The sequence below is a fragment of the Alphaproteobacteria bacterium genome, from assembly GCA_019635875.1.
GTDB lineage: Bacteria > Pseudomonadota > Alphaproteobacteria > Reyranellales > Reyranellaceae > JAFAZJ01.
Map to the genome: position 1 here is coordinate 140,001 of JAHBYP010000004.1, position 54,538 is coordinate 194,538.

The following is a 54,538-nucleotide window of genomic DNA, read 5'->3' on the forward strand; positions in this document are numbered from 1 at the left end:
TCGTGTGAATACTCTCGGGGGTAGAGCACTGAATGGGCTAGGGGTCCTTACCGGATTACCAAACCCAATCAAACTCCGAATACCGAGAAGTACTGCGCGGGAGACACACGGCGGGTGCTAACGTCCGTCGTGGAGAGGGAAACAACCCTGACCTACAGCTAAGGCCCCCAATTCGTGGCTAAGTGGGAAAGGATGTGAGAATCCCAAAACAACCAGGAGGTTGGCTTAGAAGCAGCCATCCTTTAAAGAAAGCGTAACAGCTCACTGGTCTAAACAAGGGTTCTTGCGCCGAAAATGTACCGGGGCTCAAGCCACGAGCCGAAGCTTAGGATTGCGACAACCTTCGGGTTGCGCAGTGGTAGCGGAGCGTTCCGTAGGCCTGTGAAGGAGGACCCGTGAGGGCCTCTGGAGGTATCGGAAGTGAGAATGCTGACATGAGTAACGACAAACAGTGTGAGAGACACTGTCGCCGAAAGTCCAAGGGTTCCTGCGTAAAGTTAATCTGCGCAGGGTTAGCCGGCCCCTAAGGCGAGGCCGAAAGGCGTAGTCGATGGGAACCACGTTAATATTCGTGGGCCAGTGGGTGGTGACGGATTCTGTGGGTTGTCCGGAGGAATGGTTCTATCCGGGCAGCGAAGGAGTCCCAGGAAACAGCTCCAGCGTATAGACCGTACCCGAAACCGACACAGGTGGACTGGTAGAGTATACCGAGGCGCTTGAGAGAACGGTGTCGAAGGAACTAGGCAAAATGCCCTCGTAACTTCGGGAGAAGAGGGCCTCGGCTTTGGGCAACCATCGTCGAGGGGCACAGACCAGGGGGTAGCGACTGTTTACTAAAAACACAGGGCTCTGCGAAGCCGAGAGGCGACGTATAGGGTCTGACGCCTGCCCGGTGCCGGAAGGTTAAGAGGAGAGGTGCAAGCCTTGAATCGAAGCCCCGGTAAACGGCGGCCGTAACTATAACGGTCCTAAGGTAGCGAAATTCCTTGTCGGGTAAGTTCCGACCTGCACGAATGGCGTAACGACTTCCCCGCTGTCTCCGACACCGGCTCAGCGAAATTGAATTCCCCGTGAAGATGCGGGGTACCCGCGGTTAGACGGAAAGACCCCGTGCACCTTTACTACAGCTTTGCAGTGGCATTAGGGAAAGGATGTGTAGGATAGGCGGGAGGCTATGAAGCCGGGGCGCCAGCTCTGGTGGAGCCATCCTTGAAATACCGCCCTTTCGTTCTCTGATGTCTAACCGCGGTCGCGACACGATCCGGGACCCTGCATGGCGGGTAGTTTGACTGGGGCGGTCGCCTCCCAAAGAGTAACGGAGGCGCGCGATGGTGGGCTCAGGCCGGTCGGAAATCGGCTGTGGAGTGCAATGGCATAAGCCCGCCTGACTGCGAGGCCGACAAGCCGAGCAGAGACGAAAGTCGGTCATAGTGATCCGGTGGTTCCGCGTGGAAGGGCCATCGCTTAACGGATAAAAGGTACGCCGGGGATAACAGGCTGATCTCCCCCAAGAGTCCACATCGACGGGGAGGTTTGGCACCTCGATGTCGGCTCATCGCATCCTGGGGCTGGAGCAGGTCCCAAGGGTATGGCTGTTCGCCATTTAAAGCGGTACGTGAGCTGGGTTTAGAACGTCGTGAGACAGTTCGGTCCCTATCTGCCGTGGGTGTTCGAGACTTGCGAGGCGCTGTCCCTAGTACGAGAGGACCGGGATGGACGCACCTCTGGTGTACCGGTTGTGGCGCCAGCCGCATCGCCGGGTAGCTATGTGCGGACGGGATAAACGCTGAATGCATCTAAGCGTGAAACCCTCCTCAAAACCAGGTCTCGCTAGACAGGGCCGTGGCAGACCACCACGTCGATAGGCCGCAGGTGCAAGCACAGCGATGTGTTCAGCCAAGCGGTACTAATCGCCCGACCGGCTTGATCCTTCTCCTTCTCTGCCGTCCCGTGCAGCGGTCATTCCCTGCCGGGCTCACACTCACTGCCTTCAAGACTTGACCCCCAACCCCAGGCGGACTTCGACGGCCTGGTGGCTCTGGCGAGGGGTGAACACCCGATCCCATCCCGAACTCGGCCGTGAAAACCCTCAGCGCCCATGGTACTGCGTCTCAAGACGCGGGAGAGTAGGTCGCCGCCAGGCCTTCAAAGTCCGCCTCAACAACTCCGCTTCCTCTCAACGACGCCACCCCCACCATCCCCGCGGGATGGAGCAGCCCGGTAGCTCGTCAGGCTCATAACCTGAAGGTCGCAGGTTCAAATCCTGCTCCCGCAACCAACACACCGCCCATCCAAAGCCCGCCCAGGGCATGGTGCGGTCACTGTCCCAGTCCCGCATCATGGCCGTAGCGGACGACCCGCACGTTCTCCAGCGTGACGAGGCAGCTGCCGAGCATGGGCTCGGCCGCCGAGAGGAAGCGCTCGATCTTCTCCGAGGTATCCACCATCTCGATTACGAGCGGCAGATCCTCCGAGAGCCGAAGGATCTTGGAGGTGTGGAGCCGGCTCGACCTTCCGTATCCCATGGGACCGCGCAGCACCGTGGCGCCGGCAAGACCCATCTCCCGTGCCTTGAGAACGATCGCCTCGTACAGGGGGTGACCGTCGGCCTTGTCGTTCTCGCCGATGAACAGCCGCAACAGAACGGCGTCAGTGTATTGCGTCATCTGCCGATCCTTTCAGGCGATTGAGGCGGGCGCCGAGGCGGTAGCCCAGCCAGACGGCAACGAGCCAGAGCACGACTGAGCCGCCGATATTGATCGCCGCGAGCGCGAACGCCTGCCGCTCGATCAGCAGCAGCGTCTCCAGGCTGAAGATCGAAAAGGTTGTGAAGCCGCCGCAGAAGCCGGCGAGAACGAACTGACGTTTTGCCGGGCTGGCGAACACCCGCCCGTCCGGTTCGGTGAGGGTTGCATAGAGGCCGATCAGCAGCGAGCCGACGACGTTCGCCGCGAGCGTTCCCCACCCGGAGCCCGGCCCGAGGAGGTGGAGCAGACCCAGGGACACAAGGCTGCGCGCGACCGAGCCGATCATGGCACCCAGGCCGACCGCGAAGTAAATGCGGGCTTCCGTCGTCATCGCCAGGCACCCGCTGGGAGCATCAGCGTCGTCGCGACATAGGTGCCGCCCGCTGCCGAAAGGCAGAGCGCCAGGGACAGGACGATATTGCCCAGGGCGCGCGCGATCTCGCCGTTCCTGGCCAGCGCCAGAGTCTGCAGGGAGAAGGACGAGACCGTGGTGTAGCTTCCCAGGAGACCGACCACGAGCGCAGCCCACAGCGGAAAATGACGGATGGCGTGCGTGCCGGGCGTCAGCAGCAGCGCACCGAAGACACCGATCACGGCCGCTCCGGTCACGTTGACCACCATCGTGCTCCAAGGGAACGTCTCACCGAACCGGCGCGCGACGATCCCGGACACCCAGAACCGCGCCATGCCGCCGAGCCCGCCGCCGACCGCCACGAGGCAGGTGCTGATCAGCCATTCGGTCATGTCACGTCCCGCCGGCCCCTGGCGGAAGGGCCCTGCGGCCCAGGGCTCCACACGCTACAGGTCAAGCGTTCGGCTGGGGACATTGATGTGTAACCACCGTAACATCACCATTGATACATGACAGCATACTGGCCGCTGCTGACCTACGAGGCGAGCCATGACGGTCGGTGCGTTGTTCGGCCAGCACCAACACGCGGTTCCGGCCGCGCCGGAAGTTCGACTTCTCACCGATGCCAGGGCGACAACCCCGTGAGCGAAGCCGGACCCAAGGCCGACACCCGTCCGGTCTGGCGCCGGATTCCTTCCAGCATCTGGGCGCTCGGCTTCGTCTCGCTGCTCATGGACGTCTCATCGGAGATGATTCATGCCCTTCTTCCCGTCTATCTCGTCGTCGGGCTCGGCGCCACCGCGCTCACGGTCGGCATCATAGAGGGCATCGCCGAGGCGACAGCATCGATCACCAGGATCTTCTCCGGGGCGCTGAGCGACCGGATCGGCCGCCGCAAGGAACTGGCGGCGCTGGGCTACGGCCTCGCCGCCTTCACCAAGCCGATCTTCCCGCTGGCGCCGACCGTCGGCTGGCTCATCGCCGCCCGCTTCGTGGACCGCATCGGCAAGGGCATCCGGGGGGCGCCACGAGACGCGCTCGTCGCCGACATGAGCCCGCCAGAGTTGCGCGGTGCGAGCTTCGGCCTGCGCCAGTCCCTCGACACGGTCGGCGGCTTCCTGGGACCGCTGCTGGCGATCGGCCTGATGTGGCTCTTCAGCGATGACTTCGTCTCTGTCTTCTGGGTTGCCGTCATCCCGGCATTCCTCGCCTTCGGCCTGATCGTCTTCGCCGTCCGCGAGCCCAAGCGCCAGGAGGGGCTGCGGTAAGTTCGCAATCCGTTGAGCCGGCGCGAGCTTGCGGCGCTGGGGGCGAGCTACTGGTCGGTTGTCGCGGTCGCCGCTGTGTTCACGCTCGCCCGGTTCAGCGAGGCGTTCCTGATCCTGCGCGCCGAAGGCGCCGGCCTGCCGCTGATGCTCGTGCCCGCCGTGCTGGTCGTGATGAACGTCGCCTACGCGCTGTCGGCCTATCCCGCCGGCGCCCTGTCGGACCGGATGGACCGCGTCACCATCCTGGTGGTCGGCCTGGTGCTGCTCATCGCGGCGGACCTGCTTCTCGCCTTTGCCCCCACGCTGGTCGGCATCGCATGCGGCATCATTCTCTGGGGCCTGCACATGGGATTCACCCAGGGGCTGCTGGCGACGCTCGTCGCCGATGCGGCGCCCGCCGAGTTGCGCGGGACCGCCTACGGCATGTTCAACCTCGTCACCGGCATTGCGCTGCTCGCGGCCAGCGTCATTGCAGGCGCGGTCTGGGACAGCGTCGGTCCGCAGGGGACCTTCCTCGCCGGCGCCGCGTTCTGCGTCCTGACGATCTGCGGCCTCTACCCGGTGCGCAGGCGGCTCGATGGTCGCCATCGGGAGGCTGGTCTGGTCGAGAATCCCACACGCCAGGAGGACGCGAAGTCATAGTTGATCTGGGTCAATGCAAACGGCGGCGACTGTGATCATCCTTTTTCCTGCCGCGCGAACGTTCGATGATTTCGCGACTGGCTTTCGAACGTGGCCTTGCGTGGCGCCTCGATGAGAGAGGTACAGGTCATGACGACGCTTCAGGATCTCCGGCGAACGGTCTCACACTTCGTCGAGGGCAGGCGCAAGCGCAGGCAGCTGGAACGCGAATTCGAGCAGCTCGCGGCCATGGGCTCGCTTGACGCCGTTCTGGCGGATATCGGCCTCACGCGCTCGCAGATCGAGCCTCTGCTCGCGGGATCCGCCGGCTCGCGGGAACTGCTGGACCAGATGCTCGCCCGGCTCGGTATCGATGTCGCTCAATTGCCCGTCGAGAGCCTGCGCGAGATGACGTGGACCTGCACGACGTGCCCGGACAAGCACTACTGCCGTCGATGGATGGCGGATGTCGATGCGACGGACTTCCACGCCTTCTGCCCGAATGCCGCGCGGCTCGACGCCGCGCTCTCGAAGCAGCACCCGGTCCACGCATGATACCGGCGGTGGCGCAGGCCTCAGATGGCGAGATAGGAGGCGGCCGCCAGAGCGTGGGCGCGCAGCACATGCAGGAATTCATCGACGTCGACGGACTCGTCCGGCTTGGCCATGTTCCCGGGCCGACAGCCGTAGACATAGGCCGGCACGCCGTTCTGGCGCCAATGCTTGCAGTCGGTCGCGCCCAGGCCGACAGCGGAGACCGGCTCGGGTAGGCCGAGGTCGCGCACGGTCCGCTTCAGGATTCCAACCATCTCGTGCGCCGGGGGACTCACGGTCGGCTCGCAGGAGTGCGTCCAGACCGGCGTCAACCGGGCCTGCGGATACCGGCCGACGACGCGCTCGACATGGGCGACGATGAAGGCATGCGTCATGCCGACGGGCAGGCGGATGTCGGCCTCGAACCGGCAATGGCCGGGCAGCATGTTGATCTTCACGCCGCCCTGGATGACGCCGACGGAGACTGTGACCTTGTTGAGGATCGTCGAGGCGCCGGTGCCGATGCCTGCGTCGATCGCGCCAAAACCCGCCTCGATCGCGCGGCGGATCTCCTCGCTCTGCTCGACCGGCAGATTCTCGAGCTCGTAGAGGTCGCGGATGACCTCTGCGGCAATACGGATCGCATTCGGGCTCGCATGAGTGTAGGCGGCGTGTGCGCCCGGCGTATCGATCTCGACAATGATGCGCAGCGTGCCCTTCTCGCCGAAGCGAACCATGCTCGGCACGCCGGGCTCGCCGTTCAGCATGCAGTCGCCGCGGAACTCTTCGCCGAAATTCTCGATCAGCCACTGCGCGCCCCAGGTGCCGCCGGTTTCCTCGTCGGAGACGCAGGTCAAGGTCAGGCGACCGGCAAGGCGGTCACGCAGGCGGTGCAGGTAGACATACGTCCAGATCGATGCGCTGGTGCCGCACTTCATGTCGGCCACGCCGCGGCCATGCACCTTGCCGTTCTCGATGGTGCCGCTCCAGGGGTCGCGAGACCAGGCTTCGACGGCGCCGGCGGGAAAAACGTCGATGTGACCGTTGAGCACGAGATGGCGGCCGGGCCGCGAACCCTCGATGCTGCCGACCACGTTGGGCAGGTGGTCCTTGGCCGAGCGGATTTCGACGGGCACTCCCTTGCGCCGGAGGAAGCCGAGCAGGAAGTCGGCGGCCGCCCGCGTGTCGCCCGGCGGGTTCGGGCTGGGAATCGCGACGAAGGACGACAGGAAGCGGACGAGCTCGTCGCGATCCTCCTCGATCCAGGCAAGGATGGCGTCCTTCGAGGCTGGCAACGCTTGCGGCACGATCAACCTCTCGATTCTGGATGCGCTACTCGGGCAGGAGCGCCCCATCCACTATCCTGACCAGGTCGGAGAACAGAAGAGGGAACTTGTCCGCTGGATTCGAAAACGGATGATGTTCCGACGACCGACTAGACGGCGTGGTCTCTCGATGATCTTGACCGAAGGATCTTCGGCGCTTCACGGCACGTGCACCTCGACACCGAGCTGCCGGAGGATCTCCGACTGCTCGCTGTCGCTGATCTTCAGCCCGGCATAGTCGGCGAGCGCAGCCAGGTTGAGGCCTGACAGCTGGGATCCGCGAAGGTCCGCGTTGCGCAGCTTCGCCCTGTCCCACTCGACGCGGTCGAGGGCGCAGGCCAGCAGCGTGGCGTGGCTGAGGTCGGCCTCGATCAGCGAGACCTCCGACATCTTGCAGGACAGGAACTCGCAGCGCTGCAGGGACAGGCCCGACAGGTCGGCGAAGCTGAAGTTGCACTTGTCGAAGCTGGCCCTGGTCAGGATGGATCGCTTGGAGAGCGCCTTGGCGAATGTCGAGCGGGGGAAGCGCGTTCCCCTGAAGCTCGTGTCGACGGCGCTGATGCCGTAGAGATCGCAGCCTTCGAAGGCGCTGCTCGCGAGATTGCTCCTGGCGATCTCGGCGGACCGCAGGTCGCAGAACGCGAAGGTGCAGCCCTTCCTGGCTTCGGCGTCGAACAGTGTGCAGCCGACGAGGCTTGCCTTGCCCAGCCTGCAGTTGGCGAAGCGGGTCGGCTCGAAGCGGCAGTCGGTGAGCGCACAGCCCGAGAGATCAGCGCCGCGGATCGTCGGAATACGAAACAGGCAGCGCTCGAAGCGCGCTTCCGCCAGATCGAGCTGGTCGAGGGCGAGATCCGGCGACAGCAGCAGGCCGTCGAACTTGCGCTCGCCCGCGGCGATGGCCAGGAACGCCTCCCGGGAAACCGGGCGATAGGTCGGCTCCGGATTGGCCATCGCGTCAGGCTCCGCGCAGGCGCGCCGGGTCGAGCGGCCTCAGGCGCCCCGGCGCGAAGGGCGAGAGATCGACGTGGCGCGCCGCGCCGTCGAGGATCAGCTCGGCCATCGCCTCGCCGGTCGCCGGCGCGTTGAGCATGCCCCAGACGCTGTGGCCGGTCGCCACATAGACGCCATCGGCATCCGGCACCGCGCCGATCAGCGGCAGGCCGTCCTCGGTGACCGGCCGGAAGCAAGCCTGTCGCGCCCGGATCGGCATCGCGGCGAGGTCGGGCGCGATGTCCCGGCACATCGCTTCCAGTCGCATGTGCGCATCGCGATCGGCTGTCACCTCGGCAGGATCGACGGGCAGCGATCCGGCGGACGAGATCGCGCATACCCATGTCGTGCCGTCGGCACGCACGAACAGCTCGGGCGAGAGGATCTCGCCGCTCGCCTCACGGTACTCGAGGAACAGCGCCTCCGGGGCAATGTGGTGACCGCTCTCGAAGACGATGCTGTGGCCCTTGTAGGCGTAGACCGCAGGCAGCCTCAGCCACAGCGACGCAAGGATCGACCATGGTCCCATGGCGATCACCACCGCGTCGCCCTCGACGACCTCGCCGCTGCCGAGCGTCACGCCAGCGACGGCGCCCTTCCCGTCATGCGCCAGTCCCGCGACCACAGCCTGACGCAACTCCGCGCCGTGGCCTTGCGCGGCACGCATCAGGCCCGTGGTGAAGGCGCGTGGCTCGGCCGTGGCCGTGGTCTGTGACGAACCGATCTGCTGAGTGAGCGTCACCTTTCCGGACAGCCACGGCCGTCGGCCGGGGCCGCGCGCCACCCCGTCGGCGGCAGCATGGCCGGCATAGGTCGCGAGACGCTGATAGCTCCAGGGATTGCCGAGCTCGGCGGCGAGATCGGCGTGCAGTCCGAAGCTGCGCCGCGCCAGCGGGTCGAGGTCGCTGCCGCGGCACCAGTCGAGCGCCAGGAAGGCACCCGACTTGCCTGACGCGCAGCCGCCGACCTCGTGACGCTCGATGACGACAGGCCGCGCACCGCGCTTCGCGGCGTAGTAGGCGATCGCGGCGCCGATGGCGCCGCCGCCGCAGATGACGATGCGCCTGGCCAGGCTAGAACACCTTGTGCACCCAGCCGTGCGCATCGGTCGCGCGGCAGCGCTGGATGTCGATCAGCGCGGCTTTCAGCTTCTCGGTCTGCGCCGCCGAGCGGCCGTTGCCGATGACGAACTCGCCGTCCCTGGACTTCACCGTGCCGATCGGCGTCAGCACCGCCGCCGTGCCGCAGGCGAAGGACTCCTTCACCCGGCCGCTGGCGGCGTCCTTGCGCCACTGCTCGAGCGAGTAGGGCTCCTCGCGCGTCCTGATGCCCATGTCCCTGGCGACCGAGATGATCGAGGCGCGGGTGATGCCCTCGAGGATCGTGCCGCTGGTCGGCGGCGTGAGCAGGGAGCCGTCGTCGAGCACGAAGAAGACGTTCATGCCGCCCAGCTCCTCGATCCACTTGCGCTCGACGGCGTCGAGGAACACGACCTGCTCGCAGCCGTGCTTGTAGGCCTCCATCTGTGCCGTGAGGCTGGCGGCGTAGTTGCCGCCGCATTTGGCGGCGCCGGTGCCGCCGGGCGCCGCGCGCGTGTAGTCCTGCGAGACCCAGACCGAAACGGCATTGTCGCCCGACTTGAAGTAGGAGCCGACCGGCGAGGCGATCACCATGTAGAGGTACTCGGCCGACGGCTTGACGCCCAGGAAGACCTCGTTGGCGAACATGAAGGGCCGCAGATAGAGGCTGCCGTCGCCGTCGGGAATCCAGTCGCGGTCGATGCGCACCAGCTGGTTCAGCGACTCGACGAAGACGTCCTCGGGCAGCTTGGGCATGGCCAGCCGCTCGGCCGAGCGCTGGAAGCGCCGCGCGTTCTCGATCGGGCGGAACATCACCGCGCCGCCCTCGGTGGTGCGGTAGGCCTTCAGCCCCTCGAAGATCTCCTGGCTGTAGTGCAGCACGGCCGAGGCGGGATCCATCTGGATCGGGCCGCGCGGGCCGATCGTGGCGTCGTGCCATCCTTTACCCTCGGTGTAGTGGATGGTGACCATATGGTCGCTGAAGACCCGACCGAAGCCCGGATCCTTCAGGATGGCGGCGCGCTTGTCCGGCGGGGTCGGCGAGGGGTGGGGCAGGCGCTTGAATTCGACAGACGACGTCTTGGACATGGTTTTCCCGCGGTTTCGCCCCGCTTGGATGGACAACCAGCGCCGTCGCGTCAAGCCCGCGCGCATCGGTCGGGGCAGAGCACGGGCGGGAATTCTTTTCCGTGAACCGCGAAATCAAGTTACAGTTGTTACCCGTTCTTTTCTCTCGGCAACGAATGGCCAGACAAACGAAGATCCTGCCGATCGCGCTGCTCGCTTCGCTGCCGTTGGCCGCGCCGGCGCTTGCGCAGGCGCCCGTCGCCCTCGTCGAGGATGTCGGCGGCAAGCCGCAAGGCGTGGAGTTCATGGACTATGTCGCGCCCGGCAAGGTGATCAGGCTGGGACCGGGCGACTCGATCGTGCTGGGCTACCTCCGGACCTGCTGGCGCGAGAGCATTCGCGGCGGCATGGTGACGGTGGGCCACGCGCAGAGCGAAGTGCAGGGCGGCACCGTCGATCGGGTCAGGGTGGAGTGCGACGGCGGCCGGATGGAGCTGGCCGCGGCGCAGGCCAAGCAAAGCGCCGCCGCGGTGGTCCGCAAGGTGACGCCTCCCAGGAGCGTGCCCAGGCCGCAGTTCACGATCTATGGCCGCACCCCCGTCGTCGAGCTGAAGGGCGGCGGCAGGCTCGTTCTCGAACGGGTCGACGTGGCCAAGGGCGAGCGCCTGGAGGTCACCATCGCGCGCGCCGAACTCGTGCGTGGCGCCTTCTACGACCTGCTGCGGGCGGGCAAGAGCCTCAAGGCCGGCGGCATCTACCGCGCCACGGTGGGCGACCAGCAGATCGTCTTCGAGGTCGACAAGGGCGCCAAAGAGGGCGCCGAACCGCTCGCCGGCCGCCTGCTGCGCTTCCAGCCCACGAGCTGATCTTCTGTGACGCAGGCCCGGCGTTATGCGCTCGTGGTCCTGGGCCTGGCGCTGCTCGCCGGGGCGGCGGTGGCGACGCCGCCCTTCGACGGCCTGCGCGGCTGGTCGCTCGATCTGCTGACCGGTCTGCGCTGGGCCGCGTTCGGCAATCCGCACCCGCCCGAATCGTCGCCCGTCGTCGTCATCGCGCTCGACGAGGAGACCTACCGCACGCCGCCCTTCGAAGGCACGCCCAGCGTGACCTGGACGCGAGAGCTGGGCCGCGTCCTGGCGGCCACCGTCGACGGCGGCGCGGCGGTGGTCGGCTTCGACATCGTCTTCCCGGTCTCGATCGAGCAGTCGCAGATCCCGCTGGGCGACGAGACGCTGGGCGCGCGGGTGCGCGGCTTCGATCGCGACTATCTGCGGGCGCTGGCGCTCGCCGCGCGCGCCGGCAAGGTCGTGCTCGGGCAGGTGCAGCATTCCGACAAGCCGATCCGGCCGTCGCCCGGCCAGCGCGTCGCCGTCGGCCAGCAGCGCAACATCCGCGCGCTCAACGCCTACAGCGATCCCGACGATGTCGTGCGCCGCATGCCGCTGTCGTTCACCATCGACGGCGTGCGCGTGCCGTCGATGTCGGTCGAGCTCGCCAGCCGCGCGCTCGGCCAGCCCCCGGAGTGGGGATCGGACGGCGCGCTGACGCTCTCGGGCTATCGGGTTCCCAGCGCCGTGGCCAACACGCTCACCGTCAACTTCGCCGGCGGCGCCGACAACATACCGACCTATTCGCTCGCCGACCTGCGCGCCTGTGCCGAGAAGGGCGACACGGAATTCTTCCGGCGCCAGTTCGCCGGCAAGGTCGTGCTGCTGGGAACCCTGCTCGACGTCGAGGATCGCCGCATCACCTCCAAGCGCTTCGCCACCGGCGCCGAGCTGGCGCGCGCGCCGCGCTGCGTCAATCCGGTCCCGGCATCGGGCGCCGTCGCGCGGCCGACGATTTCCGGCGTCTATCTGCATGCGAGCGCGGTCAGCAACCTCATCCGACGCGATGCCGTGGTCGAGGCCGGACGACCGGTCGTCGGCGCGATCGCCTTCGTGCTGGCCGTGCTCGCGGCCGTCGCCGCGTTGTCGCTCAGCCCGGCGCGCGCGGCGCTGGCGTGGCTCGCCGGCGCCGTGCTGTGGACGGCGCTGGCGACGGCGGTGTTTCGCGGCGGCCTGGCTTTGCCGCTGCTGCAGCCTCTGGTGGCGTCGTCCGCCGTGCTGGTGCTCGCCATCGCCTGGCGCTTCATGGTGGCCGACAAGGACAAGCGCCTGTTGCGCCAGAGCTTCGCGCTCTATCTGGCGCCCGCCGTCATCGATCGCATGCTGGCCTCGAGCCGGCCGCCGGAGCTGGGCGGCGAGACGCGGATCGTCACCATCTTCTTTTCCGACGTGGCCGGCTTCTCGTCGTTCTCCGAGCGCATGCCGCCGCACGAGGTCGTGGCGCTGATGAACGAGTACCTGTCGGCGATGACCGACATCATCGAGGCCGAGGGCGGCTTCGTCGACAAGTACATCGGCGACGCCATCGTCGCGGTCTTCGGTGCGCCGGCCGAGGATGCCGGCCACGCCGCCAGCGCCGTGCGCGCCGCCCTGCGCTGCCAGGCCCGTCTCGCGGAGCTGAACGCCACGATCGATGCCTTCAGGGCGCAGCCCATCAGCCAGCGCATCGGGCTGAACTCCGGCGAGGCGCTGGTCGGCAATATCGGCTCGCGCCGGCGCTTCAACTACACCGTCATGGGCGACGCGGTGAACCTCGCCTCGCGGCTGGAGGGCGCGAACAAGTATTTCGGCACCTCGATCATCGCCTCCCAGGCGACGGTCGACCTCGCCGGCGCCGGCTTCGCCTGGCGCGAGCTCGACCTGATCCGCGTCAAGGGTCGGGCCCAGCCGGTGCGCATCCACGAAGCGCTGGCGCAGGGCGAGCCGTCGGAGCAGCAGCGCGCGCATACCGCCGCCTACGCGGCGGGCCTGGCCCACTGGCGTGCGGCGGACTTCAAGGCCGCAGCCGACGAGTTCGGTCGCAATGTGTCGGCAGACCCGGCTTCGGCGGCTTTCCACCAACGCGCGCTCAGCCTGGTGGCGAACCCGCCCGGCGCCGGCTGGGAGCCGGTCAACACGCTCGACGACAAGTAGCCGGAGCCGGTCGGCTACGCCTGGCTGCGCTTGCGCAGGAGGTGTGCACAGCCCATCAACGCCGCTGTCAGCACGATGGTGAGGGTCGACACGGCGGCGATGGTGGGGTCGATCTCGAAGCGCAGGTCGTCCCACATCCGTCGCGGCAGGGTCACGGCGCCGGTTCCTGAAATGAACAGGGCCACGATCAATTCGTCGAACGAGGTGATGAAGGCGAACAGCGCGCCGACCAGAACGCCCGGGCGGATCAGTGGCAGGGTCACCTGCCAGAAGGTGGCGCCGGGCGTGGCGCCGAGATTGAGCGCGGCCTGCTCCAGGCGCGGGTCGATGCCGGCCAGGCTTGCCGTCACGCTGGTGACGACGAAGGGCACGGCGAGGCAGGTGTGCGCCAGCACCATCGCGATAGGCGTGCCGACCAGGCCGTAGTGCGAGTAGGCATAGTAGATGCCGATCGCCACGACGATTCCCGGCACGATCAGCGGCGACAGGATCAGGCCGGTGGCGAAGATGCGCATGGCCCTGGGCAGCCGGGCGATGCCGAGAGCGGCCAGCGTGCCGAGGATCGTCGCCAGCACGACGACGGCGGCGGCCACCCACAGGCTCATCCAGGTCGGCTTCAGCCAATCGTCGTTGCCGAAATAGGCTGCGTACCAGCGCAACCCGAAGCCGGGTGGCGGAAAGGTGAGATAGGTCGCCGAAGAGAAGGACACCACCGCCACCACGACGATGGGGAAGGCGAGGAAGAACAGGATCAGGCCGACGACGCTCGTCGGAACCAGGCGTGCCAGTGTCATCGCACGCTCATCCTGAACGCGTTGCCGACGCCGGGCAGGCGGCGGGCGACGGCGAGGACGGCGAGCGCCGTGGCCAGCAGCACCGCCGACAGCGTCGCGGCATAGGCCCAGTTGAGGTGCTCGACCTGCTGGGCGATCAGCATCGAGAGCGTGATCTCGCGCGGCCCCCCGACCATCGCCGGCGTGATGTAGAAGCCCAGGGCGAGCACGAAAGTCAGCAGCGTGCCGGCGAGAACACCCGACATCGACAGCGGCAGGATCACCTGTCGGAAGGTCATCCACGGCGTGGAGCCGAGCCCTGAGGCGGCGCGGATCAGCGACGGGTCGATCTGCCTGAGCGCGTTGGCGATCGGCAGGATCATGTAGGGCAGGAGGATGTGGATCATGGCGATCTGCGTCGCCACCGGCGTATTGAGAATGCGGATCGGCCGGTCGATCACGCCCAGCGCGAGGAGGGCGTCGTTGACCAGCCCATGGCGGCCGAGCAGCACCATCCAGGCGTAGCTGCGGACCAGGACGCTGGTCCAGAACGGCAGCAGGATGACGACGAGGATGAGCGGTGCCAGACGCTTCGCCCGCACCAGTCCCAAGGCCACCGGATAGCCCAGGACCAGGCAGCCCATCGTGACGGTGATCGAGGTGCTGAAGGTGGTCCAGAAGGTCCTGGCGAACACGACGTCTTCGAACAGGGCTGTATAGTGCCCGAGCGTCCAGGTCGGATCGTTCAGGCTGCGCAGCAGCATCGCCAGCACCGGCAGGGCGTAGAACACCAGCATGTAGATCAGCAGCGGCGCGACGAGCGCCAGCGGCACCGCCTTGCGCCAGTCGAACGGCGCCGTACTGGCGCCGCTCAGCTTCAGGGTGACGGGCGGGGTTTGCACGATCTCCGACAAGGCCCACCTCAAACGAGAATCGTGTCGGCGACCGACCAGGAAATCTCGGTGCGCTCGCCGACGGCGCGGCGACGGATGGCGGCGCTCGACGGCTCCTTCAGCACCATCGACGTGCCGTCGCCGGCCTGCAGCATGTAGCGGCAGCGCTCGCCGGCGAAAACGGCCTCGGTGACGGTGACGCTCAAGCGATTCTGCGGCGTCGTGGCGCTCCACGCGCTGTCGGCGAATCGCAGGCGCTCGGGCCGCGTGGTCAGCGTCACCTTGTCGCCGCTGGCCGGCCGGCCGGGGCAGATGGCGCGGATGAGTGCACCCTTGTACTCGGCGATGACGACGTCGTCCTCCATGCCGCGCACGATCGCCGGCAGGAAATTCGACTCGCCGATGAAGCCGGCGACGAAGCGGTTGTCCGGCCGGTCGTAGAGATCTTCCGGCCGTCCGACCTGCGCCACCTTGCCGTCGTTCATGACGGCGATCCGGTCGGACATGGTGAGCGCCTCTTCCTGGTCGTGCGTCACGTAGATGAAGGTGATGCCGAGATCGGCGTGCAGGCGGCGCATCTCGAGCTGCAGATTCTCGCGCAGTTGCTTGTCGAGCGCGCCCAGCGGCTCGTCCATCAGCAGCAGCCGGGGCTTGAAGACGACGGCGCGGGCAACGGCGACGCGCTGCTGCTGACCGCCCGAGAGCTGGCGCGGATAGCGCGCGCCATAGCCCGGCAGATGCACGAGTTCCAGCGCTTCGGCGACCAGCTTGCTGCGCTCCGCTTTCGGCACGCCGCGCTGCTTGAGGGGAAAGCCGATGTTCTCCGCGACAGTGAGGTGGGGGAACAGGGCGTAGTTCTGGAACACCATGCCGATATTGCGGCGATAGGGCGGCATGGCGACCACCGATCGGCCATCGATGGCGATGTCGCCGGCGGTCGGCGTCTCGAAGCCGGCGATCATCATCAGGGTCGTGGTCTTGCCCGAGCCGCTGGGGCCCAGAAGCGTCAGGAACTCGCCCGATCGGATGTCGAGTGACACGCCGTCGACGGCGCTGACGCGCTCAAAGGTCTTCTCGAGGCCGGTCAGCGAGACCGACGCGCCGCGACCGGTTCCATCCATGGCCGTCAGCTCAGCAGCCACTTGTTGAATTTCGCCAATACGATCTCGCGGTTGTCGATCCACCAATCATAATTGTAGTTGACCAGCTGCTTCTTGATGTCGGGGGAGCTCGGCAGCAGGGCCAGGCGCTCGGGCGGAATGTACTCGTTCGACTTGGCATTGACCGAGCCGTAGGGGATGCCCAGCGCGACGCGCGCCTGCGGGATCGCCAGGGTCGAGTAGGCCACGAACTTCATCGCGTTGGCCTTGTTCTTGGCGCCCTTGGGGATGCCCCAGGCGTCGCGCTTCAGCAGGCCCTGGTTCCAGCTGATCGCCGCCGGCACGCCGGCCGCCTGCAGCGCCGCCATGCGGCCGTTCCAGACCGTGGTCATGACGACCTCGCGGTCGGTCAGCAACTGGATCGGCACCGCGCCGGTGTCCCACCACTTGAACACGTCCTTCTTGATCTTGCTGTAGCTGGCCAGCGCCTTGTCGATGTCGATCGGGTAGAGCTTGTCGGCCGGCACACCCGCCGCCATCAGGGCGAACTCCATCTCGGGCCAGCCGCCGCCGCTGGTGCCGAACATCGCGCGATCGCCGGGGAATTTCCTGGTGTCCCAGAAATCCGCCCAGCCCGAGGGCACCGCCCCCTTGAACGCATCGGTGCGATAGGCGAGCACCTGGGCCCAGACCAGCATCTCCAGGCCGTACTCGAAGCGGTATTCGGATCCGACGCCGGAATCGATGATGTCGTAGTCGATCTTCTCGAAATAGTTTCCGAGCTTCTGCAGGTTCATGATCGAGCCGCGGCTGAGCTGTGCCAGGTCCCATTCGACATTGCCGGTATCGACCATCGCCTTGACCTTGGGGCCGGCGGCCCCCGGGAAAGCCCGCACCTTGATGCCGGTCAGTTTCTCGAACGACTCGTAATAGCCGCGCTGCTGGGCTTCCTGCATGGTCCCGCCGTAGCCGGCGATGCGGACCTCGCCGCTGCCCTTCAGGATGTCCGGCACCGTCGTCTGCTCGGGCCAGGCCGCCTGGCCGAAGCTGGGGCGGATGAAGGGAGCCGCCAGCGCGGCGCCGGCGAGACCGAGTGCGCCGCGGCGGCCGATCGTGTGCCTGTTCATCGAAGTGCCTGCCTTCCCGTTCGTCTGGTCAGAATGCGAGGAGATTCTCGCGGAAGTGCTTGTGCTCGTAGGCGCTGCGCACCAGGCCGCGGTCCTGCAGGGCGGGGATCAGCCCGTCCTCGATCTCGGCCAGGGTGCGGCGGTTGACGTTGGGCATGGAGAAGAGGAAGCCGTCGCCGCCGACTTCTTCCATGACCTCGCCCATGCGGGCGGCGACCGAGTCGGGCGTGCCGCAGAGCTCAACCGACAGGTCGACATTGTTGAAGCTCGCCATGGTCTCGCGGATCGAGCGGCCATTGGCGATCTTGCGGTACTGCTCGAGGTTCTGCTGGTGGCCGTTGGTCGTGACATGGTCGGGCAGCGGCTTGTCGAGGTCGAAATTGCCGAAGTCGATGTTGGTGACCTTGCCGAAATGCGCCAGGCGCTCTTCGATATGCTCCAAGGTGCGCGCGACACGCGCCTTTTTGCGCTCTTTCGCCTCGGCCTCGGTTTCGCCGAGGATCGGGTTGATGAGGTAGAGCACCTTGCAGTCCGAGGGCTTGCGGCCCTGCGCGATCATGTGCTTGTGCACGTCCTCGCGGTACGCCTTCATCGCCTCGATGCCCTTGACGTGCACCACGATGGTGTCGGCATGGGCGGCGGCGAACTTGCGGCCGCGTGGCGAGCCGCCGGCCTGGGCGATCACCGGCTGGCCCTGCGGTGCCGGGCCCGAGTTCAGCGGACCACGTGTGCTGAAGAACCTGCCCTGATAATTGACCGGGCGAACCTTGGTGTGATCGACCAGGATGCCGCTCTGGCGATCTGCGATGATCGCATCCGGCTCCCACGATCCCCACAGGCCGCGGCAGACCTCCATGTACTCGTCGGCCATGTCGTAACGCAGGTCGTGCTCGGGCATGCCCTGCATGCCGAAGTTCATCGCTGCGAAATCCGAGCTGCCGGTGACCGCGTTCCAGCCGATGCGCCCGCCCGACACCTGGTCGAGCGTCGCCACCAGGCGGGCCAGCAGATAGGGGTGATAGGCATAGGTACCGAAGGTGGGCACGATGCCGATGCGCGAGGTCACCTGCGTCATCAGGGCGGCGACCACGGACGGGTCCTGGCGCGGCACGGCGATGGCGTTCTTCAGGTAGATCTCGGTCGAGCCGTTGAAGCTCTCGCCGACGTAGGAGGAGTCCTCGAGCAGGATGTAGTCGAAGCAGGCGCGCTCCAGGCTGCGCGCCATATTCAGAAACAGCTCGGGCTCCATCCAACTCTGCCCGATATGGCCGGTCCACGGCTCGCCCCAGGCCTGCACACTCGATCCCTGAAGGAACCAGGCCATGTGAAACGGTTTGGGCATCCCAGCTCCATCGGCCGACCGGGCCGTCTGATGGGTTGGGATCAGGCAAATACCGTGCCGACCACCGTGCTATTGCTGGGGTGTTCCATTATCCGCAACGCATCAACGTGCCGACCGGCAACCGGTCAACACGCTCAACGACAAGCACCGGTCCTCACACACCTAACTTCCCCGCCCCGGTGCGGCCGAAGGCCGTCGCCTGAGGGCGCAGGCAAGCTGGCCTGATCAGAACGCGAGCAGGTTGTCGCGGAACTGCTTGTGCTCGTAGGCCTTGCGCACCAGGCCGCGGTCCTGCAGGGCAGGGACCAGCCCGTCCTCGATCTCGGCCAGGGTGCGGCGATGGACGTTGGGCATGGCGAACAGATAGCCGTCGCCGCCGACCTCCTGCATCACTTCGCCCATGCGCGCGGCGACCGAGTCGGGCGTGCCGGTGAGCTCGACCGAATAGTCGACGGCGTTGAAGCTCGCCATGGTCTCGCGAATCGAGCGGCCGTTGGCGATCTTGCGGTAGTTCTCGAGGTTCTGCTGGTGGCCGTTGGTCGTCACGTGGTCGGGCAGCGGCTTGTCGAGGTCGAACTGGCCGAAATCGATGTTGGTGACCTTGCCGAAATGCGCCAGGCGCTCCTCTATTCGCTCCAGCGCGATCGCCTGGCGCCGCTTGCGGCGCTCCTTGGCCTCGTCCTCGCTCTCGCCGATGATCGGGTTGATCAGGAAGAGGACCTTGCAGTCCGACGGCTTGCGGCCCTGCGCCACCATGTTCCGGTGCACGTCCTCGCGATAGGCCTTCATCGCCTCGATGCCCTTGGCGTGCACGACGATGGTGTCGGCGTGGGTGGCGGCGAATCTGCGACCGCGTGGCGAGCCGCCGGCCTGGGCGATCACCGGCTGGCCCTGTGGCGCCGGGCCCGAGTTCAGCGGACCACGTGTGCTGTAGAAGCGGCCGCTGTGGTTCAGCGCGTGCACCTTGGTGTGATCGACCAGGATGCCGCTCTGGCGATCGGCGATGATCGCGCCGGGCTCCCACGATCCCCACAGGCCGCGGCAGACCTGCATGTACTCGTCGGCCATGTCGTAGCGCAGGTCGTGCTCGGGCATGCCCTGCATGCCGAAGTTCATCGCGGCGAAATCCGAGCTGCCGGTGACTGCGTTCCAGCCGATGCGGCCGCCCGACACCTGGTCGAGCGTCGCCACCAGGCGGGCCAGCAGATAGGGGTGATAGGCATAGGTACCGAAGGTGGGCACGATGCCGATGCGCGAGGTCACCTGCGTCATCAGCGCGGCGATCACCGAGGGATCCTGGCGCGGCACCGACAGGCCGTGCTTGAGGTAGATCTCGGTCGAGCCGTTGAAGCTCTCGCCGACGTAGGAGGAATCCTCGAGCAGGATGTAGTCGAAGCAGGCGCGCTCCAGCGACCGCGCCATGTTGAGGAACAGCTCGGGCTCCATCCAGGTCTGCCCGATATGGCCGGTCCAGGCCTCGCCCCATGCCTGCGCGCTCGATCCCTGGAGGAACCAGGCGAGATGGAAGGGTTTCGTGGTCATCCGCGCTCCATGGCCGGCCCGGCCGGCGCCTCAGGTTACCCGCAACGCGTTCCCGAATCAGCCCGTCGAATCGGCCCGTCGCGTGCGCCTGTCGTCGACACGCGGTAGTCTGCGGCTGCTCTTCACCTCCGGTGAAAGAGGGACGCTCTCGCCGACCCGGTCGCCCGCACCGTCTACCTCGTCGTCTGCTTCGCGCTGTTGATCGGGCCAATGATGGCGTTGGCGGTATGGTATCCCGCGCGGCTGGCGCGCACCGGCGCGGGCGAGGCGGTGCTCCGCGACCAGGCGAGGATCGGCACGCGCGCCGGCAGCCTCGGTCCGACCCTCGACTTCGGCCGCGACGTCGCCGCGGGCCGGTACGGCAACGAAGTCCGGTAGCGGCAGAACACGATCTACGGGCTGGTCGGTCTCCGGCGGGCGATCAATGCGCTCGCCTTCGGCATCCTGATCTGGGCCGGCGAAGTCAATCGCCCCTGAGCAAACGGCGTGGCATGCTCCGCGCCATCCTGCATCCCGTGGAGCAAGCAATGATCGACTTCTATGCCATGGGCAGCCCCAATGTCGTGAAGATCTATCTCGCACTGGAGGAGATGGGGCTGGAGTACAACGTGCGGCCGCTCGACGTGTTCGGCGGCTCGCAGTTCTCGGACGAGTTCAGGAAGCTCAATCCCAACGCCAAGGTGCCGGTGATCGTCGATCGCGACGGGCCGGGCGGCAAGCCGTACACGGTCTTCGAGTCAGGCGCGATCCTGGTCTACCTGGCCGAGAAGACCGGCCGGTTCCTGCCCAAGGACGGCGCGGCGCGCTACGACGCGCTGCAGTGGATGATGGTGCAGATGACCGGCGTCGGCCCGATGTTCGGCCAGTTCGTGCACTTCACGCGCTACGCGCCCAAGGGCAACGACTACTCGCTCGACCGCTACCGCACCCAGGCCAGGCGCGTGCTCGACGTGCTCGAGGGCCGGCTGTCGGCGACGACGTGGCTGGGCGGTGCGGAGTACACCATCGCCGACATCGCCACCTGGCCGTGGGTGCGGCTGGTTCCGACGCTGATGGGTGCCGACGTCGCCAGGGACTATCCCAAGCTCAGCGAATGGGCGGCCCGCATCGCCGAGCGGCCGGCGGCGCAGCGCGCGGTCAAGCGGACCGACGAGGTGCGCACCAAGGTCACGGCGGTCGACAGGGCCAATCCCGACACGATGGACAAGGTCTTCGGCCGCGGCGCCTACAAGGTGGCGTGAGCGGCCTGGCGCGCACTCAACGGAAGACGAAGTAGCCGATCGCCGCTGCCGCGGCGAGAATGCCGACCCACGCCGCCGGCGACAGCGGCGCGGGTTGCGCCGGACCGCCGATGCCGATCACGCCGTAGGGATCGTGGTCGGCCGAGCCGTACCAGAACCTGCGCTGGGCGCGGGTCATGTCCTGGTCGATGCGCGCACCGGGAATCGCGTCGAGCAGCCGCTGATAGGCCGCCGGCACCGGGGTGGCCGACATCTGCCGCACCAGGCGGATGATGCCGCAGAAGACCCAGATGCCGTCGTCCCACGACTTGAAGAGATGGCGCTCGACGGCCCAGCGCCTGACCTCTCCCAGGGCCGCGGCGGCGCCGGCAAGGTCGCCGGCGCGCGCCCGCACGGCCGCGCGATCGAGCGCCGCTGCCACCCTTGGTTCATCCTCCTCGCCCGCGGCCCGCAGCATGCGCTCGCGCTCGTCTTCCCAGTCATGGGCCACGTTGAGCCTCCCTCGTCATGTTTGACCGTGATCGAGCCGCCAGGCCCCCAACCGCTCGAGGTTGCGCGTCAGCAGCGGATGCTGCGGCAGCTCGGCGAGGCCCTCTCGCAGCGTCGCCTCGGCTGTCGTCGCATCGCCCGTTGCCAGGCACGCCGCGAAGTGCGCGGCATAGGCGCCGGCGAGCGCGGGATCGAGCCCGATGGCGCTCGCGGCGGCAGCGCGCGCCTCGGTGAAGCGCTGCAGGTCGATGCAGGCGTTGGCCCGGCTGACCAGCGCCCTGGCGTAGAGCGGATTGATCGCCAGGGCGCGATCGGCATCGGCGAGCGCCTCGGCCGGCTGTCTCAGCCGTCGCCGCAGCACGCTGCGATTGTTCCAGGTGATCGCCGCCTCGGGCTGGGCGGCGAGAATGCGATCGCACGCCGAGAGCGCGGCCGCCGGTTCGAGGAGATCGACGACGAGATGGCTGATCGGGTCGAGCCGGGCGAAGCCGCCGCCGCGCTCGCAGCGATGCAGCGCACGCTCCAGCGCCGCACGTGCCGCGTCGCGGCGCCCGGCCCGGGCCAGGGCGAAGGCAAGGCTGCCCAGCGCGGCGACGTCGTGGGCGCCGGCCAGCGCCGCGGCGCGCTCGAGCCAGCGGATCGCCTCGTCGGTTCGCCCGGCCAGCTCGCAGGCGTTGCCCATGGCGTGCATCGCCTCGGCGTCGTCGGGCGCGAGCTCCAGCGCGTTGCGCGCGTATTCGATCGCCACGTCGGCCATGTCGAGCTGATGGAACAGGCTGGAGCGGTTGACCCAGGTGCGCGCCTCGTCGAACGGCGTGCCCTCGGCACCGCGCAACGGCGACCCGCCGGCATGGACGCGGCAGATGTCGACCAGGCGCGCGCAGGCCGCGCCCGCATCGGCCGGGCGTCGCGACGGCTCCTTCTCCAGGCATTGCAGGATGAAGGCGGCCAGCGGCATCGGGATCGACGGATCGTCGGCCAGCGGGCTGCGCGGCGGGGCATTCGCATGCAGGCGCGCGTAGTCGGCGCGGGCCAACCCGCCGCGCTCGATCAGCGGGTGGCCCGGCACGCAGGTTTCGAACAGCGCGACGCCCAGGGCGTAGAGGTCGCTCTGCACGCTGTGGCGCGGCTCGGCCAGCCACAGCTCCGGCGCCATGTAGGGCACGGTGCCGAGCAGGCTGCCGGCCAGCGCGTCGGTCTCGACCAGCCGGGCGACGGAGATGCCGAAATCGCCCAGCTTGGCATGGTCGGCGGCGCCGACCAGGATGTTGGCCGGCTTGATGTCGCGATGCACCAGCCCGCTGCGGCGCTGGCCATGCTCGAGGGCGGCGGCGATCTGCGCGCCAACCCGCGCCGCGAGCCGCCAGCCGCCGGCGCCGCGGGCGATGCGGCGCGAAAGGTCCTCGAAGCCGTCGAGAAACTCCATCACCAGGCAGGGAAGCCGCGCGTGCTCAAGCAGGCCGAAGGCGCTGACGATGTGCGGGTGAATGCCGAGCTCGACCCAGCGCTGCACCTCGTCGCGCAACAGCCGGCGCATCGAGGGATCGACCAGCACCTCGGATCGCAGGGTCTTGATCGCACAGGGCTGGCCGCGCCCGTTGACGCAGCGCAGGACGCGGCCGAAGGCACCTTCGCCGAGGACCGCTTCGACCCGATATGTGTCGCCGAGCAGGGTTCCCGGCACGATGTCGCGCCCGTCGATCGCCGCGCCGCGCCGCACCAGGGCGGTGGCCGTCGACGGCCCGTTGATCGACCGGCGCAGAAGCTTGCTGAACCAGCCCATGGCATCCCCCGGTGCAGTTGGGCGCGTGCGGCAGGCGGCGTCAATGATGTGTTGGCGCGGCGGGACGCAAGCGGGGCCGCCTGGCGGCGGCCCCGCCGCCGGCGGTGCTAGCGGCGCAGCCGGTTCAGCCTTTCGAGGGCCTTCGCTGAACCGTCGCGGACCTTCTCCGCGCCGTCCTTCCAGCGCTGCCAGCCGCGCGCGACATCCTGGTGATCGCGCGCCGACTGCTCGAAGGCCCGCTGGGCGGCGCGCTGCTGGTCGCGCTGGGAAACCTCGGCCTGGGCGTTGCCGGCAACGGCCAGCACGAGGACGAGGGCGGAAAGCGCCGCATGGATGGTCTTCATGGTCTGCTCCTGATCGTCTGTCTCTCACCACGACCCGATGTCGTGGTTCACTGCGTCCTACGCGGGCCCTTGGCCGATCTTGCGTGGCGGCGCGAAAAAGTTTCGCTCGGCTTGATCGACCACCGGTCGTCTGCCACCTTCGCGGCCGGGGATGGCGATGCGGTTTCCTGACACGCACTGGTCGATGATCCGGCGCGCCGGCGGCGCCGAGGCCGGGCGTCAGGCGCTCAACCAGGTGCTGGCGCTCTACCTGCCCGTCCTGCACCGCTATCTGACCGGCCATCGCCGAATGACGGCCGCAGACGCCGACGACCTGCTGCACGGCTTCGTGATCGACAAGATCCTCGAGCAGCGCCTGATGGAGCGCGCCGATCCGGCGCGCGGTCGCTTCCGCTCGTTGCTGCTGTCGACCCTGGAGAACTACCGCACCAGCCGGCATCGCGCCGCGAACGCCGCGCGGCGTTCGCCGGGGCCGGGCGGGCACCAGCCGATCGAGGCGGCCGACGACGTGCCCGCCGGCGACGATCCGTCAGCAGGCTTCGACGCGGTCTGGGCCCAGGGCGTCATCGCCGCCGCCGTCGAGGCGATGCGGGTGGAATGCGCCCGGGTCGGCCAGGCCGCGATCTGGAGCGTCTTCGACGAACGACTGCTGCGGCCGGCGCGGGACGGCGTCGAGCCGACCGGCTACGACGCGCTGGCGCGGCGCCTCGGGCTCGGCTCGACGACGGAGGCGCAGAATCGGCTGGGTACGGCCAAGCGCATGTTCCGTCGTCACCTGGAGGCGGTCATCGCCCAGTACGCGGCCGACCCGCGCGACGCCGAGGCCGAGCTACGCGACCTGCTGGCGATCGTCGGCGGGACTGCCTAGCGGCGTGCCTGGATTCCTCGCTGTGCTCGGAATGACAGCCATGGCTCCTAGCCACCGCTCAGCGCCTGCAGGATCTGCACGCGGTCGCCTTCGTGCAGCGCCAGCCCGAGATCGCGCACCTGCCGGCGGTTGACGAAGATGCGGATGTGGCGGCGGATGCGGTCCTGCTCGTCGACCATGCGGAAGCGGATGCCGGGATGGCGGCGGTCGAGATCGACCAGCAGGGCATCGAGCGTGCCGCCCTCGGCCTCGACCTCGGCGCGCTGGCGCGTGTAGGAGCGCAGCGGCGTCGGGATCAGCACCTTCATCCCGCGACCTCGGCCGCCTCGACGGCGTAGACATGCGGCAGATCCTGGGCGATGCGCCTCCAGCGCGCGCCCTCGTCGCTGCTGGCCCAGATGCTGCCGGTGGTCGTGCCGAAATAGATGCCCACGGGATCGCGCGCGTCCGCCGTCATCGCCTGGCGCAGCACGGTGAACCAGGCCTGCGACTGTGGCAGGCCGGCATCGAGGCGCTGCCACGTCTTGCCCGCGTTGCGCGTGACATAGGCCGCGGCCTTGCCTGCGACGCTGACGCGCGGCCATACGTCGGAGCCATCCATCGGGAAGACCCACACGGTTTTCGGATCGCGCGGATGCAGCACCATCGGAAAGCCGATGTCGCCGACGCTCCTCGGCATCTTCTCGCCGATGCGCTCCCAGCGGTCGGATGGCCGCTCCAGCCGGTAGATGCCGCAATGGTTCTGCTGGTAGAGCACGTCGGGCGCCAGCGGATGCAGGCGCATGCAGTGCGGATCGTGGCCGAACTCGGGGTAGGGGTCAGGGAAGAAATCGGCGCGGCAGCCAGCGTTCAGCGGCGCCCAGCTCGCGCCGGTGTCGCGCGACTCGAACACGCCGCCGCCGGACATGCCGATATAGAGATGCGCCGGATCGCGCGGATCGACCAGGATGGAATGCATCTTGGGTCCGTCGGGCGTGCCGTCCTGATCGTCGCCGACCCATTTGCCGTACATCGGATGGTCATTGAAGCCGGCGACCGGCGCCCAGCTGTCGCCGCCATCCTCGCTGCGGAACAGGCCCTGCGGCGAGGAGCCGGCATACCAGGCGCCGGGTTCGCTGGCGTGTCCCGGCGTCAGCCAGAAGACGTGATCGACGGCGCGCTGCTTCTCGCCCTCGTGGGTCTTGCGGAAAGCCGGCGGCCGCGATGCCTCCTTCCATGTCCTGCCGAAATCCAGCGAGCGGAAGACGGTCGGCCCGAGATGGCCGGTCTTGGCCGCCAGCAACAGCGTGCGCCGATCGCGTGGATCGAGCATCACGTGGTGCACCGTGTTGCCGAGGAAGTGCGGCCCGTCGGCCCGCCAGCTGCGCCGCGCGGCATCGCCGTGCAGCAGCCAGGCGCCCTTCTTGGTGGCGACCAGCAGGATGACGTGGCCTTTCGGACTCGGGCTTCGGGCGGTCGTCCGTTTCGTCGCTCGCGGCATCGGTCGTCTCAGAGGTAGTTAACCGAACGGTATTATAAAGCGGCGGGAATTGGCCGCAAGCCGCGGAGTGAGGTCGGGCGTCGGGAAATGCGAAAGCTGCGCCTCCACAGGACGAGGACGGTTCAATGAATGCGTTGAGCGAAAAGGTCGCGATCATCACCGGTGCCAGCGCCGGCATCGGCGAGGCGACAGCCCGGCTCTTTGCCCGCGAGGGGGCGTCGCTGGTGCTGGCGGCGCGCGGCCGCGAGGCGTTGGACAGGGTGGCAGGGCAGATCATCGCTGCTGGCGGACGCGCGGTGGCGCTGGCCGGCGACATCGGCGAGGAGGGCTTTGCCGCCGAGCTCGTCGCCACGGCCAGGCGCGCGTTCGGCGGCCTCGACATCGCCTTCAACAACGCCGCCGCGCTCGGCACCCTGAAGCCCGCGCCCGAGCTGACGACCGCGCAGTGGCGCGACGTGATCGCCACCAACCTCGACGGCGCGTTCTTCGCTGCCCGGCAGCAGATCCCGGCGATGCTGGCGCGCGGCGGCGGCTCGCTGATCTTCACGTCGTCCTTCGTGGGCTACACCGCGGGCATGCCGGGGATGGCCGCCTATGCCGCGTCGAAGGCCGGCGTGATCGGCCTGACCAAGGTACTGGCGGTCGAGGTCGCGGCGCAGGGCGTGCGCGTCAACGCGCTGCTGCCCGGCGGCGTCGACACGGCGATGGCCGCCGAGTTCGCCTCGACGGAGGAGACCAAGGCCTTCGTGCGCGGGCTGCACGCGCTCAAGCGCGTCGCGCGGCCGGATGAGATCGCCCAGTCCGCGCTCTATCTCGCCTCCGACGCGTCGAGCTTCACCACCGGCAGCGCGATGCTGGTCGATGGTGGCGTGTCGATCAACCGGGTGTGAGGATTGAACCGTTCAGCCCATGTCACCCTGTCATCCCGAGCGGAGCGAGGGATCCAGGGAGCTATCTGGATCCCTCGCTCCGCTCGGGATGACAGAAGGGTCTCGTCGACGGACGGGGGTTACCGCGCCTCCGTCCAGCTTTCGGAGAACGCCAGGCAGCAGGTGCTGAAGGGGCGGCCTTCGCGCTCGCGCTTCCACGCCAGACCCTTGGCCTGCACGCCGTTGCGCGTCAGGCGCGCGCCCGCCGCCGGTACCAGCACGGTGCACACGCCGTAGGGCCGCGGGTTGGGCTGGGCGTTGGGCTGGGTGTGAATCAGCAGGGGATCGCCGATGTCGTGCCAGGTCAGGGCGATCTCCTCGCCGCGCGCCAGCAGGTGCTCGGTCCAGAAGTAGCGTGGATCGCCCGACTTGCTGAACTCGGCGTCGGTCACGGCGATCGACAGGTCCTTGAGCTCGGGGTTCAGCATGCCCTGCACGGTCGACTGCAGCCAGCGCGCCATGGCGATGTTGTCGGAATAGATGCGCCAGCGGTTCTCGGTCAGCTCGCTCTTGAGGTAGAGCACGTGGCCCGGCCCGCCCGGCGAGAACAGGATGCGCCAGTAGCTGGCGTTCGTCGTATCGGGATCGCCGTCCTTCTCGCTCAGCCGGATGAACGGGTTCTCGCCCGTGACAATCACGCGATTGGCGTCTGCGGTGCTCATGTCGATGTCCTCCGATGACTAGTTGAGCTTGTACATCGCGCGCAGCGAGCCGCTGGGCGCCTTGATCTCGGTGATGCGCCAGCCCGCTTGCGTCGACACCAGCTCCAGCGTCACACGCTGCGGCTTGCCGAAGTTGGTGAAGGTCGCGACGCCCATCGCCGTGGTCGGGCCGGTCGACCAGGCGCTGACCGCGACATTGGCGATCTCCCAGTCCTGCGCGTCGATGAAGGGATCGCCGTTGAGCAGCGGCACCTCGCCGCGCTTCCTGGCCTCGGCGTAGTCCTTCTCCATCGCCTCGCGCAGCGGCGAGGCGAAGTAGCGCTCGGTCAGATTGTAGGGATGGCCCTTGAAGCCCTTCTCGGTGTAGGCCCGGTAGATCGAGTCGAGGAAGGCCTGCGGCGTGCCGGATTGCGCCATCAGGGGCGGCGCGGCCAGCAGCAATGCCAGCGCCAAGCCCGTTGTCCTGCGTGCGATCATGATGGTCTCCCCTTGTCGGGGCCATCCTAGCAGGGCTTGTCGATAAGATGGCTACAACGGTGAGGCGCCGAACAGCTCCCAGCCATGGCGCCGCAGCAGGTCCGCCAGCTCGATCTGGCTCATCGACCCGAAGCCGCGGCCGGTCTCTTCCTGCTCCTCGATCAGGCCGCCGGCTTTCGCCGGCGTGTAGAGGAACAGCACATGACCGGTCTCGGTGCCGGTGCTCTTCCAGGCGTGCCGCACGCCGCGCGGCATGAAGATCGTGCTGCCGGCACCGCAAACGGTGACGTCGTCGCCGATCAGGCAGGTGAGCTCGCCACGCATGACGTAGGCGACCTCGTCGCTGTCGCGGTGCAGGTGCAGCGTGCTTTTGGCACCAACGGGGGCCGAGCCCTCGAACATCATGATGCTGCCGTCGGTCTCGCGGCAGCGCAGCTTGAGCGACAAGCTGTGGCGCGGTGGTGCCCCATCCATGATCAGGTCCTCCCTGCGGTCCTGGGGTCGTCGACATCGCGCTCGAGATGCATGCCGGGGAAAGGCGTAACGGCGATCTGCGTCACGTCTTGCATGGAATGAAGTCGGTGCCAGGCTCCCCTGGGAACCACCACCATCGTGCCCGCGCGCAGCGAAAAGGAACGTGGTGGCCCGTCATCGCAGACGATCTCCAGTATCGCGGTGCCGCTCAGGATGTGGACCAGCTCATCGTCGGGATGGACTTCCCAATGGTCATTGCCGGAGGCCTTGATGGCGAGCAGCAGGCCGTCTCGATAGGGCGCCAACTCCGCGACGCTCCCCTTGCGGTCGGCGGGCGTTGATTGCGCGCTGCGCCGCGCCGTGGTGAGCGTCGCGAGCACAGTGTCGAGATCGATGATGACGGGCGGCCTGCTCTCCACGTCGCTCTCCGTATCGGTCCGGGAGAAACATAGGCGCCCGGGTCGATGGCGGTGATCTTCGCTTTCGTTGATCGTTGCCACGTTTTCGTGGCGCCGGCGCGGTGCTACGGTTCACCTCCATGGCGACTGGTGCCAGAACGGCGATGCATTGGGACGACGTGCGAGTGTTCCTCGCCATCGTGCGGCAGGGATCGATGCGCGCCGCCGGACGGTCGCTGGGTCTCAGCCAGCCGACCATCGCGCGCCGCCTGACCGCGTTCGAGGCCACCTTCGGCGGCGCTGCCCTGTTCGACCGGCTGCCCGAGGGTTTGCGGCTGAACGCCGCCGGCGAGCAGCTGGTGGCCGAAGCCGAATGCGTCGAGGACGCGGTGCTGGCATTGGAGCGGCGGCGCGCGGCGGCGTCTCCGGCGTTGACCGGCACCGTGCGCGTCTCGGCCGGAGAGTGCGCGGCCGGTTTCATCGCCCGCTGCCTGTCGGAGCCGGGCGCGACGCCGCTGCCATCTGGCATCACCCTCGAACTGATCGACGAGCGGCAGAACAAGAATCTCGTGCGGCGCGAGGCCGACATGGCGTTGCGCCACGAGCCGCCGGAGAGCGGCGACTTCTACGTCTTCAAGGCCGGCACCTTCGCCTGCTCGGTTTATCGGCGTCGCGGCACCGAGGCGAGCGGTTGGGTCACCTACACCGGGGAGCAGGCACACTATGAGCCCGCCCGGTGGGTGCAGCGGCAGATCGAGGAAACCGGCAAGCCGGTGGCGCTGCGTGCCTCTTCCATGCTGATGCATCTGGAAGCGATCCGCGCCGGCACCGGGCGTGGCGTGCTGCCCTGTTACGTCGGCGACGGCCACCCGCTGCTGGAGCGGGTGAGGCCACCAATCAAGGAGATTGCCGCCGACTACTGGGTCGTCGTCCATCGCGACCTGCGCCGCGCGGCGCATGTCCGCGCGGCCATCGACTGGATGAAGGCGACGTTCGCCGCACAGCGTGGCCTGCTGGCCGGCAATGGCCCGCAGGCGCGCCGGAGGCGATGATGCGGCGGCCGGGGCTCAGGCCGCCCGCTTCCAGGTGGGCTGGAGCTCGGGGTGAGGCGGGCAGGGCGCGACCCGTCCCACCGGCAGGCCGCCCAGCTCGTTGGCATAGGCGTGGTTGACGTCGCGGTGATGCGCTTCGTCGGCCCTGACCACCAGCACCACGTCGCGCAGGGTCGCGTTGTCGGCGAGACCCCAGTAGCGCCTGGCGATCGCCGGCGCCGGCACGTTGGCGGAGCGGCCCTCGTCGATCTCCTGGAGGTAGTGGGTGTAGCTGATCACCGCCTCTTCCTCGAAATAGCCGACGACGCGGTGCGCCGTCCTGGCGCTCACCAGGTAGAGCGCGAAGAAGAACAGGTAGAAGACCCACTGCACGCCGATGATCACGGCGCGCTCGAACAGCGTCGGCTTGCTGATCTCGACGAACGTCATGAGATGCATGCGCTCGTTCTCGGCCTCGTCCATCAGGGTCTTGATCCAGCCCTTGTCGTCGCACATGCGGCGCAGGCAGGCGAGGTGGTTGATCGTGGCGCCCACCATGCCGGGTACGGCGGCGACGGTCTCGAGCACGACGGCGCGATGGCCGTAGCGCTTGGCGAAGAACGTGTCGGCGGTCCAGCGCAGCATCTTGGTGAAGCCGAAGGCGATCCGGTCGGACAGGCCCTGCGGACGATGGCGGACGCCGAGATCGACGAACGGTGCGGTCATTGGAAACTCCACTCCACGCGACCTAGGTTCCAGCGGTCGCTGCGGAGCCCTATCTAGAGGGTGGCGCCCGATGGTCAAATTCCGGGCCTCACCTAAGTAGAACTGCGTAGGTCGAAGCGGGATTTGGCCGGAAGCGCCTGTCGTCCCGAGCGTGGCGAGGGATGACAGTGGCCGGTTCAGCTGGCTAGGAGGCCTTGGCTACGTCGTGGCCGCAGCGGGGTGGCAGCCGGCCAGCGCTCAGACGAAGCCGAGCAGCGCCGAGATGGAAGCGGCGTGGTCCTTGACCAGGGGCGCGAGGGTTTCGAGGCGATCGAGCGTCATGCGCCGCGCCGGTCCCGTCAGGCTGATGGCCGCGAACACGCGCCCGCTGGAATTGCGGATCGGCGCCCCGACGCAGCGCACATCCGGCTCGTGCTCGCGATCGTCGATCGCGTAACCGCGCTGGCGCACCTCGCCCAGCTGCCGTCGAAGCGCGTCCGGGTCCGTGATCGTGTTGGCAGTCAACGGCACCAGGCCGGCATCGATGATCCGCTGGATGACCGCATCGCCCTGAAACGCCAGGGCCGCCTTGCCGACGCTCGATGAGTAGCAGGCGCTCTCTTCCATGGTGATCGTGATGTTGTTGCTGCTGTTGGGTCGCAGGGAGCGCTGCACCAGGAGCATGTGGCTGCCGTTGAAGACGCACAGATGCGCGCTCTCGCCGGCGCGCTTGGTCAGCGCCTCGATGAACGGAACGGCGATCCGCTGCAGCTCCATGTTCGACAGAACGGCGCTGCCGTACTCGAAGAGCTTGATGCCCAGCCGATAGCGCTCGCGCGTCGCGTCCTGCTCGAGCAGGCCGCAATGGCGCATGCTGTCGACGATGCGGTGCGCCGTGCTCTTGGGCATGGCGCAGCGCCGCGCGATCTCCGTCACCGAGAGCTCGCGCGCCGTGCCGGAGAAGCAGTCCAGGATGTCGACCACCTTGACCAGGGACTTCAGCTGGTGGCCGGCATCTTCGCGGGACTCGGAACGATTCAGCGGCAAGCCTCCTCCGGGTTCGCGTGCCTCATGACCGGCCATGTCCGCCCGTGCCAAGCCATGCGCCCTGGAGCCACGGCTAGGCGGCGTGGGCGACGGATCCCGATCGGTCATAGGCGAGCACCGCCTTCAGCTCGCGGTCGATCGCGGCGCGTTGCGCGGCCGATGGCATCGCCATGGGCGCGCGCGATACGCCGGCCGCGGCACCCTGCTGGGTCAGGGCATACTTGACGCAGGCCGGCAGGTTGTCGCCGACGATCGTGTTCCAGAAGCGCAGCATGGCGGCGTGCATCTCCAGGCCCAGCGCATGGTCGCCGCGCTGCACGGCATCCCACAGCGCCACCGTGACGCCCGGGATCGCCGCGGGGTTGGCCGCGATCGTGCCGTGGGCGCCGAGCGCGAAGGAGGAGTAGAGCAGGGCGTCGACGGCGCTCAGGATCACCTTGCCCTTGGGCGTGGCGAGCAGCAGGTCGGCCATGAGCTTCATGTCGCCCTGGCTCTGCTTGACCCCGGCGATGCCGGGCAGCTCGGTCATCAGCCGGACCAGAAGCTCGGGGCGCAGATAGTTCCAGGGGATGACGTTGTAGATGATGACCGGGATGTCGGTCGCGCTGGTGATGGCGCGGAAATGGGCCATGGTGGCCTCGTCATCCGGCTTGAACAGGTAATGGACCGGCGTGATCTGCAGGCCGCTGACGCCGCCGAGGCTTTGCATGTCCTTGGCGCTCAGCAGGGCCTGGCGCGTGCTGTTGACGATGATGCCGGCGACGACGGGAATCTTGTCGCCGATCTCCTCCAGGGTGATCTCAACGGTGCGCTTCAGCTCGTCGCGCGTCAGCGTGTGGCCCTCGCCGGTGCTGCCGCCCATGCAGACGCCGTGCACGCCCTTGGCCAGCATGAACCGCGCCTGGCCGCGCAGGAGCTTTTCGTCGATGTCACCGTCCGCAGTGAACGGCGTGACCAAGGGCGGGATGATGCCGGTCAAGGGTCTGGCCATCTGGGTTTCCTCGCTTTTGTCCTGGATATCGGGACAAGTTTATGCACACGCAACCAAAGGCGTCAAATGGTGATGCATATAGTCCTGGATACCAGGACATTGTCCGCGCACCGCCGGCGTCCGATCGCCAGCGCGGAGAGGGCGCTGTCGAACTAATCCCGGTCCGGCGCGCCGAGGGGAAAGTAGTGACGGTAGGGCCGGCCGCCGTCCACCGCCCGCGCCACCGAGGGCCGGGCGAGCAGGCGGGCGCGGTAGGCCTTGAGGCTGGTGAACGGCGCCGGGATTTCGTGGGTCCAGTCCGCGTAAAACAGCGACGGCGCCGCCGCACAGTCGGCGAGGGTGAAGCTGTCACCCGCGGCCCAGGTTCGGGTGGTCATGCGCTCGTCCAGCCAGGCGTAGATGGTGTCCAGCATGGTCCGGGCCTCGTTGACCCCGTAGGGATCGCGGTCGGCCTCGGGGCGCAGCACGTCCCAAATGAACTTGCCCTGGGGCGTCATGACGTAGTTGTCGAACACCCGGTCCATCATCCGCACCTCCACAGCCAGGCCCGGGTCGGCCGGGATCAGGGCGACAGGGCCGGGATGGCGGGCGGCGAGGTGCTCGATGATGGCCGTGGCTTCCAGCACCGTGCGGCCGTCTTCCACAAGAATGGGGAACTTGCGGATCGGCCACAGGGCGGCGAAGCGGGCGTTGTTGTCCGGCTCGTCGGGGGCGATGGCGCGGAAGGTGAAGGGCGTATCGTTCTCGTACAACGCGATGAGCGCCTTCTGGGTGTAGGACGAGAACGGATGGCCGAAGATCTCGATGGTCATGCGAAGGCCTTCTGCTCGCGGCCTTCCAGCAGGGCCATGAGGTTCTCGATGTGCCAGGTCGTGCCGTGCTCGCGGCTGACCACCGCCTCGCGGCCGCCAACCAGGTACGAGCCCTGTTCGGTGTGGATCAGGCGGGTCTTGTCGCCCTCCGGCCTGAGTTCAAGGGTCAGCAGGGAAACCGACAGCTTCTCGCCGTCGCGGAACATGTCGTAGACAAGGATGATCCGCTCGTTTTCCACGATGTCGCGGTAGGTCGCCTGGAAGTCGGTGACCATGCCGCTGGGCCAGCGGGCGTGGAAGCGCTCCTCGCCGCCGACGCGGAAATCGAAGTCGCGATTCAGGGTCTCGATATCGCTGGGCGCCTTGAACCACTGGCCCTTGGCCTCGAGCGTCGCGTAGGCGGCGAAGACGCGCGCCGGCGAGGCCTTGAGCACGCGTTCGATGGTGAAGGTGGCGTTGACGACGGTCACTTGCACGGCTCCTCGGTCTTGTTCTCGCTGGCGGCCAAATAGGCCTCGAGCTGGTCGTATTGCTGCTCCCAGAAACGTTTGCGTTCGGCGATCCAGCGCTCGACGGTGGTCATGGCCCCGATCTCCAGGCGGCAGGTGCGCACGCGGCCCACCTTCTCGCTCGCCACCAGCCCCGACTCCTCCAGGATCTTCAGGTGCTGCACCACGGCCGAGAGGGTCATGGGCAGGGGCGCGGCCAGTTCGCTGACCGAGGCGGGACCGACGGACAGGCGCTCGACCATGGCCCGGCGGCCGGGATCGGAAAGCGCCTGAAAGGCAAGGTCGAGGGGCGAGATCCGATACTGTAGCATACACTTAAGTATTAGCGAAAGCCGCTGGATGTCAACCTCCGTCCGGCTCCACAGACGACGAGGGGAGGGTTACGCGTTTGTGCGTGGGGTGGGCGGAATCACCGCCTCGCCGTCGCGCTGGGCCATTCGCGGAGCGTGCACGCCACAGGATCGATCAGCGGCGACATGTGCCTGGCCCGCTGTCGGGCTGAGCTCAATCGGGCACCGCTCGTCGTCTGTCAGCGGGAGAATCCTGGTTGCCCGTTCACCGCGAGATCGGCTGATGGCGTTGGTGTGGTCCCCGCTCTTGCCCCCGCCGCCGAACGATGCGGCTTGATAGGGGGGCGATCGGCTTCACGCGGTCCCGGCCACTGCGGGCAGGCGCCGGACTCGACCACGGACATGCCGACACCGTCGACCCCGCGCGTTGGAATCGCGCTGGCGTCGAAGCCGTCGAGGCAGCGCACGTTGACCTCGTAATGGTCGGGCAGGGCGCGCTTTCGGTGGAAGGTGTAGATGCCGCAGCGCGAGCAGAAATAGTGCTTCGCGCGCATCGTGTTCCATCGATAGAGCGACAGCGCGTCCGCGCCGGCAAGGATCGTGAGCGCGCTTTCGTGCACGCGCGTCATCAGCGCGTTCTTCTTCACGCACAGCGAGCAGTCGCAGGTCGTGAGCTCTGTGATCTCGGCGTCGATGACGAAACGAACGGCGCCGCAGTGGCACGAGCCCCAGTACTGGCCCTCGTGGCGCGCCATCAGCTCCAGGCCGCGACGTCGAGGAAGGTGCTCTGGTACGTGGCGCCTTCGCCCATGTCGGTGTAGCGGTCGGAGCACAGCATGTTGACCGTGCCGGACACCGCTTCCTCGTCGGGCCGCTGGCCGGGCACCAGCACGATGCCCGGGCGCACCTCGTCGCTAACCTTCAGCATCAGGCCGACCGTGCCGCGCTGGTTGAACAGCTTCACCTTGTCGCCATTCTTCAGGCCACGCTTCTGCGCGTCCTCGGGATGCAGCACGCAGAGCGGTTGGCCCTCGCGCTTGCGCAGGAAGGCGACGCCGGAGAAGGCGGTGTGCGCCTGGAAGTAGCCCGGCGCGGTCAGCAGGCGCAGCGGCCAGCGTTCGGCGTCGCGCACTTCCTCGGGGTCGGGCGTCCAATCCGGCATCGGCGATACGCCCTGCCTGGCGAGTTGCTCGGAGTAGAATTCCAGCTTGCCCGACGGCGTCTTGAAGATCTGGCCCTCGTGGGTCGGCGCGATGTTGATCGGGCCGGCGGTGGGCAGGCTCTTGGTGTCGATCGTGGCGGGCTTGCCGGTCGCGCCCTTGAACAGCTCGGTGAGCAGCTCGGGCAGCGCCATGCCGAACACCGGATCGTTCAGGCCCATGCGCTGGGCCAGCGCCTGCGCCACCTGCACGTTGGAGCGCGCCTCGCCCTGCGGGTCGACGGCGCGCGGGCCGTACTGCATCCAGTAGGCGCCATAGGCGCGATACATGTCGTCGGTCTCGAGATAGGTCGTCGCCGGCAACACGATGTCGGCGTAGCGCGCCGTGGCCGTCATGAACGGGTCGTGCACCACCGTGAACAGGTCCTCTCGCGCCAGGCCCTGGCGCGTCTTGTGCACGTCGGGGTTGGTCACCGCGGGGTTGTTGGCGGCGATGAACAGGCCCTCGATCCGGGGATCCTTCATGTTGAGCAGCGCGTCGCCCAGGCGCAAATGGTTGACCGTGCGGCTGGTGGCGGGGCCGGAGGGCTTGCGGATGGCATTGTAGTTGAGGTCGCAGGAGGCGGCCGTCAGCAAGAGCGCGCCGCCGCCGCGCACGCCGTAGGAGCCGGTGACGCCGGGCAGCAGGCATACGGCGCGGCCAGCCTGGCCGCCCTGCGCCAGGCGGGTCATGCCCTCGCCGACACGGATCAGCACGCGCTTGCTCGTGCCGTAGATGCCCGCCAGCCGCTCGACATCGGCGACGGCAAGCCCGGTGATCTCCGCCGTGCGCTGCGGCGTGAAGCGCGGCAGCACCTCGGCCTCGAGCCTGTCGAAGCCCAGCGTGTGCGTCGCGATGTAGTCGCGGTCGACCTTTCTGTCGCGCACCAGGATGTGCATCATGCCCAGCGCCAGGGCGGCGTCGGTGCCGATGCGGATGGGGATGTGCCAGTCGGCCTTCTGCGCCGTGCGGCTGCGGCGCGGGTCGATCACCACGATCTTCAGCCCGCGCTTGCGCTGTTCCTCGACCAGCGCCCAGAAGTGGACGTTGACCGCCATCAGGTCGGCGCCCCAGGCGATCACCACCTCGGAATCGACCACCGATTCGGGATCGGCGCCGCCGACGCCGCCCACCGTCATCTCCCAGGCGGTCTCGCAGCAGGTGTCGCAGACCGTGCCGGCCATCAGCCGGCTGGCGCCGAGCGCATGGAACATGCCACCGATCAGTCCGCGGTTGGTCAGGCCCTGATGGGCGCTGTAGGCGTAGCCGAGCAGGGCGAGCGGGCCGGATCGGGCGATGATCGCCTTCCAGCGGCTGGCGATCTCATCAAGCGCCTCGTCCCAGGTGATCGGCGCGAACTTGCCGTCACCCTTCTTGCCGACGCGGCGCAGCGGCGTCGTCAGGCGCTCGGGCGAGTGCACGAGATCGACGTCGCGATTGACCTTGCCGCAGGCGAAGCCCGCGGTCAGCGGCTGGTCGGGATCGCCCTCGATCTTCACCACGCGGCCGTCCTCGACATGGGCGAGCAGCGAGCACATGTCGGGACAGTCGTGGGCGCACACCGTTCGAACGATCTTCACTGCGCGGACTCCCTGCGAGGAATGGCCGGCGCATTGTGCCAAAGCGCACCCACAGAGGCGGCCCGGGAATTGTCCCGCTCCCGGGAAATCATGTCCCTACGGGGACCAGGTCTTACCTTCCTCCGGAGGGGGAAGATGGGTGTGAAAGTCCATATGCCATCGCACTTCGCGGCTTTTGACGACACGCGTAGGGGTGGAAATCGACCCGGTGCGCGGCGGTCGATAAAATCGGAAGTCCTGACGATCAACCGGGACTCGCAGCGCAACGAAGTTGTCGCAACCATGGCAAATCATAGAAGCACGCTCATCCGGCCGCGCGGAAGCTGCCGCCGGCCATGGCAAACCATGGCAAACCGCGCGCACGGGCTCAGTGCGTCGGTGGCGCCGTCCGGGTCTTCGATCTGCTGCAGGCCGACTGGCACACTGGCGGCTTCGTCCTGCCCCGGCCGGGCTCTGCCTTCGATTCGCCGTCAGTCTGCTTCTGCTCGACCCCTGGCCCCGTGGGCTGGCCGGGCGGTGTCCGGGCAGAGGCAGGGGCCACGGCGAGAAGTGCCGCGACCACAGCAAACCATAGCAAGGCGCGTCCCGTCATGACCGGTGCCTCCGCGGCCCCGCGCAGCGAATGCCTACGCCGTCCCCGCCATCGGCGGTGGCTCGATCGGCCGTTCGCGCTCGTAGGCGTAGGCGGCGCGCAGCACCAGCGCGTCGGCGTAGTGCGGGCCGACGATCTGCAGGCCGATCGGCAGGCCGGTGCGCGTCAGCCCGCAGGGGATGGTCGCGGCCGGCTGACGGGTGAGATTGAAAGTCAATGTGAAGGGCGTCCAGCCGATATCGACGCCGTCGCCGCCATAGGCCGCCGGCTCGCCGACGTTGAAGGCCGGCATGGCCATGGTCGGCGTCAGCAGCAGGTCGAAGCTCTCGAAGAACTGGTTGAAGATGTAGCCCAGGGTCTGGCGCTGGTGCGTGGCGCGCACGAAGGTCTCGACGGAGTGCCGCCCGCCATGCTCGGCCGCCTTGAGCAGGCCGGGATCCATCAGCGCCTGCTTCTCGGGCGCGAAGCCCTTGAGCAGCACGTGGCAATTGCCGGTCCAGTGGATGTTCTCGATGTCCCGCGGGTCGAGGCCCATCAGGTCAGGGCTGGCCTCGGTCACCTTGGCGCCGAGCTTCCTGAAGACCTTCACCGCCTCGGCGACCGAAGCGGCAATTTCGGGGTCGATCCTGTCGTCCTCGACGAAGCCGAGATTGGCCGAGTAGGCGACGCGCAGCCCCTTCACGCCGTCCTTCAGGCCCTTCGTGTAGTTCTCCCGGGAGTCGAAGGGCAGGGAATACCAGTCGCGCGAGTCGGGCCGCGCCATCACGTTCATCATCAGCGCCGCGTCGCGCACCGAGCGGGTCATCGGCCCGACGTTCGACAGCGTACCCTGCGCCGAGGGCGGCCAGATCGGCACGCGGGCGAAGGTCGCCTTCAGGCCGAACAGGCCGGTGAAGGAGCAGGGGATGCGCACCGAGCCGGCGCCGTCGGAGCCGACCGCGAGGTTGCCGATGCCCACCGCCTCGGCCGCCACGCCGCCGCCCGAGGAGCCGCCCGGCGTCTTGTGGATGTCCCAGGGATTGCGGGTGATGCCGAACAGCTTGGAGTCGGTGACACCCTTCCAGCCATATTCCGGCGAGGTCGTCTTGCCGAGGAACACGGCGCCGGCTTCGCGCAGCCGCGCGGCGCTGGGCGCGTCGTGCTGCCACGGCCCGTCGGGCGAGGTCGCCGCACTGCCCATGCGCGTGGGCATGCCCCTGGTCTGCACCATGTCCTTGACGGTGGTCGGCACGCCGTCGAGCAGGCCCAGGGTCTTGCCCTTGGACCAGCGCTTGGCCGAGGCCTTGGCCGCCTTCAGCGCGCCCTCGGCATCGACATGCTGCATGCAGTTCAGGACGGGATTGAACTTGTCGAGCCGCCTGAGCGCCGCCTCGGTCGCCTCGACCGGCGAGAGCTTCTTCTTGCCGTAGAGCTTGATGAGCTCGTGGGCGTGCATCATCGCCGGATCGCTCTTCATCGGGTCCTCGTGCTGTCTTCCGGCCGAATTCCTAGCACAGCCGGCTCGGTCCAGCGTAGGTTGCCGCAGGGCGAATTCGGGGGACATCGGATGCGGCTGAAGGGCAAGCGGGCGGTGGTGACGGCGGCGGCACAGGGCATCGGCGAGGCGACGGCGCGCGCCTTCGCCGCCGAAGGCGCCGAGGTCTGGGCGACCGACGTCAACGAGGCGAAGCTGAAGGCGGCCTTCGCCGGCGTCGCCAGCGTGCACCCCGAGAGGCTGGACGTGCTCGACCAGAAGGCCATCGACGCCTTCGCCGGCCGGCTGGGCGCGGTCGACGTGCTGTTCAATTGCGCCGGCTTCGTGCACCACGGCACGATCCTCGACGCCACCCAGGACCAGTGGGACTTCGCCTTCAACCTCAATGTGCGCAGCATGTTCTGGACGATCCGCGCCTTCCTGCCGGCCATGGTCGCCGCCGGCAGGGGCGCCTCGATCATCAACATGTCCTCGGCCGCCTCCTCGCACAAAGGCGCGCCGCTGCGCTTCGTCTACGGCACGACAAAGGCCGCCGTGGTCGGCCTCACCAAGTCGGTGGCGGTCGACTATGTCAAGCAGGGCATCCGCTGCAACGCGCTCTGCCCGGGCACGGTGCAGACGCCCTCGCTCGACGAGCGCATCTCGGCGCTGGGCGGCGACGCCAGCATGTTCAGGGCGCGCCAGCCGGGCGGCCGATTCGGCGAGCCGGCCGAGATCGCGGCGCTGGCGGTCTATCTCGCCAGCGACGAGAGCGCCTTCACGACAGGCACGACCAACGTCATCGACGGCGGCTGGAGCGTCTGAGCATGAAGATCGGCGACATCGTCGGCAGGACGCCCGTCATCCCCGTGCTCACCCTGGCCGGCGCGCCCGACGGCATCCCCGTGGCGCGCGCCCTGGTCACCGGGGGATTGTCGGTGATGGAGGTGACCCTGCGTACGGCCGGCGCGCTGGAGGCGGTCAAGGCCATCGTCGCCGAGGTGAGGGGCGCGATCGTCGGCGTTGGCACCGCGCTCGAGCCGGTGCAGTTCGCCAAGGCGAAGAAGGCCGGTGCCGCGTTCGCCGTGAGCCCGGGCTTCACGCCGACCCTGGGCGCGGCCGCCGCCGATGCCGGGCTGCCTTACATGCCGGCGGTGTCGACCGTCTCGGAGGCATTGACCTTGCGCGAGCGCGGTTTCCGCCACCTCAAGTTCTTCCCGGCCGAGCAATGCGGCGGCGCCGACTTCCTGCGCGCGCTCGCGGCGCCGCTGCCCGACCTGCTGTTCTGCCCCACGGGCGGCGTCGACCTCGCCAAGGCGGCCGGCTACCTGACCCTGAGCAACGTGCCCTGTGTCGGCGGGTCCTGGGTGGTGCCGCCGGACGCCATCGCCGCCGGCGACTGGGCGCGCATCGAGGCCCTGGCGAGCAAGGCCGCCGGACTGGGGCGCGGTGTGGCAAGCCCGCCACAGGCGTGAGGCAAGCGGTCGCCGCAAGGCGGCCGCGACCGGGCGTCCACTGGCGAGAAAGGCCGGAAAATGGCACTGTACGCGTGATTGGGGAAACGCCGCGATTGGCGGCCAAGCCACTGAAAATGAAACGGGATCGCAGGGCGATCCGAAGGCCAGACGACGATGTCTCGTGCGCGATGGATGGGTCTGGCGGCGGCTCTGACCGGTGCCGCGCTGTTCGCCGCGCCCGTGCGGGCGCTGCCGGAGACCGCCATCGTGCTCAACTCCGACGAGGCGTCCATGAGCGTCGTCGATCGCCGGATGATGAGCGAGATCGAGCGCATCCCGGTCGGACGCGAGCCGCATCACCTGATCCTGACTCCCGACGGCAAGGACCTGGTGGTCGCCTCGACGGTCACCAACGAGTTGCTGTTCCTCGATCCCGTCACCGGCCGCCAGCGCAAACGCTACCGCAACATCATCGACCCCTACCAGCTGGGCTACTCGCCCGACGGCAAATGGTTCGTCACGGCGGCCTACCGCCTGAACCATGTCGACATCTACGAGGCCAAGGACCTGCGCCTGGTCAAGCGCCTGCCGCTGCACACGCTGCCCAGCCACCTCGCCTTCAGCGCCGACAGCGCCTTCGTCTTCTTCACAGTGCAGGGCTCCAACCAGGTGGCCGCGCTCGACCTCGCGAGGCAGGAGATCGTCTGGACGGTCGATGTCGGCGAGGCGCCGGCCGGCATCCTGGTCTTCCCCGACCAGAAGAAGCTGCTCGTCGGCCTGACCGGCGAGGACGCCGCGGTTGTCGTCGACATCGCCGCGCGCGCGGTCACCAAGCGCATCGTCACCGGCAGGGGCGCGCACAACATCTTCCGGATGCCCAATGACGAGAAGCGGGTGCTGATCACCAACCGCGTCGACGGCTCGCTGTCGATCATCGACCTTGAGCGTCAGGAGGTGGTCGACAATATCAGGGTCCCGGGCGGCCCGGACGACGTCGATTTCTCGCCCGACGGCAAGATCGTATGGGTGACGCAACGCTGGCGCCGGCGGATCGCCGCCGTCGAGCTGGCGACGCGCAGGATCATCGGCTCGGTCCTGGTCGGCCGCTCGCCGCACGGCATCTACATCAATGGGCCGCACACCGTGTTGCGCTCCGTGCTGCCGCCGCCGGAACGTTCGGACGCCACGGCGGCGACGAAGAGATAAGATTCGCGCCGCACGGGATCCAGGCGATGCTCGAGTCCCTCTCCACATTCTGGATCGATCTGCAGGGCCAGCTCCTGGAGATCGTCCAGCCGCTGGTGCACCGGGCCGGGCTGACTGAATTCTATGACGACGTGCCCGTCGGCCTCGAGACGCTGAGCCTGGGGGTGCTGCAGATCGCCGTGATCCTGCTGTTCTTCAGGCCGCTGGAGTCTCTGGCGCCGGCCGAGCGCTGGGAAGATCGCAGGCTGGTGCGCGTCGACGTGGTCTACACGCTGCTCAACAAGCTGGGCGTCATCCCGCTGGGCATCTTCATGCTGCTGCTGCCGCTCAACGACGAGCTGCTGGAGCTCACGCGAGAGGTTGGCTTCGTGCTGCCGACCGTCGAGCAGGTGATCCCCTGGTTGCGCGACAAGCCGCTGGTGCTCTTCCTCGTCTACTTCCTGCTCTACGATCTCGCCGGCTACCTGTGGCACCGCGCCCAGCACGCGCTGCCCTGGCTGTGGGCGCTGCACAGCCTGCATCACAGCCAGCGCCAGGTCTCGACCTGGACCGACGATCGCAACCACGTGCTCGACGACATCCTGTTCGACCTCTATCTCGCCATCGTCGCCATCCTGATCGGCGCGCAGCCCGGCCAGTTCGTCGCCATCCTGCTGCTGGGCCGGCTGATCGAGGCCTTCTCGCACGTCAACACGCGCTTCGGCTTCGGTCGCGTGCTGGACAAGGTGCTTGTCGATCCGATGTTCCACCGCACCCATCACGCGCGCGCCAGCGCGAGCGAGCCGCGCATCCACGACACCAATTTCTCCGCAGTGTTCCCGATCTGGGACATTCTGTTCCGCACCGCGCACTACGACTACCGGCAGCGCGCGAGCGGCGTCGACGATGCGGATGCCGATGCCGACAACGGCAAGGGCTTCGTCGGCCAGCAGGTCGCCGGCATCGCCCGCCTGGGCCGTGCCATCGCCCGCACCTTCACCTCGCGCGCGCCGCGCCCGACGCCGGCGGAGTAGGCGATGACGAACCCGGGCTGGACGCTGGCGCCGATCGGCGTCATCCGCACGCCGTTCGCCACCATCGCCGATTGCCCGCGCAACGGCCGCGCCATCGAACCGGCGCCGCTCTGCCGCGCCATCGTCGATCCGCCCTACATCGACGGTCTCGCCAGCCTCGAGGGCTTCTCCCACCTGATCCTGCTCTACTGGCTCGACCAGGCGGGACCGGCGACGCTGCGCTTCACGCCGCCGTTCGACGACACCGAGCGCGGCGTCTTCGCCACCCGCGCGCCGCGCCGGCCCAACCCGATCGGCCTGTCGGTGGTGAAGTTCGACGGCTTCGAGTCGCCTGGCGTGCTGCTGGTGCGCAACCTCGACTGCGTCGATGGCACGCCACTGCTCGACATCAAGCCCTACCTGCCGACCACCGACGCCGAGCCGCAGGCCGGCATGGGCTGGCTCAGCGCCCGGCGAGGAAGGACTCCACCTGCCGGCCGGTCGGGATAGGCGCCACCGCGCCGTAGCCCGTCGTCGACAGGGCGGCGGCGGCGTTGGCATGGCGGGCCGCGTCGAACGGGCTGTCACCGGCCAGGATGCGGGTGAGGAACGCGCCATCGAAGGTGTCGCCGGCGCCGGTCGCGTCAAGGGCCTTCACCGCGTGGCCCGCCAGCCGCTGGCGCCGCTGGGCCGTGGCGACCAGCGCGCCGTCCCTGCCCATCTTCAGGGCGACGATGGACGGGCCCAGACGCAGGTAGAAGTCGACAATGGCGTCGGCATCGTCGAGGCCGGTCATCGTCATGGCGTCGTCGAGGCTGGGCAGCGCGATGTCGACGCGCTTCATCGCCTCGTGCATCACGTCGCGGGCTTCCTCGGCCGGCCACAGGCGCAGGCGCAAATTGGTGTCGTAGGCGACGCGCCTGCCGGCTGCCTTCATCACGTCGATGGCGGCGAAGCAGGCGTCGCGCGCCACACCGGAGATCGCCTGGCTGATGCCGGAGAGCTGCAGCATGTCGGCGGCGGCGAGATAGTCGCGCGGCAGGTCGCCGGCGGCGAAGCGGCTCGACGCCGAGCCCTTGCGCATGAAGGAGAAGTGGTGGCCCTGCGCGTCGTGGGTCACGAAGTATGCCGCGGTGTGGCCGTCGGTCCGCCGCTGCACGCGGCTGCAGTCGACATTCTCCCGACGCCACAGCTCGACGAACAGGTCGCCGAACGGGTCCTCGCCCAGCGCGGTGAGATAGCCGACCGAGGCGCCCTGCCGGGCGGCTGCGATGGCGGCGTTGGAGGTGTCGCCGCCGAAGCCCTGCAGCCAGTTGGGCTCGCCGGGCGTCGTCTGGTTGAACTCGACCATCGGTTCGCCGAGGCAGACGAGAGAGGGCATCGCGGGTCCGGTCTCCACGGGAAATATCACGTCGCCGATGCTAGTCTGATCGAGAGGTTCCGTCGAAGGAGGCGATCATGGGCGTGCTGGACCAGATCCTGGGAGGTGCACTGGGTCAGATTCTGGGCGGTGCCCAGGGTGGCGCACAGGGTGGCGCACAGGGTGGCGCACTGGGAGGCTCGCGTGCCGCGCTGATCCAGGCCGTCCTCGCCATGCTCCTACAGGGCGGCATCGGCCGAAGCGGCAATGCGGGCGGCGGCGGCCTGGCGGATGTCCTGGGCGGGCTTCTGGGCGGCGGCCAGCCGGGTGCGGATCCTCGTCTGGGCGGCGCGCTGCGCGGCGGGCTGGGCGGCATGTCCGACATGTTCCGGCAGGCCGGACTGCAGGGCCAGGTCGATTCGTGGATCGCCCAGGGCCCCAACATGGCGGTGTCGCCGAATGACATCGCGGCCGCGTTCGGCGAGTCGCAGCTGAGCCGGCTGGCGGAGCAGTCGGGAATGTCGCGCGAGGATGTCTCCCGCGAGCTCGCCGACGTCCTGCCGGGCCTCGTCGACACCATGACGCCGGGCGGTCAGATGCCGCGGCAGGACCTCGGCGCTGACGAGTTCGGCGCCTGGATGTCCAATGTGCTGGGTGGCCGGCGCTGAGCCGGAAGGGTCAGTCCCGCACCCGCTGCTCGAGGACGACGTCGGCGCCGGCGCGCTCGATCAGCAGGATGGTGTATGGAGTCACGTTCACGGCGCGGCTCGGCAGCAGCCGCGAGGGATGGCGCTCCTCGAACAGCACGACGACGCGGCCGGCGCGTTCGGCGGCCGAGATGATCGACACGCCATGGTCGGCCGAGGGCCGCTCGCCCAGGATGATGGCCACGCCGGTCTGACGCGTCTCGTTGAAGGGCGGCATCGGCCGATCGCCGCGCAGGCCGCGCCACATCATCTGCCACTGCGCCTCGGTGGTGGCGATCAGTGAGCCGCCGGCCAGCGGCACGCTGTGCGCGCCGTCGAACTGGCGGAAGGCGTAGGCCTTCTTGTCGCCGGTCGATATCCAGTGAAACAGCGCCACGGCGCCAACCGTCATCGACAGGACCAGGGCCAGCACGCCCAACGCGCGGCGGAACCGGCCGTCGCCGCCGCTGCGGTCCGAGGGGGTCCTGGCGTGCAGGCGCCACGGGAGGCTGAGGTTCATGCGGCGCATGAAGCGCCGCGAACATGGCTCCAATGGGTTGGAATTGGGATGAATCGCGGCGCTTCGGGCTCAGCCTCGCCGCAAAGCCTATTGATTTGTCAGGGAGAATGGATCGTCCACCCGAGGCCAATAGGGCCTGGTCAGCTTGGTATAGGCGATGTTGGCGAAGTCCGGCTCGATGCTGCCGGGCGTGGTGACGTAAAGCACGTCGGCGGCGATCGGCGCGAAGCCGGCGTAGAAGTGCTGGGTCGATTTCACCACCAGCGTCCTGTAGCCGGCGAGGTCGATGCCCAGCGGCGCATAGGCGTCGGGGTGGAACAGCTGGGTGCGATGCGTGTTGACCACGACATCGACGCCGTCAGCTCCCTCCAGCCACGCCGCGTCGCCCACGTCCATCTTCACGCCCTTGTCGCCGAAGCTCTGCTTCACGTCGCGCGCGATCCTGCGCACGGTCACGCGCATGTCGACCGGATCGCCGCTCATCGGCCCGCATTTGCCGCCGATGCGCAGGTCGAGCGTGGCGCCTTCGCCGGCTTCCTCGGCGATCTGGAAGGCGATCGGGTCCCACATCAGCCCGACCAGCGCCTTCTTCGCCTTGCGATCGAGCAGGGCGCGCAGCACGAAGGTCGAGTCGCTGGGCGCGCCGCCGCCGGCATTGTCGGCGACGTCGGCGAGCACGATCGGCTTCGATGCCCCGGCGCCCTCGGCCTGCGCGACAGCCTCGCTCGCCGTCCAGTAGGGCGTCGCCGTGCTGGCGCGCATGTCGTAGAGCTCGCGACCGAGCGTCTCGGCCAGCGCCGCCGCATGGGCCTTCTCGCCGTCGGCCACCACCAGCATGCGCGCGCCGACCTCGGCCACATCGCCCCACGGGAAGCCGTGGCCCATCGATACCGAGAGAATGCCGTCCTTGCCCTCGAAGGACTGCATGCGCGCGACGAAGCTCTTCATCGGCTCGACCGGCGTGCGGTACATCGAGATCATGCGGCTGTCGAAAATCGCCATGACCGGCTTCGTCTTGCCTTCGGCGGCATCGGCGGCCAGCGCGAAGACCTCCTCGGCGCGGTCGATCGTGTCGATGTGCGGGTACTCCTTGAAGGTAACCAGGATGTCGGCCGTGGTGATCATGGTCTCGGTGATGTGGCAGTGCAGGTCGAGCTCGCCGCCGATGATCGTCTTCGGCCCGACGATGGCGCGCACCCGGGTCAGCAGGTCGCCTTCGCAATCCTCGTAGCCGTCGGCGACCATGGCGCCGTGCATCGACAGCAGCACGATGTCGACCGGCATGGCCTTCTTCAGGTCCGCCAGCAGCTCCTCGCGCAGCTCTTCGTAGACCGAGCGTACGGTGATGCCCGAAGGCGGCGCGAAGGCGCAGACGCTCTCGGTGACGCGCCAGCCGCGCTCCTCCGCCCGCCGCCGCCAGACATGCAGCGGCGCGGAGAACAGGTTCATCGTGTGCTTCGTCGCGTCGCCGTGGAAGATGCGGCCGAAGGTGCGATAGCCGGTGGGGAAGGGGCAGAAGGTGTTGGTTTCGGTGCCCAGCGTGGCGATGAAGACGTTCATGGTGGTTCCTACGGACGCGTTGCCGGTACCGTAGCGCGATTGGCCCGCTCGTCCTACCTTCCCCCGGAGGGGGAAGGTGCCCGAAGGGCGGAAGGGGGATGCCTCTGCACGCTCGGTGTCCGGCTTCGACATCCCCCATCCGGCGCTTCGCGCCACCTTCCCCTTCGGGGGAAGGTAGAGTTGAGGATAAGGAGTCCACATACATGAAGGCCGAACGCGACCTGCCGGTCTGGCGCTCGCTGCTCTACGTGCCGGTCAACGTCGAGAAGTTCGTCGACAAGGCGCACACCAGGGGCGCCGACGCCGTGCAGCTCGACCTCGAGGACAGCGTGCCGCCAGCCGAGAAGGCGCATGCGCGCACCCTGGTCGAGGCGGCGGCGAAGCGCGTGAGCCGCGCCGGCGCCGACGTCGTCGTGCGCATCAACCGGCCGCTCGACCTGGCAGTGCGCGACATCGAGGCCTGCGTGCTGCCCGGCGTGCAGGGCCTGGCGATCACCAAGGTGGAGGGGCCCGACCATCTGCGCCTGCTCGACGAGCTGGTCTCGGAACTGGAGCAGAAGCGCGGCCTGGCGCATGGCCATATCAAGTTCATCGCCATGATCGAGACGCCGCGTTCCTATTTCGACATGCCGGTGATTGCGGCGGCGGCGGAGCGCACGGTGGCGATGAGCATCGGCGGCGAGGACTTCGCCTCCGAGGTCGGCATGGAGCCGACTGAGGAGACGCTGCAACTGCCCAAGCAGACCATGATCTACGCCGCGAAGTCGGCCGGCATCATGCCCTTCGGCTACATCGCCAGCGTCGCCGGCTTCGGCGACTGGGACGGCTTCCGCAGGATGGTGCGCCGCTCGCGCCAGTTCGGCTTCATGGGGGCGAGCTGCATCCATCCCGGCCAGGTGCCGATCGTCACCGAGGAATACACGCCCTCGGCCGAGGAGGTCGCCTACGCGCGCCGGCTCATCGAAGCGGATCGCGAGGCCGCCGCCGCCGGCCGCGGCTCCTTCGCAATCGACGGCAAGATGATCGACATCCCCGTCATCCGCCGCGCCGAGACGCTGCTGAAGCGCTACGCCGCGATCCAGGCACGCGAGGCGAAGCGCACGGCAGCGTAGTCTTTGGGAGCGCCGGCGTCCCGCCGGCTCATGGCGGTATCGCAAGAGGCACCAAGAGGCCCGCGGGACGCCGACCGCCCAAAGGATATCGCCTCGCCGTCATCCAGGCCGCATCAACGCGCGCGGTGTTCGGTGCCGCGGCCGGCGGTGATGAACAGCGCCGTGGCGTGGCCATAGACATCCGCCGTGTGCCACACGCCGCGCGGGTTGATGACATAGTCGCCCGGCCGCAGGGTGAGCTTGCGCGGCCCATCGGGCAGCTCCTGGACCAGCGTGAACTCGCCCGCGATACAGATCACCGCCTCGTCGCCCGCGGGATGGCGCTCCCAGTCCGTCCAGCTCTGGTCGAAGCTGTACATCAGGACCAGCCAGGCGTCGTTGCCATCGGCTTCGGTGCGCGCGGCGTAGTCGGCAAACCATTGCATGCCGGTGAACTCCGGCTGCGGCACAACCTTCGCGCCCAGCCCGAGATGGAGCGGGAAGCGCTCCAGCGCCTGCTGCTTCATCATGCCGTTGCCTCCGCCTGGGAATGCTCGGTCTGCAGGAAATCGGTGATCCGGTCCGGGAAGGGCTCGATACCGCTCTTCTGTAGCAGCAGCGCGACCTGACCGCGATGGCCGGCGGCGTGCGTGGCGACGTGCAGCAGCATCTCGCCGCGCGTCATGCGCGCGGGCTCGCCGTTGGTGAAGGCGAAGCCGATGGCCTCGTCGACCGCGTCCGGATGCAGGGCATCGGCGTAGTCGGCGTACCAGCCTGCGGTTTCGCGCACCCTGGCCGTCAGGGTCTCGAAGGACAAGAGTTCGGTCGAGCGTGGTGCACGATAGCCGTGCGGACGGCCTTCGAGGTTGCAGCGGAAGATCTCGTCGACCGCCTGCACGTGGTCGAGCACGCGCAGCACGATCACGCGCTCGTCCGCCGGCAGGCGATCGAGCGCGCTGGCGAGAACCCTATTGAGACCGTCGGTGGCCCAGCGCTTCTGCTGGATCAGAGTGCGATAGGGAAGGGTGAACATCGTGAAACCCCTTTCGTCGTTGCGCCATTCCAATTTGCGAGCTATGGCTCACATTGTCTACTCGCATTGTCCCGCGCGCGATTGGAGCATCGGGCATGGCCAAGAGGCCGCTGACGAATCCGCGCAAGCAGGCCTCGCAGGCGCGCTCGCGCGCGACCGTCGATGCGCTGGTCGAGGCGACCGCTCGCATTCTGGTGCGCGAGGGTTTCGACAAAGCCAGCACCAACCGCATCGCCGAGACCGCCGGCGTCAGCATCGGTTCGCTCTATCAGTACTTTCCGAGCAAGGAGTCACTGGTCGCCGCCGTCATCGATCGCCACAACCAGGACCTGATGCGCACCGTGCGCTCAGCGCTGGCTGACATGGCCGCACTGCCGCTCGAGCTGGCGGTGCGGCGGCTCATCGCCGCGGCGATCGAGGCGCATCGCGTCGATCCGAAGCTCCATCGCGTGCTTGCCGAGCAGCTTCCCCGCACCGGACGGCTCGAGAAGGTCGAGGCCTTCAATCGCGAGTACTTCACGCTCTTCGGACACTTTCTCGGGCATCACAGCAAGAGACTGCGCCACGTCGATCCGGGACTCGCAGCCTTCATCTGCGTGACCACGATCGAGGCGCTGACACACCGGGCGGTCTTGCACCATGCGGAACTGCTGTCGGACGAAGCGGTCGGCACGCTGATCGATGAAGCGACCCGTCTTGTGGTTCGCTATCTACGATAGCGTCGTCGAGGATAGCTGTTACGCGAACGGATCGGCGACCTTCGGCCAGAACGGCGTCTTGCGCTTGGTGTAGGGCAGGTTGACGTAGTCGGGATTTGCGGCGCCCGGTGTGGCGACGTAGAGCACCTCGGCGGCGATCGGCGCGAAGCCGTTGTAGAAGTGCTGGGCGCTCTTGACGACGATGATGCGGTAGCTCGCGGGATCGATGCCCAGGGCCTCGAAGGCGTCGGGGTGAAAGAGCTGGGTGCGCAGGGTGTTGACCACGATGTCGACGTCGCCTGATGACAGCCAGGCCGCGTCGCCGATCGGCGACTGCACCGGGCCATAGGTCTGATGGGCGCCGCGCACGATGTTCTTCACCGTGACGCGCAGGTCGACGGGATCGCCGCTGGTCTTGCCGCACTTGCCGCCGATGCGCAGCTCGAGTGTCGCGCCCACGCCGGCCTCCTCGGCGATCTGGAAGGCCAGCGGATCCCAGACGATGCCGAACAGCGCCGGGCCGATGCCGCGCTCCAGCAGCGCCCGCAGGACGAAGGTCGAGTCGCCGGGCGCGCCGCTGCCGGCATTGTCGGCGCGGTCGGCGATGATCACCGGCCCCTTGTTGTGCGAGGCGACGCGGTCGAAGGCCTCCCCCGGTGTGAGGAACCTTGACACCGCGATGTCGCGCATGGCGAAGAGCTCGCGGCCGAGCTTTTCAGCCAATGCGGCGGCCTTGGCCCGATCGCCGTCGGCCACCACCAGCATGCGCGTGCCGACATCCTCGACATCGGCGAAGGCGAAGCCGTGGCCGAACGACACCGAGAGGATGCCATCCTTGCCCTCCAGCGCGCGGATGCGGTCGACGAAGCTCTTGATCGGCTCGACCGGCGGCCGGTAGTGGCCGAGCATGCGGCAGTCGAAGCGCGCCATCACCGGCCTCACCTTGCCCTCGGCGGCGTCGGCCGAGATCGCGAAAACCTCCTCGGCGCGCTCCATCGGATCGGTGTGCGGGTATTCCTTGTAGGTGATCAGCACGTCGGCCGAGTCGATCATCTGCTGGCTGATATGGCAATGCAGGTCGAGCTCGCCGCCGATGATGGTCTTCGGCCCGACGATGGCGCGTACGCGGGCCAGCAGGTCGCCTTCGCAATCGTCGTAGCCGTCGGCGACCATGGCGCCGTGCATGTTCAGCAGCACCATGTCGAGCGGCAGGGCGGCGCGGATGCCTGCGAGGATCTCGTCGCGGTAGCCTTCGTAGACCGAGCGTACGGTGGTGCCCGAGGGGGCGGCGAAGGTCAGCAGGCCCTCGATCACCTGGTGGCCGCGCTCCTCGGCCCGGCGGCGCCAGACATGCAGCGGGCCGGTGAAGGATCGGGGCGGATGCTTGGTGGCGTCGCCGCGGAAGACGCCGAATTCCTCGTAACCCCGCCGGCCGGTCGGGAAGGGCACGAACATGTTGGTTTCCGTTCCCAGCCCCGCGATGAAAACACGCATGATCCTGACACCTCGATGGACCGGTCGACCCTAGCCGGTGGCGCGACGGGACGCTACAAGGGCGCCACCATGCCTTCATTCGATATTGTCTCGAAGACCGAGATCGCCGAGATCGACAACGCGCTGGACGGGGTGCGTCGCGAGATCTCGACTCGTTTCGACTTCAAGGGCAGCCACTGCACCCTGGAGCGCAAGGAGCAGGCCATCACCCTGCTGGCCGACGACGACATGAAGATGCGCCAGATGCACGAGCTGCTGAAGGGCTACGTGACGCGGCGCAAGCTCGATGCCAGGGCCCTGGAGTTCAAGGATCCGGAACGCGCCAGCGGCAACGCCATCCGCCAGCTGGTGATCGTCAAGCAGGGCATCGACCGCGACCTGGCCAAGACGCTGGTGGGCGCGATCAAGGAGTCCAAGCTCAAGGTCCAGGCGGCGATCCAGGGCGACGAGCTGCGCATTTCCGGCAAGAAGCGCGACGACCTGCAGGCAGCGATGGCCGTGATCCGCAAGCTCGAGCTCGACCAGCCGGTGCAGTTTGTCAACTTCCGCGACTGATCGTCTGCCGCTTGTCGGCCGGTTGCTGGTGGCGCTGCGTGATCTGGCGCTGCGCTGGCGGCTGTCGCTGCTGCTGGGCTGGCTGGCCTGCTTTCCCTTCCTGGCCTGGCTCTACTGGGCGCCCGGGAACGCGCCGCCGACCGCGATCGGCGACTGGGAGATCGGCCTCGACAAGCCGATCCATGCCGTGGCCCACGGCTTCATGGTGCTGATCCCGGCGCTGCTGATTGCCGGCCGCTGGCGCGCTTTCGCCATCGGGCTGGGCTTTGCCACGGCGATCTGCCTGGAGGTCGGCCAGCTCTACGTGACGGGCCGCTCCTTCGAGTGGCTCGACCTGATCGCCAACACCACGGGCGCGTTGCTCGCCTGGTGGGCCGCGGTGCGGCTGCGCGAGATGTGACCCAACTGTCACCCCGAGCACAGCGAGGGGTCCAGGAAGAGTTGAGATCCCTCGCTGCGCTCGGGATGACAGCCCGCTAACCGCGGCGGGCGCGATCGGCGGCGTTGGTCGCCTGGATGGCTTCGCGCATCTGTCGCCATTCGTCTTCCGAGCGCGACAGCATGTTCGAGAAGGTGCCGTGGCCCATGATGCCCATGCCGCCGTCGATCGCCACGATCTCGCCGTTGATGTACTCGACCTCCTCGCTCATCAGGAAGGCAGCCATGTTGGCGAGCTCGCTCATTCTGCCGACGCGGCCCATCGGATTGCGCGAACGGTAGCGATCGTCGCTGTCGCCCTTGGGATTGAGCCGCGCCCAGGCGCCTTCGGTCGGGAAGGGGCCGGGCGCGATGGCATTGAGGCGGATGCCGTAGCGCCCCCATTCGACCGCCAGGCTCTGGGTCATGACGGCGACACCGGCCTTGGACATCGCCGAGGGAACCACGAACGGGCTGCCGGTCCACACCCACGTCGTCAAGATGCTGAGGACACTGGCCTTGCGGCCCTCGGCGATCCAGCGCTTGCCGCAGGCATTGGTCATGTAGAACGTGCCGTGCAGCACGATGTTGGCGATGGCGTCGAAGGCGCGCGGGCTGAGATCCTTGGTCTGGGAGACGAAGTTGCCGGCGGCGTTGTTGACCAGCCCGTCGAGCGGACCGCCGCGCCAGATCGCCTCGATCATCTCCTCGACCGCCGTGGCGACGCGGATATCCACAGTGAAGGTGTCGACGCGACGGCCGGGATATTTCGCCATCACCTCGCGCGCGGTCTCCTCGAGCACGCCGCCGCGGCGGCCGCAGATCACGCAATCGGCCCCCAGCTCGACGAATTTCTCCAGCATCACGCGGCCCAGACCGGTGCCGCCGCCGGTGACGAGGAAGCGCTTGCCGTTGTACAGATCGCTGCGGAACATGGTCGGCCTCCCGGTATCGCCGGTCGTTTAGGTAAGCACCGTTCATCGCGCAACGCTTCAACCGCCTCCGTTTCGCAGTCAGGAAGACTGTCGCAATCGGCCAATCCGGACTGTTCCCGACCGCCACAAAGGGTGCTAGTCTTCGCATAACAGGGAGTGCAAAAAAACAAAGCGGGCGGCGTATGACGACCCAATCAGGCGTAGAAGTCGGGGACAGCGGAGATCTGGTAGAGTTCCGAGGCCGAGTGAAGTGGTTCAACGTCACTAAGGGCTACGGATTCGTCTCACCCGATTCCGGTGAAGGGGACGCGTTCCTCCATGTCACCGTGTTGCGGCAGGCGGGGCACGACGATGTCGCGCCCGGCGTGACGCTGGCGGGGCAGGCGGCGCGCGGTCCGAAGGGCATGCAGGTGATGCGCATCGTCAGCGTCGATCTGTCGACCGCTGGCCCGATGCCGCGCGCCGAGGGGGCGAGCGAGCCGCAGCCTCAGGAGGCGCCGCAGGACGGCGAGTACGTCGTCGGCCAGGTCAAGTGGTACAACGCCGAACGCGGCTACGGCTTCGTCTGCCCGGAGGCCACCGGCAAGGACGTCTTCGTGCACGCCGCCACCCTGCGCCGCCACGGCATCGAAAGCCTGATGCCCGGGCAGATGGTCAAGGTGCGCATCGTCGAGGGCCCCAAGGGCCTGCAGGTCGCCGACATCCGACCGGAATAGCCTTCGCCATCGCCGTTGCGTATGGTCCGCCCGCGAAGCGCGGGAGATCGGCGTATGGGCAATATCGGATGTTTCTCGGCCGACTATGCCGAGGCGCGCGAGAAGTTCCTCGGCGCCGCGCGCATCGCCGGCGCCGCGGTCACGACTTTCGCCAATCCGACCAGGGGGCCGCGGGGCGAGACGCTGGCCACCGATGTCGCCTGGCTCGGCCCGGCGGACGCACGCAAGGTCGTGGTGACGATCTCCGCCACGCATGGCGTCGAGGGCTTCTGCGGCTCGGGGGCCCAGATCGACTGGCTGATCCGCGGCGCGCCGTCGCTGCCGGCGGATGTCGCCGCACTGACGGTGCACGCCATCAATCCCTATGGCTTCGCCTGGCTGCGCCGCGTCACCGAGGAGGGCAACGACCTCAACCGCAACTACGTCGATCACGCCAAGCCGTATCCGGAGAATCCCGGTTACGACGAGATCGCCGAGCTGATCATTCCGCGCGAGCTGGGCGGGCCGGTGGCCCGGGAAGCCGCCGAGAAGCTGGCGGCCTACCGCCATCGCGTCGGCACGCAGGCCTACAACGTGGCGCTCTCGGCCGGCCAGTTCCGCCATCCGCACGGGCTGTTCTTCGGCGGCGGCGGGCCGAGCTGGGCCAACCGCACCACGCACGCCATCATCGAGAGGTTCCTGCG

General features: G+C 68.0%; 58 protein-coding genes, 1 tRNA gene, 2 rRNA genes and 1 pseudogene (2 of these 62 only partly in view). 24 read left to right on the plus strand and 38 right to left on the minus strand.

Annotated features, from left to right (window positions below; all coding sequences use genetic code 11):
- The 3 genes from KF889_15400 to KF889_15410 all read left to right on the plus strand — a co-directional run.
- Positions 1-1,931, plus strand: a 23S ribosomal RNA gene (locus KF889_15400); it begins 823 nt to the left of the window's first position.
- A 97-nt stretch (positions 1,932-2,028) separates the two neighbouring features.
- Positions 2,029-2,143: ribosomal RNA gene (rrf, locus tag KF889_15405) — 5S ribosomal RNA — on the plus strand.
- A 58-nt stretch (positions 2,144-2,201) separates the two neighbouring features.
- Positions 2,202-2,278 (plus strand) — tRNA-Met (locus tag KF889_15410).
- A 40-nt stretch (positions 2,279-2,318) separates the two neighbouring features.
- Here KF889_15410 and KF889_15415 read toward each other — a convergent pair.
- The 3 genes from KF889_15415 to crcB are packed head-to-tail and all read right to left on the minus strand — an operon-like array spanning position 2,319 to position 3,491.
- Positions 2,319-2,666, minus strand: coding sequence for a DUF190 domain-containing protein (locus KF889_15415; GenBank protein MBX3500830.1), 348 nt, complete (start codon positions 2,664-2,666; stop codon positions 2,319-2,321).
- Positions 2,650-3,078, minus strand: coding sequence for a CrcB family protein (locus KF889_15420; protein MBX3500831.1), 429 nt, complete (start codon positions 3,076-3,078; stop codon positions 2,650-2,652). Before KF889_15420 ends, KF889_15415 begins: the two co-directional genes overlap by 17 nt.
- Complete coding sequence (crcB, locus tag KF889_15425) at positions 3,075-3,491, minus strand: fluoride efflux transporter CrcB (GenBank protein MBX3500832.1); 417 nt, start codon at positions 3,489-3,491, stop codon at positions 3,075-3,077. Before crcB ends, KF889_15420 begins: the two co-directional genes overlap by 4 nt.
- A gap of 339 nt (positions 3,492-3,830) precedes the next feature.
- Between crcB and KF889_15430 the strand changes: the two are divergent.
- Positions 3,831-5,009 (plus strand): annotated as a pseudogene (locus KF889_15430) (MFS transporter).
- Between the two features lie 129 nt (positions 5,010-5,138).
- Entirely contained in the window at positions 5,139-5,543 is a 405-nt protein-coding gene (locus tag KF889_15435; GenBank protein MBX3500833.1) for a hypothetical protein, read from the plus strand.
- Between the two features lie 20 nt (positions 5,544-5,563).
- Here KF889_15435 and KF889_15440 read toward each other — a convergent pair whose 3' ends face one another.
- From KF889_15440 to KF889_15455, 4 genes are all read right to left on the minus strand, one after another.
- Entirely contained in the window at positions 5,564-6,877 is a 1,314-nt protein-coding gene (locus KF889_15440; GenBank protein ID MBX3500834.1) for a M20/M25/M40 family metallo-hydrolase, read from the minus strand.
- Positions 6,878-7,006: 129 nt separating this feature from the next.
- Positions 7,007-7,798 carry a pentapeptide repeat-containing protein gene (locus KF889_15445; GenBank protein ID MBX3500835.1) on the minus strand — a complete coding sequence of 264 codons (792 nt, stop codon included), beginning with the start codon at positions 7,796-7,798 and terminating at the stop codon, positions 7,007-7,009.
- A gap of 4 nt (positions 7,799-7,802) precedes the next feature.
- The gene (locus KF889_15450) at positions 7,803-8,942 is read right to left on the minus strand and encodes an FAD-binding oxidoreductase (GenBank protein MBX3500836.1); all 1,140 of its coding nucleotides are present in this window, start codon (positions 8,940-8,942) and stop codon (positions 7,803-7,805) included.
- Positions 8,911-10,005, minus strand: coding sequence for a branched-chain amino acid aminotransferase (locus KF889_15455; GenBank protein MBX3500837.1), 1,095 nt, complete (start codon positions 10,003-10,005; stop codon positions 8,911-8,913). The genes KF889_15450 and KF889_15455 overlap by 32 nt, the downstream gene beginning before the upstream one ends.
- Positions 10,006-10,160: 155 nt before the next feature.
- Here KF889_15455 and KF889_15460 point away from each other — a divergent pair, with 155 nt between their 5' ends.
- Together KF889_15460 and KF889_15465 are read left to right on the plus strand one after the other, a co-directional pair.
- Complete coding sequence (locus tag KF889_15460; protein MBX3500838.1) at positions 10,161-10,850, plus strand: hypothetical protein; 690 nt, start codon at positions 10,161-10,163, stop codon at positions 10,848-10,850.
- Positions 10,851-10,856: 6 nt separating this feature from the next.
- Positions 10,857-13,004 carry an adenylate/guanylate cyclase domain-containing protein gene (locus KF889_15465; GenBank protein ID MBX3500839.1) on the plus strand — a complete coding sequence of 716 codons (2,148 nt, stop codon included), beginning with the start codon at positions 10,857-10,859 and terminating at the stop codon, positions 13,002-13,004.
- Between the two features lie 14 nt (positions 13,005-13,018).
- Here KF889_15465 and KF889_15470 read toward each other — a convergent pair whose 3' ends face one another.
- The 6 genes from KF889_15470 to KF889_15495 form a co-directional block, all read right to left on the minus strand.
- Complete coding sequence (locus KF889_15470) at positions 13,019-13,798, minus strand: ABC transporter permease (protein MBX3500840.1); 780 nt, start codon at positions 13,796-13,798, stop codon at positions 13,019-13,021.
- Complete coding sequence (locus tag KF889_15475) at positions 13,795-14,574, minus strand: ABC transporter permease (GenBank protein MBX3500841.1); 780 nt, start codon at positions 14,572-14,574, stop codon at positions 13,795-13,797. The genes KF889_15470 and KF889_15475 overlap by 4 nt, the downstream gene beginning before the upstream one ends.
- Before the next feature lie 125 nt (positions 14,575-14,699).
- A complete protein-coding gene (locus tag KF889_15480) occupies positions 14,700-15,791 on the minus strand; it encodes an ABC transporter ATP-binding protein (protein MBX3500842.1) in 1,092 nt (363 codons plus the stop codon).
- Positions 15,792-15,796: 5 nt separating this feature from the next.
- Positions 15,797-16,897 carry an ABC transporter substrate-binding protein gene (locus tag KF889_15485; protein ID MBX3500843.1) on the minus strand — a complete coding sequence of 367 codons (1,101 nt, stop codon included), beginning with the start codon at positions 16,895-16,897 and terminating at the stop codon, positions 15,797-15,799.
- A gap of 28 nt (positions 16,898-16,925) precedes the next feature.
- On the minus strand, positions 16,926-18,239 hold the full coding sequence (locus tag KF889_15490; protein ID MBX3500844.1) for an NtaA/DmoA family FMN-dependent monooxygenase: 1,314 nt from the start codon (positions 18,237-18,239) through the stop codon (positions 16,926-16,928).
- A 225-nt stretch (positions 18,240-18,464) separates the two neighbouring features.
- A complete protein-coding gene (locus KF889_15495; GenBank protein ID MBX3500845.1) occupies positions 18,465-19,781 on the minus strand; it encodes an NtaA/DmoA family FMN-dependent monooxygenase in 1,317 nt (438 codons plus the stop codon).
- 213 nt (positions 19,782-19,994) lie between these two features.
- Between KF889_15495 and KF889_15500 the strand changes: the two genes are divergently transcribed.
- Both KF889_15500 and KF889_15505 read left to right on the plus strand, forming a co-directional pair.
- On the plus strand, positions 19,995-20,159 hold the full coding sequence (locus KF889_15500; protein ID MBX3500846.1) for a hypothetical protein: 165 nt from the start codon (positions 19,995-19,997) through the stop codon (positions 20,157-20,159).
- A 149-nt stretch (positions 20,160-20,308) separates the two neighbouring features.
- The gene (locus tag KF889_15505; GenBank protein ID MBX3500847.1) at positions 20,309-21,022 is read left to right on the plus strand and encodes a glutathione S-transferase N-terminal domain-containing protein; all 714 of its coding nucleotides are present in this window, start codon (positions 20,309-20,311) and stop codon (positions 21,020-21,022) included.
- A 16-nt stretch (positions 21,023-21,038) separates the two neighbouring features.
- On the opposite strand, the gene KF889_15510 is transcribed toward KF889_15505, so the two are convergent.
- From KF889_15510 to KF889_15520, 3 genes are all read right to left on the minus strand, one after another.
- Positions 21,039-21,512 carry a hypothetical protein gene (locus KF889_15510; GenBank protein ID MBX3500848.1) on the minus strand — a complete coding sequence of 158 codons (474 nt, stop codon included), beginning with the start codon at positions 21,510-21,512 and terminating at the stop codon, positions 21,039-21,041.
- Positions 21,513-21,527: 15 nt separating this feature from the next.
- Positions 21,528-23,294 carry a protein kinase gene (locus KF889_15515; protein ID MBX3500849.1) on the minus strand — a complete coding sequence of 589 codons (1,767 nt, stop codon included), beginning with the start codon at positions 23,292-23,294 and terminating at the stop codon, positions 21,528-21,530.
- Between the two features lie 107 nt (positions 23,295-23,401).
- Positions 23,402-23,638: a hypothetical protein gene (locus KF889_15520; protein MBX3500850.1), complete on the minus strand. Its 237-nt coding sequence runs from the start codon at positions 23,636-23,638 to the stop codon at positions 23,402-23,404.
- Positions 23,639-23,795: 157 nt separating this feature from the next.
- Between KF889_15520 and KF889_15525 the strand changes: the two genes are divergently transcribed.
- Complete coding sequence (locus KF889_15525; protein ID MBX3500851.1) at positions 23,796-24,506, plus strand: hypothetical protein; 711 nt, start codon at positions 23,796-23,798, stop codon at positions 24,504-24,506.
- Positions 24,507-24,553: 47 nt separating this feature from the next.
- Here the strand turns inward: KF889_15525 and KF889_15530 are convergent, their stop codons facing one another.
- The gene (locus KF889_15530; GenBank protein ID MBX3500852.1) at positions 24,554-24,814 is read right to left on the minus strand and encodes a MoaD/ThiS family protein; all 261 of its coding nucleotides are present in this window, start codon (positions 24,812-24,814) and stop codon (positions 24,554-24,556) included.
- Positions 24,811-25,986 (minus strand): glycosyl hydrolase, encoded by a 1,176-nt coding sequence (locus tag KF889_15535; protein MBX3500853.1) that lies wholly within the window; start codon positions 25,984-25,986, stop codon positions 24,811-24,813. The genes KF889_15530 and KF889_15535 overlap by 4 nt, the downstream gene beginning before the upstream one ends.
- A 125-nt stretch (positions 25,987-26,111) precedes the next feature.
- On the opposite strand from KF889_15535, the gene KF889_15540 reads away from it, so the two are divergent.
- Positions 26,112-26,876 carry an SDR family oxidoreductase gene (locus tag KF889_15540; protein ID MBX3500854.1) on the plus strand — a complete coding sequence of 255 codons (765 nt, stop codon included), beginning with the start codon at positions 26,112-26,114 and terminating at the stop codon, positions 26,874-26,876.
- A 119-nt stretch (positions 26,877-26,995) separates the two neighbouring features.
- On the opposite strand, the gene KF889_15545 is transcribed toward KF889_15540, so the two are convergent.
- The 4 genes from KF889_15545 to KF889_15560 are packed head-to-tail and all read right to left on the minus strand — an operon-like array spanning position 26,996 to position 28,947.
- Complete coding sequence (locus tag KF889_15545; protein ID MBX3500855.1) at positions 26,996-27,577, minus strand: hypothetical protein; 582 nt, start codon at positions 27,575-27,577, stop codon at positions 26,996-26,998.
- A gap of 18 nt (positions 27,578-27,595) precedes the next feature.
- Positions 27,596-28,054 carry a DUF3828 domain-containing protein gene (locus KF889_15550; protein MBX3500856.1) on the minus strand — a complete coding sequence of 153 codons (459 nt, stop codon included), beginning with the start codon at positions 28,052-28,054 and terminating at the stop codon, positions 27,596-27,598.
- A 51-nt stretch (positions 28,055-28,105) separates the two neighbouring features.
- Positions 28,106-28,528: a cupin domain-containing protein gene (locus tag KF889_15555; protein MBX3500857.1), complete on the minus strand. Its 423-nt coding sequence runs from the start codon at positions 28,526-28,528 to the stop codon at positions 28,106-28,108.
- 2 nt (positions 28,529-28,530) lie between these two features.
- Complete coding sequence (locus tag KF889_15560; GenBank protein MBX3500858.1) at positions 28,531-28,947, minus strand: cupin domain-containing protein; 417 nt, start codon at positions 28,945-28,947, stop codon at positions 28,531-28,533.
- 143 nt (positions 28,948-29,090) lie between these two features.
- Here KF889_15560 and KF889_15565 point away from each other — a divergent pair, with 143 nt between their 5' ends.
- Positions 29,091-29,978 (plus strand): LysR family transcriptional regulator, encoded by an 888-nt coding sequence (locus KF889_15565; GenBank protein ID MBX3500859.1) that lies wholly within the window; start codon positions 29,091-29,093, stop codon positions 29,976-29,978.
- Positions 29,979-29,993: 15 nt separating this feature from the next.
- On the opposite strand, the gene KF889_15570 is transcribed toward KF889_15565, so the two are convergent.
- The 9 genes from KF889_15570 to KF889_15610 all read right to left on the minus strand — a co-directional run bounded on the left by KF889_15570 (position 29,994) and on the right by KF889_15610 (position 39,138).
- Positions 29,994-30,683 (minus strand): alternative oxidase, encoded by a 690-nt coding sequence (locus KF889_15570; protein MBX3500860.1) that lies wholly within the window; start codon positions 30,681-30,683, stop codon positions 29,994-29,996.
- A gap of 237 nt (positions 30,684-30,920) precedes the next feature.
- Positions 30,921-31,745 (minus strand): IclR family transcriptional regulator, encoded by an 825-nt coding sequence (locus KF889_15575; protein MBX3500861.1) that lies wholly within the window; start codon positions 31,743-31,745, stop codon positions 30,921-30,923.
- Positions 31,746-31,782: 37 nt separating this feature from the next.
- Complete coding sequence (locus KF889_15580; protein ID MBX3500862.1) at positions 31,783-32,700, minus strand: dihydrodipicolinate synthase family protein; 918 nt, start codon at positions 32,698-32,700, stop codon at positions 31,783-31,785.
- Positions 32,701-32,852: 152 nt separating this feature from the next.
- Complete coding sequence (locus KF889_15585; GenBank protein ID MBX3500863.1) at positions 32,853-33,512, minus strand: glutathione S-transferase family protein; 660 nt, start codon at positions 33,510-33,512, stop codon at positions 32,853-32,855.
- A complete protein-coding gene (locus KF889_15590; protein ID MBX3500864.1) occupies positions 33,509-33,988 on the minus strand; it encodes an SRPBCC domain-containing protein in 480 nt (159 codons plus the stop codon). The genes KF889_15585 and KF889_15590 overlap by 4 nt, the downstream gene beginning before the upstream one ends.
- Positions 33,979-34,332 (minus strand): winged helix-turn-helix transcriptional regulator, encoded by a 354-nt coding sequence (locus tag KF889_15595; protein ID MBX3500865.1) that lies wholly within the window; start codon positions 34,330-34,332, stop codon positions 33,979-33,981. Before KF889_15595 ends, KF889_15590 begins: the two co-directional genes overlap by 10 nt.
- A gap of 218 nt (positions 34,333-34,550) precedes the next feature.
- On the minus strand, positions 34,551-35,066 hold the full coding sequence (locus KF889_15600) for a GFA family protein (GenBank protein MBX3500866.1): 516 nt from the start codon (positions 35,064-35,066) through the stop codon (positions 34,551-34,553).
- The gene (locus KF889_15605) at positions 35,066-37,090 is read right to left on the minus strand and encodes a molybdopterin-dependent oxidoreductase (protein MBX3500867.1); all 2,025 of its coding nucleotides are present in this window, start codon (positions 37,088-37,090) and stop codon (positions 35,066-35,068) included. The genes KF889_15600 and KF889_15605 overlap by 1 nt, the downstream gene beginning before the upstream one ends.
- Before the next feature lie 626 nt (positions 37,091-37,716).
- Positions 37,717-39,138, minus strand: a complete 1,422-nt coding sequence (locus KF889_15610; protein ID MBX3500868.1) for an amidase — start codon at positions 39,136-39,138, stop codon at positions 37,717-37,719.
- Positions 39,139-39,228: 90 nt separating this feature from the next.
- Here KF889_15610 and KF889_15615 point away from each other — a divergent pair, with 90 nt between their 5' ends.
- The 5 genes from KF889_15615 to tsaA all read left to right on the plus strand — a co-directional run bounded on the left by KF889_15615 (position 39,229) and on the right by tsaA (position 43,300).
- Positions 39,229-39,960, plus strand: coding sequence for an SDR family oxidoreductase (locus KF889_15615; GenBank protein MBX3500869.1), 732 nt, complete (start codon positions 39,229-39,231; stop codon positions 39,958-39,960).
- A gap of 2 nt (positions 39,961-39,962) precedes the next feature.
- The gene (gene eda, locus KF889_15620) at positions 39,963-40,610 is read left to right on the plus strand and encodes a bifunctional 4-hydroxy-2-oxoglutarate aldolase/2-dehydro-3-deoxy-phosphogluconate aldolase (GenBank protein MBX3500870.1); all 648 of its coding nucleotides are present in this window, start codon (positions 39,963-39,965) and stop codon (positions 40,608-40,610) included.
- A gap of 156 nt (positions 40,611-40,766) precedes the next feature.
- Positions 40,767-41,798: a YncE family protein gene (locus KF889_15625; GenBank protein ID MBX3500871.1), complete on the plus strand. Its 1,032-nt coding sequence runs from the start codon at positions 40,767-40,769 to the stop codon at positions 41,796-41,798.
- Positions 41,799-41,824: 26 nt separating this feature from the next.
- Positions 41,825-42,811, plus strand: a complete 987-nt coding sequence (locus tag KF889_15630; GenBank protein ID MBX3500872.1) for a sterol desaturase family protein — start codon at positions 41,825-41,827, stop codon at positions 42,809-42,811.
- A 3-nt stretch (positions 42,812-42,814) separates the two neighbouring features.
- Positions 42,815-43,300, plus strand: a complete 486-nt coding sequence (gene tsaA, locus KF889_15635) for a tRNA (N6-threonylcarbamoyladenosine(37)-N6)-methyltransferase TrmO (protein ID MBX3500873.1) — start codon at positions 42,815-42,817, stop codon at positions 43,298-43,300.
- Here tsaA and KF889_15640 read toward each other — a convergent pair.
- The gene (locus KF889_15640) at positions 43,254-44,171 is read right to left on the minus strand and encodes a sugar kinase (GenBank protein MBX3500874.1); all 918 of its coding nucleotides are present in this window, start codon (positions 44,169-44,171) and stop codon (positions 43,254-43,256) included. The genes tsaA and KF889_15640 overlap by 47 nt on opposite strands.
- A 77-nt stretch (positions 44,172-44,248) precedes the next feature.
- On the opposite strand from KF889_15640, the gene KF889_15645 reads away from it, so the two are divergent.
- Positions 44,249-44,818 (plus strand): DUF937 domain-containing protein, encoded by a 570-nt coding sequence (locus KF889_15645; GenBank protein ID MBX3500875.1) that lies wholly within the window; start codon positions 44,249-44,251, stop codon positions 44,816-44,818.
- A 10-nt stretch (positions 44,819-44,828) separates the two neighbouring features.
- Here the strand turns inward: KF889_15645 and KF889_15650 are convergent, their stop codons facing one another.
- Both KF889_15650 and KF889_15655 read right to left on the minus strand, forming a co-directional pair.
- Entirely contained in the window at positions 44,829-45,356 is a 528-nt protein-coding gene (locus KF889_15650; protein ID MBX3500876.1) for a hypothetical protein, read from the minus strand.
- Positions 45,357-45,443: 87 nt separating this feature from the next.
- Positions 45,444-46,916, minus strand: coding sequence for a M81 family metallopeptidase (locus KF889_15655; protein MBX3500877.1), 1,473 nt, complete (start codon positions 46,914-46,916; stop codon positions 45,444-45,446).
- Between the two features lie 203 nt (positions 46,917-47,119).
- On the opposite strand from KF889_15655, the gene KF889_15660 reads away from it, so the two are divergent.
- Entirely contained in the window at positions 47,120-48,028 is a 909-nt protein-coding gene (locus tag KF889_15660; protein ID MBX3500878.1) for a CoA ester lyase, read from the plus strand.
- A 113-nt stretch (positions 48,029-48,141) separates the two neighbouring features.
- Here the strand turns inward: KF889_15660 and KF889_15665 are convergent, their stop codons facing one another.
- Together KF889_15665 and KF889_15670 are read right to left on the minus strand one after the other, a co-directional pair.
- Positions 48,142-48,537, minus strand: coding sequence for a cupin domain-containing protein (locus KF889_15665; protein MBX3500879.1), 396 nt, complete (start codon positions 48,535-48,537; stop codon positions 48,142-48,144).
- Positions 48,534-49,040: a DinB family protein gene (locus KF889_15670; protein MBX3500880.1), complete on the minus strand. Its 507-nt coding sequence runs from the start codon at positions 49,038-49,040 to the stop codon at positions 48,534-48,536. The genes KF889_15665 and KF889_15670 overlap by 4 nt, the downstream gene beginning before the upstream one ends.
- A gap of 95 nt (positions 49,041-49,135) precedes the next feature.
- On the opposite strand from KF889_15670, the gene KF889_15675 reads away from it, so the two are divergent.
- Positions 49,136-49,759 carry a TetR family transcriptional regulator gene (locus KF889_15675; protein ID MBX3500881.1) on the plus strand — a complete coding sequence of 208 codons (624 nt, stop codon included), beginning with the start codon at positions 49,136-49,138 and terminating at the stop codon, positions 49,757-49,759.
- An 18-nt stretch (positions 49,760-49,777) separates the two neighbouring features.
- On the opposite strand, the gene KF889_15680 is transcribed toward KF889_15675, so the two are convergent.
- The gene (locus KF889_15680; protein ID MBX3500882.1) at positions 49,778-51,232 is read right to left on the minus strand and encodes a M81 family metallopeptidase; all 1,455 of its coding nucleotides are present in this window, start codon (positions 51,230-51,232) and stop codon (positions 49,778-49,780) included.
- A gap of 69 nt (positions 51,233-51,301) precedes the next feature.
- Here KF889_15680 and KF889_15685 point away from each other — a divergent pair, with 69 nt between their 5' ends.
- Positions 51,302-51,787 carry a YajQ family cyclic di-GMP-binding protein gene (locus KF889_15685; GenBank protein MBX3500883.1) on the plus strand — a complete coding sequence of 162 codons (486 nt, stop codon included), beginning with the start codon at positions 51,302-51,304 and terminating at the stop codon, positions 51,785-51,787.
- A 28-nt stretch (positions 51,788-51,815) separates the two neighbouring features.
- Complete coding sequence (locus KF889_15690; protein MBX3500884.1) at positions 51,816-52,187, plus strand: VanZ family protein; 372 nt, start codon at positions 51,816-51,818, stop codon at positions 52,185-52,187.
- A gap of 76 nt (positions 52,188-52,263) precedes the next feature.
- Here the strand turns inward: KF889_15690 and KF889_15695 are convergent, their stop codons facing one another.
- The gene (locus KF889_15695; GenBank protein ID MBX3500885.1) at positions 52,264-53,139 is read right to left on the minus strand and encodes an SDR family oxidoreductase; all 876 of its coding nucleotides are present in this window, start codon (positions 53,137-53,139) and stop codon (positions 52,264-52,266) included.
- A gap of 245 nt (positions 53,140-53,384) precedes the next feature.
- Between KF889_15695 and KF889_15700 the strand changes: the two genes are divergently transcribed.
- A complete protein-coding gene (locus KF889_15700; GenBank protein MBX3500886.1) occupies positions 53,385-53,855 on the plus strand; it encodes a CspA family cold shock protein in 471 nt (156 codons plus the stop codon).
- A gap of 54 nt (positions 53,856-53,909) precedes the next feature.
- Positions 53,910-54,538 carry the 5' portion of a M14 family metallopeptidase gene (locus KF889_15705; GenBank protein ID MBX3500887.1) on the plus strand. The gene runs 454 nt beyond the window's last position, so 629 of the gene's 1,083 nt are visible here — the first part of the coding sequence; its start codon is at positions 53,910-53,912; its stop codon lies off the right edge, out of view.

Coding starts and splice junctions, on each gene's coding strand:
- KF889_15415 (MBX3500830.1), bottom strand. CDS start 2,666: ATGACGCAATACACTGACGCCGTTCTGTTGCGGCTGTTCATCGGCGAG.
- KF889_15420 (MBX3500831.1), bottom strand. CDS start 3,078: ATGACGACGGAAGCCCGCATTTACTTCGCGGTCGGCCTGGGTGCCATG.
- crcB (MBX3500832.1), bottom strand. CDS start 3,491: ATGACCGAATGGCTGATCAGCACCTGCCTCGTGGCGGTCGGCGGCGGG.
- KF889_15435 (MBX3500833.1), top strand. CDS start 5,139: ATGACGACGCTTCAGGATCTCCGGCGAACGGTCTCACACTTCGTCGAG.
- KF889_15440 (MBX3500834.1), bottom strand. CDS start 6,877: ATGGGGCGCTCCTGCCCGAGTAGCGCATCCAGAATCGAGAGGTTGATC.
- KF889_15445 (MBX3500835.1), bottom strand. CDS start 7,798: ATGGCCAATCCGGAGCCGACCTATCGCCCGGTTTCCCGGGAGGCGTTC.
- KF889_15450 (MBX3500836.1), bottom strand. CDS start 8,942: ATGCGCACGGCTGGGTGCACAAGGTGTTCTAGCCTGGCCAGGCGCATC.
- KF889_15455 (MBX3500837.1), bottom strand. CDS start 10,005: ATGTCCAAGACGTCGTCTGTCGAATTCAAGCGCCTGCCCCACCCCTCG.
- KF889_15460 (MBX3500838.1), top strand. CDS start 10,161: ATGGCCAGACAAACGAAGATCCTGCCGATCGCGCTGCTCGCTTCGCTG.
- KF889_15470 (MBX3500840.1), bottom strand. CDS start 13,798: ATGACACTGGCACGCCTGGTTCCGACGAGCGTCGTCGGCCTGATCCTG.
- KF889_15475 (MBX3500841.1), bottom strand. CDS start 14,574: ATGCTGGTGTTCTACGCCCTGCCGGTGCTGGCGATGCTGCTGCGCAGC.
- KF889_15480 (MBX3500842.1), bottom strand. CDS start 15,791: ATGGATGGAACCGGTCGCGGCGCGTCGGTCTCGCTGACCGGCCTCGAG.
- KF889_15485 (MBX3500843.1), bottom strand. CDS start 16,897: ATGAACAGGCACACGATCGGCCGCCGCGGCGCACTCGGTCTCGCCGGC.
- KF889_15490 (MBX3500844.1), bottom strand. CDS start 18,239: ATGCCCAAACCGTTTCACATGGCCTGGTTCCTTCAGGGATCGAGTGTG.
- KF889_15495 (MBX3500845.1), bottom strand. CDS start 19,781: ATGACCACGAAACCCTTCCATCTCGCCTGGTTCCTCCAGGGATCGAGC.
- KF889_15500 (MBX3500846.1), top strand. CDS start 19,995: ATGGCGTTGGCGGTATGGTATCCCGCGCGGCTGGCGCGCACCGGCGCG.
- KF889_15505 (MBX3500847.1), top strand. CDS start 20,309: ATGATCGACTTCTATGCCATGGGCAGCCCCAATGTCGTGAAGATCTAT.
- KF889_15515 (MBX3500849.1), bottom strand. CDS start 23,294: ATGGGCTGGTTCAGCAAGCTTCTGCGCCGGTCGATCAACGGGCCGTCG.
- KF889_15520 (MBX3500850.1), bottom strand. CDS start 23,638: ATGAAGACCATCCATGCGGCGCTTTCCGCCCTCGTCCTCGTGCTGGCC.
- KF889_15525 (MBX3500851.1), top strand. CDS start 23,796: ATGCGGTTTCCTGACACGCACTGGTCGATGATCCGGCGCGCCGGCGGC.
- KF889_15530 (MBX3500852.1), bottom strand. CDS start 24,814: ATGAAGGTGCTGATCCCGACGCCGCTGCGCTCCTACACGCGCCAGCGC.
- KF889_15535 (MBX3500853.1), bottom strand. CDS start 25,986: ATGCCGCGAGCGACGAAACGGACGACCGCCCGAAGCCCGAGTCCGAAA.
- KF889_15540 (MBX3500854.1), top strand. CDS start 26,112: ATGAATGCGTTGAGCGAAAAGGTCGCGATCATCACCGGTGCCAGCGCC.
- KF889_15545 (MBX3500855.1), bottom strand. CDS start 27,577: ATGAGCACCGCAGACGCCAATCGCGTGATTGTCACGGGCGAGAACCCG.
- KF889_15550 (MBX3500856.1), bottom strand. CDS start 28,054: ATGATCGCACGCAGGACAACGGGCTTGGCGCTGGCATTGCTGCTGGCC.
- KF889_15555 (MBX3500857.1), bottom strand. CDS start 28,528: ATGGATGGGGCACCACCGCGCCACAGCTTGTCGCTCAAGCTGCGCTGC.
- KF889_15565 (MBX3500859.1), top strand. CDS start 29,091: ATGCATTGGGACGACGTGCGAGTGTTCCTCGCCATCGTGCGGCAGGGA.
- KF889_15570 (MBX3500860.1), bottom strand. CDS start 30,683: ATGACCGCACCGTTCGTCGATCTCGGCGTCCGCCATCGTCCGCAGGGC.
- KF889_15575 (MBX3500861.1), bottom strand. CDS start 31,745: ATGGCCGGTCATGAGGCACGCGAACCCGGAGGAGGCTTGCCGCTGAAT.
- KF889_15580 (MBX3500862.1), bottom strand. CDS start 32,700: ATGGCCAGACCCTTGACCGGCATCATCCCGCCCTTGGTCACGCCGTTC.
- KF889_15585 (MBX3500863.1), bottom strand. CDS start 33,512: ATGACCATCGAGATCTTCGGCCATCCGTTCTCGTCCTACACCCAGAAG.
- KF889_15595 (MBX3500865.1), bottom strand. CDS start 34,332: ATGCTACAGTATCGGATCTCGCCCCTCGACCTTGCCTTTCAGGCGCTT.
- KF889_15600 (MBX3500866.1), bottom strand. CDS start 35,066: ATGGCGCGCCACGAGGGCCAGTACTGGGGCTCGTGCCACTGCGGCGCC.
- KF889_15610 (MBX3500868.1), bottom strand. CDS start 39,138: ATGAAGAGCGATCCGGCGATGATGCACGCCCACGAGCTCATCAAGCTC.
- KF889_15615 (MBX3500869.1), top strand. CDS start 39,229: ATGCGGCTGAAGGGCAAGCGGGCGGTGGTGACGGCGGCGGCACAGGGC.
- eda (MBX3500870.1), top strand. CDS start 39,963: ATGAAGATCGGCGACATCGTCGGCAGGACGCCCGTCATCCCCGTGCTC.
- KF889_15625 (MBX3500871.1), top strand. CDS start 40,767: ATGTCTCGTGCGCGATGGATGGGTCTGGCGGCGGCTCTGACCGGTGCC.
- KF889_15630 (MBX3500872.1), top strand. CDS start 41,825: ATGCTCGAGTCCCTCTCCACATTCTGGATCGATCTGCAGGGCCAGCTC.
- tsaA (MBX3500873.1), top strand. CDS start 42,815: ATGACGAACCCGGGCTGGACGCTGGCGCCGATCGGCGTCATCCGCACG.
- KF889_15640 (MBX3500874.1), bottom strand. CDS start 44,171: ATGCCCTCTCTCGTCTGCCTCGGCGAACCGATGGTCGAGTTCAACCAG.
- KF889_15645 (MBX3500875.1), top strand. CDS start 44,249: ATGGGCGTGCTGGACCAGATCCTGGGAGGTGCACTGGGTCAGATTCTG.
- KF889_15650 (MBX3500876.1), bottom strand. CDS start 45,356: ATGAACCTCAGCCTCCCGTGGCGCCTGCACGCCAGGACCCCCTCGGAC.
- KF889_15655 (MBX3500877.1), bottom strand. CDS start 46,916: ATGAACGTCTTCATCGCCACGCTGGGCACCGAAACCAACACCTTCTGC.
- KF889_15660 (MBX3500878.1), top strand. CDS start 47,120: ATGAAGGCCGAACGCGACCTGCCGGTCTGGCGCTCGCTGCTCTACGTG.
- KF889_15665 (MBX3500879.1), bottom strand. CDS start 48,537: ATGATGAAGCAGCAGGCGCTGGAGCGCTTCCCGCTCCATCTCGGGCTG.
- KF889_15670 (MBX3500880.1), bottom strand. CDS start 49,040: ATGTTCACCCTTCCCTATCGCACTCTGATCCAGCAGAAGCGCTGGGCC.
- KF889_15675 (MBX3500881.1), top strand. CDS start 49,136: ATGGCCAAGAGGCCGCTGACGAATCCGCGCAAGCAGGCCTCGCAGGCG.
- KF889_15680 (MBX3500882.1), bottom strand. CDS start 51,232: ATGCGTGTTTTCATCGCGGGGCTGGGAACGGAAACCAACATGTTCGTG.
- KF889_15685 (MBX3500883.1), top strand. CDS start 51,302: ATGCCTTCATTCGATATTGTCTCGAAGACCGAGATCGCCGAGATCGAC.
- KF889_15695 (MBX3500885.1), bottom strand. CDS start 53,139: ATGTTCCGCAGCGATCTGTACAACGGCAAGCGCTTCCTCGTCACCGGC.